Below are 57,671 nucleotides of genomic sequence, written 5' to 3'. Positions count from 1 at the left end.
AGCCCGCTGTAGCGCCGATCCCAGCCCACCAGTTCGACGCCCGGCCGATCTTTCCAGTACCCGATGGTCTGCCGAACCACGCGCTGGATGCCCGTGGCCAACCCCGTGCGTGCCGTGTGGTGCACGTCGAGAACGACCGCACCCGTCACGATGCGTACCGCGACGGTGCGGTTGGGCGCGAGCAGGTGTGTGCTACGGGCCGCGACCTCGGCGAGTGCCTGGCGGGTGCCGTTCAGCACGGCATCGCGACGAAACTTCTCGTACGTGTCTGTCTTCGGAAACTCTGCTGACACGGCGGCAAGTGCCAGCCACAGCAGCTCGCTGTCTGCCCCGATCGACGTGGCCAGCGTGTCGAGGTAGCCAGAGGTGGTCTCGTCGACAGGCAGCGGGGTGCCGATGGCATCGGCGAGAACGCGAAAACGGGCGGTGAGGGCGTGGCTCATGAGGCATTCTCCAACGGTTCGACGAGTTCGTGCCAGAGTTCGGTGGCGTAGTCGTTCCAGGTGCGGGGCACGCGGGCGCGGGCCTCGGCGGCGAGGCGTTCGCGTTCGACGTCGTCGGTGAGCAGCAGGCGCATGGCATCGACGATCGACTGGTCGTTGCGGGGGTCGACGGTGAGGCATCCGCCGCCGTCGGCGATCTGCTGGGTACTGCCGTAGTTCGACGTGATCGACGGAACACCCATGGCCAGAGACTCTGCAACGGGCAACCCGTACCCCTCGTGGGTCGAGGGAAAGACGGTGAACCGGGCGGCCCGGTACGAGTCGATCAGCACGTCGTCGCCCGCCCCGCGCAGCACCTCGATGGCGTGGCCGGCCTTCGCGAGGCGCTTGGCCTCGTGGTCGATGAGGCGGGTGTAGTCGCTCTTGCCGCCGCCGATCATGCGCAGCGTGAACTGCAGCCCCTCACGCCAGAGCGTCTCGGCGGCAAACAGAACGGCCAGCAGATTCTTGCGCGGCTCTTGGTTGCCCACCATCAGAACGAGCTTCTCCGGCTGGTCTGTGGGCGCCGATACGGATGCCCCGCGAGCCGGGCTCTGCACTGCCAGCGTGACGCAGCCGACCACCGGCGCACCCACGCCCTGAGACACGAGCGCGCTTGCGAACCCGCGAAACTCGCCCGCCGCCGCGTCGCTGATGGCCACGACACGCGTGGCATTCTTCACGATGGTGAGGTACTTCGAGAACTTCTCTGTCTCATGGCTCGAGATGAGGTCTGCGCTGGCAATGGGAATGGTGTCGTAGCCGATCATTGCCGTCTGGTTGCCCGAAAACCGGGCCAGGGCCGAGAGCTGCGGCCAGAGGCCATCGTGGGCCACTTCGGGCAGCACCACGGTGGTGCGGTAGGGCACGACCAGCTCGGGCACGAACCCTGCCGGCGCCCGGCCATCAGGCTTGATGTGATGGGCCATTTCGGCCTTGTGGGAATCCCACTCGAGTACGCGGCGCCGCTCGATCGGGGCAAGAGTGCGAAGGCAATTGTCGCCGTCGGCCCAGCATGCAAGCTCAATCGAGTGCTCGCCGTTCCATCGGCTCATGGTTTCGCGCACGACGCGTTGAATACCGGTGTTGTGATCGAATCGTGCGCAGAAATCGACGTCGACCACCGGCTTGTCGGTCACCAGACGCATTTCGAGTTCGAGTGACTGCAATCGTGTGCCGGAATGGTAGCTAGCATCGAGTACGGCCGACAGTGCCTGCGGCCCCGCGGCCATGCCCAGCGCACGGCGGGTTCTGAGCATCAGCTCCGTGTTCGGGAACGCGGCCGTCATGGCCACCAGCAGCAACCAGAGTTCGCGGTCGAGGCCCGACGCCTGCACGCGGTGCACCAGTGCACCCAACAGCACGCCGCTACCACGCCCGGCCAGCGCCCGAACCTCAGACGCATCGGCGAGCAGCTCGTCGGCCACAACCATCAGACGGCTGCGGAGTGCCCGCTCAGCTGACGGAAGCGCGTGCTCAGGGGCCGGTGCGTCGAGCAGAAAGCTCACGAGGTCGATCCGCCGGAGCCGCCTGAACGCAGTCGTGCGAGCTGCAGGCCCCGCACGAGTCTGAGCGGCTTCGTCACCCGCCACGACAGCGTCTGCTGCATGGCATTGACGACCGACGACTCGTAGTGAACCGCGAGCAGCCAGCGGTCGGTGGCGCGGTTTGCGATTTCGTCGAGTTCGCCCTGCAGGCGGTCGCGCTCGTCTTCGAGCACGCGGAGGCGGTTCGTCACGACGGCAAGACGCTCGTCAGCAGTATCTTCTGGCACCGCACAATTATAGGCGCGGGCCCTTCGCTGTGTCGTCGGGGAGCGTGCGGGGCTCGTGGGGAGGGCGCAGTGCGTGGGGAGGGCGCGGTGCGTGCGGCGCACTGGCGCGCGCCTCTGCCGCATCGTCGTTCTCGAAGATCGCCACGGCCGCAAGCTCGGCCTTCTGCTCTGCATCCACTACGGCGTGACCGCGGTGGTGGCCGAAGACCCAGTAGCGGTAGAGCGCGAAGCGAAAGAGGGTTGCGAAGCCCGTTCCGATGAACTGGCCCGAAATATTGTCGGCCAGCAGCGAGGTGAAACCGAGAACATAGTGCGAGAACCACAGGCAGAGCAGGTTGATCAGCAGGCCGGAGACGGCCACGACAGAGAACTCGAGCAGCTCTTTGATGTAGTTCGTGCGGCGGTGCTCCCTGAAGGTCCAGTACCGATTTCCGAACCACGTGACTATGGTGGCGGCTGCCACGGCGGCCACTTTGGCTCCGAGGGGGCCAGAGAGCAGATGCTGGTCACCGAGGCCGCCGACGAGCAGCCAGTTGAACACGGCGAAATCGACGACGAAGCCGATGCCTCCCACGATTCCGAACTTCAACAGGTAGCGAATCAGTGTGCCGTAGAAGCTGCGGCCTGCCGCCGCCAGTCGGTTGAACACCCTACTTGCACCCCGCCGCGGTTAGAGCCGTCGTCGTCGTATTCATCATGGGCGTGGTCTGGATGACCGGGGGCCCGTACACACCGCCGACGCCGCTGAACGACGCCGTCACCGTGTTGGTCTCGCCCGGCTTCAGGTTCACCAGAAAACGTGCGACCGGTCGACCGAGATCGCTCGCCGACGATCGTACCGCAGCGCTCACGCTCGTGGTGCCCGCGACTTGCTCACCGGTCGAGGCGCCGACCGGCCCGTAGATGTACACCTCGGTGCTCACCTGCGTTCCGCCGAAGTTGCCACCGACCACGAAGCGCGGAAGAGTCTCCGATTCGGCCACCGTCATCGTGGAGTGCAGGGTGACGGTCTCGGTGAACGTGGGGTTGGTGGGGTTCGTGCATACATCGGTACTCAGGTCGACGTGCGACTGGATCCAGTAGTCGGCCTTAGAGGTCGTGACGTCACGAAAGTAGGTACCGACCAGAGTCGACTTCGCGTTGTCGGTGGGCAACACACCCTGCAGCGGTGAACTGGCGATGAGCTTCTGTTCGGCCGGAATCGGGCTCCACGCCAAGATGTTGCCCGAGTCGATGCCTTTGTTCACCGCATCGATGAGGGTCTGCGGGTCGGCGCTCGTGCTGGTGATCCCCGAGAACACTGTCGCCGCGGCATCTTTGAAGAACGCGTCTGACCCGGTCTCGATGTCGAGCGGAGGAAAGCGCAGGTAGATATCGTGCAGCAGCAGCGGCACAGCGTTGTCGGCGGTGATCTGCTCGCCAGAGGTGAGGGTCATCGGACCGGTTGCCTTCAGAAGGTACGACAGCGCGATCGGGTCGATCGAGATGACGCCATCGACCGTTCCGCCCTTGTACTTCTGCCAGAAGGCCTGGATGGTGAGCGCTGCGGTGGGAAAGTCGGGCCGTGCGGTCGACCAGTTCAGGGTCGACACCACGCCGGTGCCGAAGATGTTCTTCACGTTCTGGTCGATGTCTCGCACAGGGCCGTCGGTGAGGGGAAAATCCTGGCTCGACGCGTGGTCTGTGAGCGCGAAGGCCCCATTGTCGACCGTGAGCATCGAGAGCGACGCGGGGCCGCCGCCAAGGCCGGTCGTCTCGGCGTTGTTGAGAAAGGCGAGAACGTAGTGCCTCGGCCCGTTCATGCCCAGCATGCTCTGCACGGTGGCGACGGTGCTGCGTACGGTACCGATCTCGGTGTGCGCCTTGCCGAGCGCGGTGACGAGCTGTGTCTTCGCCGACGAGATCTGGCTGACCGTGCCATCGGTGGGGATGGCCGAGATGGTGGCCACATTCGCCACGATGGCCGCGTCGGCCGACGCGAGCGTCGCATCACCACTCGTCAACAGGGCGACGTTGAGCTTGCCGTCGACCGGCTTCAGCGACGCGGGCGTGAGCGTCTTCGAGAAATCGACGACGGGCAGCAGCACTTGGCTGCCGATGCTGTCGAGCGAGCCCGAGAGCTCGCGTACGGCGGTGAGGTTCGGGCCGACCACCGGCACGATCTCGGCCAGCTTGTAGAGCGGGTCGTTCGTGTAGGTCGCGGCGTCGTGTGCGTGGCCTGCGAAATCGGTCGCCGATGCCGAGAGAGCGCTGACATCGAGACTCGACAGTTGCGACTGGATCTGGGTCACCGAGGCCTGTGCGGCCTCGAGCGATGACTTGGCCTGCAGCACCTGGTTCGCCACGTAGCCCACCACGCACGCGAGAGCGATGACCAGCACGGCAACAGAGCCGCCGACAATGAGCCGGCGACGCCGCTTGGGTGACGTTCTCCGTCTGTCACGCCGGCGGGTGGGCTCGACCGTCTCGCCGCTCAGAGCGGCAGGCTGGCCAGCGGGGCCGGGGTCGGCAGACCTCGTCGCATCGGGCCCTTCGGGCTCAGTGGGTGGGGTCGCGATGGCTCAGCACTCCTGGGGTCGGCGGCAGGTTGCCCCACTGTAGCAAGGGCTGCCTTCGAATCAGCCTCGAACGAGACGGCGTCGCACAACCCGCCAGGCGGCTTTCGAGGCGGCAGGAACACCCATCTCCCGAGACCGAGCAACGAAGAACCGTGCCAGTGGCACCACCTTTCGGGCCTTGAACACGAGAGAGTTCTCACGAGCGCGGGTTGCGGCAGCACGGGCGCTGACGGCCTGCCACCATTCGGCGAGCAACCGGTCGGCGTCGGCCGCGGGGCGGGCCGTGGCCTCGGGGTGGGCCGTGGCGGCTCCGGATGCCCGGGCCGCGATCGACGCGGCGAGCGGCTCCACGAGGGCGGCCCAGAGGTCGGCGGCGTAGTCGTTCCAGGTGCGGAAAGTGCGGGCCAGGGCCTCGGCCCGCAGCGTTTCGTAGAACTCGTCGTCGCTCAGCAGGCGGCCCATGGCGAGTTCGAGCGCATGGTCGTCGCGAGCATCGATGGTGAGGCATCCGCCCCCCTCGGCGATCTCAGCCAGGCTGCCGTGGTTCGACGTGATGACGGGGGTGCCGAGGGCCAGCGACTCGGCGACCGGCAGCCCGAAGCCCTCGTGCAGCGACGGAAAGGCCGTGAACCGGGCCTGCCGGTACGAGTCGAGCAGAACGGTGTCGTTCGCCCCGCGCAGCACCTCGACGTCGAGGCCGGCCGCCCGGGCGAGCCGAACATCGTCGTCGAATCGCTTGATGGCGGCCGCACCGCCGCCGCCGATGAAGCGCAGGCGGAATCGAGCGCCCGAGGAGGCCAGTCGACGAGCGGCGAACAGAATGGCGTCGTGGTTCTTGCGCGGCTCGAGGCTGCCGACCACGAGCACGAGGGGCAGCTGATCGGCGGCCGCCCGTTCGCTGGGCTCCCCCAACGCTGACCGGGCCGAAGCCGACGGCGCGTTCATGGCCAACGGCACCGCCACGACGTCGGGACCCGGCAGCCCCTGGGCGCGAACGGCGTGCACGAAGCCCTCGAACTCGGCCGCGGCCGACGCGCTCACGCCCGAGACCCGGTGCGCGTACTTCACCACCGTGAGAAAACGCGCGAACCGCTCGATCTCCTCACTCGCCTGGCCCTGAGCGCTGACGAAGGGAATCATGTCGTGACCGACGAGACCCATGCGATTACCGCTGACCGCGGCGAGAGCCGCGAGCGCCGCGGCCGTCTCGGGCTGCGCCACCTCGATCTCGACGATGACCGAGCGAACCGGCACCACGATCGTGTCGCGGGCCGGGTCGTGCGGCTCGCGCTCCTGGCGCTCGGCGAGGCTCAGCGAATGATGCGCGGCCCAGTCGGTGACCCGGGTGACCTCGCGGCCGGTGAGGCGCCGAAGCGCCGTGCCGCTGTCATTCCAGCAGACCAGGGCGAGAGGATGAACGGGGTTCCAGCGCGAGACCGTTTCGCGGAGCACGCGCTGCACGCCGGTGTTGTGGTCGAAGCGCCCGCTGAAGTTGGCGTCGACGACGGTGGCTCCTGTGAGCAGCTCGAGCGGGGCATCCGGTGTCGCCGCGCGTTCGACGACGGGCTCGAGCGCGTCGAACAGGGCCGCGAGCTCGACACCCTCAGCGGCCAGCGCGAGGGCCCGGCGAACCGCCCGCACCTCGTCGATGGTGGGGAAGACGGTACTGAAACCCACGATGGCGAGCCAGATGTCGGCTTCGTCGAGCGACGAGCGGAGCTGCCGGGCCAGCGCGGCGGCAAGCTCACCCGCGTCAGAGTGGGAGTGCACGGTTGCCGGCAGGATGACGGTCGCGATCTGGCGCAGCCGCCCGGCCAGGGCAGCGACCGAAGCGGCACCCGCCGACCCCTTCACGACAGTGCCCCTCAGCGGAAGTAGACGGTCGCCTTCAGGCACGTCAGACTCGGTCGGGGCATCCACCATGGAATACTAGTTGATCGGGCCCAGTAGCATGGGCTATCGCAGAAGCCCCTGACACAGACAACGAGGAATCATGCCCCGCGCTCTCATCACCGGAATCACCGGCCAAGACGGCCTCTATCTCGGAGAACTTCTCCTGTCGAAGGGCTATGAGGTCTACGGCCTCATTCGCGGCCAGAACAACCCCAAGCGGGCACTGGTCGAGAAGACCCTGCCCGGCGTGCACATTCTCACCGGCGACCTCACCGACCTGTCGAGCCTCATTCGCGCGCTCGAAGCCGCGAAGCCCGACGAGTTCTACAACCTCGGCGCCATCTCGTTCGTCGCGTACTCGTGGGAGAACGCCAGCCTGACCACCGAGGTCACCGCCAAGGGTGTTCTGAACGCCCTCGAAGCCGTGCGCCTCTACTCGGGCGACGAGCCCGCGAAGGTTCGCTTCTACCAGGCCTCCTCGAGCGAGATGTACGGCAAGGTGCAGACCGTTCCGCAAGACGAAGACACACTTCTCTGGCCGCGTTCGCCTTACGGCGTCGCCAAGGTCTTCGGCCACTATATGACCATCAACTACCGCGAGTCGTACGGCATGCATGCCTCGAGTGGCGTGCTCTTCAACCACGAGTCGCCCCGCCGCGGCCCCGAGTTCGTCACCCGCAAGGTGTCGCAGGCCGTCGCCCGCATCTCGCTCGGGCTGCAGAAGAGCATCGTGCTCGGCAACCTCGACGCCCGCCGCGACTGGGGCTTCGCCGGCGACTACGTCGAGGCGATGTGGCTCATGCTGCAGCAAGACGTGGCCGACGACTACGTCATCTCCACGGGTGAGACGCACTCCATCAAAGAGCTGCTCGAGAAGGCGTTCGCCGTCGTCGGAATCACCGACTGGGAGCAGTACGTCGAGCAGAACCCCGAGTTCATGCGCCCCGCCGAGGTCGACCTGCTCATCGGTTCGAGCGCGAAGGCCACCAAGGCCCTCGGCTGGAGCCCCAAGGTCGGTTTCGAAGAACTCGTGAAGATGATGGTCGAGAACGACGTCGTCGAGCAAAAAGCTCTGGCCGGTCTCTAGACCCGTGCCCGTTGCACTGATCACCGGCATCTCAGGCCAAGACGGGTCGTACCTCGCTGAGGCCCTGCTCGCCGACGGCTACGAGGTGCACGGGGTCGTGCGAAACAGTACCGAAGAGAACCTGCGGGCTCTCGGCGAGCGCCCGGGCCTCACGCTTCACGAGGTCGATCTGCAGGCACCGGATGCCCTCGAGAGCCTTGTGGCGGCCGTTCGCCCCGACGAGCTGTACAGCCTGGCGGCCGTCAGCAGTGTTTTCGCGTCGTGGCAGAATCCCGTGCTCACAGGGGCTGTGAACGGCCAGGTGGTGGTGCGGCTGCTCGGCAGTGCGTACGCGCTGCAGGAGGCCGGGCATCCCGTGCGCCTCGTGCACGCGTCGAGCGCCGAGATCTTCGGCCAGGCCGAGGTCACCCCGCAGACCGAGACCACCGCCATCAGGCCGTCGTCGCCCTACGGCGCGTCGAAGGCGTACGCGCACCTGTCGGTGGGCGTGTTCCGTGGCCGGGGGCTGCACGCGTCGAACTGTATTCTGTACAACCACGAGTCACCGCGCCGCCCCGAGGCCTTCGTGACACGCAAGATCACGGCCGGGGTGGCCCGCATCAGCCGCGGGCTGCAAGACCGGCTCGAACTCGGCAACCTCGACGCCCGCCGCGACTGGGGCTGGGCACCCGACTACGTCGACGCGATGCGCCGGGCTGCCGGCGCCGAGACAGCCGGCGACTTCATCGTGGCCACCGGCGTCTCGCACACCATCGGCGATTTTCTCGACGCCGCGTTCACCCGGGCCGGTATCGACTCCTGGGCCGACCTCGTCGTGGTGAACCCCGAATTCGTTCGCCCGGTCGACCCGGCGGAACAGTTGGGCGATGCCTCGAAGGCGCGCACCGAACTCGGCTGGCAGCCGACGGTGAGCTTCGACGAACTCGTCGCGCGCATGGTCGACAACGATCTCGCGCTGCTCGACGAGTGAGCGGCAGAGAGCCCGCGCCCGCTCTGCGTGTGCTGGTCGATGCGACCGCGATTCCCGCCAACCGCGGCGGGGTGGGCCGGTACGTCGACAGCGTCATTCCACTGCTCGCCCGCGACGGCATCGACGTTGTGGTGGTGTGCCAGCAGCGCGACCGGACGTACTTCGAGGCCTCGGGCGTCGGAAGCGTCGTGACGGCGCCCGCGTGGGCGGAGCGCACCGCGCTGCGGTTCGTGTGGGAACAGACCGGGCTGGTTCGGCTGGCCAGAGCAGCGGGGGCAGCGGTCATCCACTCGCCCCACTACACGTTTCCCGTTTTCACGAGGGCCGCACGCGTGGTCACCGTGCACGACCTCACCTTCTTCACCGACCCCGCGGTGCACGGCAGGGTCAAGCGGCTGTTCTTTCGCGGCTGGATCCGCGCTGCAGCGCTCGCGCACGTCACCGTTGTGACACCGAGCGTCGCCACCGCGAACGAGTTCACCCGCATCACCCGGGCGAGATCAGCACGCGTGTTCGCCGCGCCGCTCGGGTACGACCAGAACGTGTTTCACTTGCCCACCGCCGACGACATCGCGGCGTTCCAGAAGACACTCGACCCTCAGCCGGTCTCGTGGATCGCATTTCTCGGCACTCTCGAACCGCGCAAGAATGTGTCTGCCCTCGTGCGCGGCTACGTCGAGGCCGTCTCGGCACACGCCCCCGCAGACCGCCCGGCGCTGCTGCTCGCCGGCGGCCCCGGCTGGGATTCGTCTGTCGCCGACACCGTGGCCGCAGCCGTGGCGAGCGGCTTCGACGTGCGCACCCTCGGCTACCTGCCGCTCGATGACCTGCGCTCGCTGCTCGGCGGGTCGCTGCTCACGGCCTACCCGAGCCTCGGCGAGGGCTTCGGCCTTCCCGTGCTCGAGGCCATGGCGAGCGGCTCGTGCGTTCTCACCACCCGGCGGCTCTCGCTGCCTGAGGTGGGCGGCGACGCGGTCAGCTACTGCGATGTCGACCCGGGTAGCATCGGGCGTGCGCTGGCGGCGCTTCTGGATGATCCTGCCGAGAGGCGCCGGCTGGCCCGTGCTGGCGCGGCGCGTGCCGAGGGCTTCACATGGCAGGCCTGCGCTGACCGGCATGCAGTGGCGTATCGCGCCGCCGGGCATCCATCGACACAGCTGACGACCGAGAAGAAAGGCCCCCGATGACCGGCACCGTGGCCCTCGTGACCGTGAGCTATTTCTCTGAAGACGACGTTCTCAGCTGCCTGGCCTCGGTGCCGGCAGCGGCAGCGTCGACCGCCCGGTCGGGCCTCGAGCTCTGCGTCGTGAACAACGCCGCGTCAGACCCACTCAGCGCACTCGAGGGCACCGGCGCCACCGTGCTGACGCCCGGCGCGAACCTCGGCTACGGCGGCGCCGTGAACTTCGCGGCAGCCACCCTCGGCCCGGAGGTCGAGTGGATTCTGGTCACCAACCCCGACGTGCAGTTCGAGCCCGGCAGCATCGACGAACTGATGCGGGTCGCCACGGGTGACGAACGCATCGGGGTGGTCGGCCCCCGCGTGACGAACGACGACGGCACCATCTACCCGTCTGCCCGTGACCTGCCCTCTCTCACCTCGGGGGCTGGTCACGCTGTGTTGCACCGCGTCTGGCCGGCGAACCCGTGGTCGAAACGGTACCTGCGTGCCGACAAGTCGGCCACGACCGGCACCGACCCCGTCGCCGCGGGCTGGCTCTCCGGCTCGTGCATGCTCGTGCGTCGTGCTGCCTTCGACGCCGTCGACGGCTTCGACCACCGCTTCTTCATGTACTTCGAAGACGTCGACCTCGCCGAGCGCCTCGGGTTGGCCGGCTACTCGGTGCTCTACGTACCCACCGCCACCGTGATGCATGCCGGGGGCACCAGCACACGCAGCCACTCGGCAGCCATGCTGAAGGCGCACCACCACAGCGCGTACCTGTACCTCGCGAAGCGGTACCACGAGTGGTACTACCTGCCCGTTCGGGTGGCGCTTCGGGTGGGGCTGGGGCTCCGATCGATCGTGGGAGCCCGCCGAGCATGACGACGGCCCAGCGGGTACCCACAAAACGAAGCCACACCGACGGGCGCGCGTGGGCTGTCGCATTCTGGGTACTGTTGTCCGCGGGAGTGGCACTGCGCATCGCGCTGCTCTTCACCCCCGCGTTCACCGTCGATTCCGACAACGCCATCGTCTACCTCGTGGCGAAGCACATCAGCGAAGGCGACATTGCCTGGTTCTTCTGGGGCCAGACCTACGGCGGTACCCTGCTCGAGTTCGTCGCCGGCGCCGCCATGCTGGTGTTCGGCGCACACATCGAGGTGCTCTCGGTGGTGGCGACGCTGATCTTCGCCGGGGTGGCCGTGCTCGTGCGGCAGCTCGGTACCCTGCTCTTCGACACGCGCGTCGGTACCGTCGCCGGTATCGTCTTCTGGTTCTCGGGGTACTACACGCTGAAGGTCTCTATCAGTGAGCCGGGCTTCTACGGCCCCAGCCTCCTGCTGGGGCTCGGCGTCATCATCGTCTCGTTGCGAACGGATGCGCGTCACCCCGTTCTGCAGTGGGCAACCGTCGGCCTGCTGGCCGGCCTTGCCTTCTGGCAGTCCCCCATGGCAGCAGCACTCGCACTTCCCGCCATCGTCATTCTCGTGCTGCGCCAGCGGCGCGCCCCGGGGCTCTGGAAGCGGATCGTCGCCGCTGCCCTCGCCGCCACGGTGGGGGCCCTCCCCTGGCTCATCGCCTTCAGCGTCAGTCTCGGGGCGCTCAGCCCGAAGGGTGCCTCACACTTCAGCCCGCGCGGCTTCGTCACGCTGTTCACGAGCACGTTGGCAAGCACGTTCGGCGCGGCCGGGGGCATCCCGAGCATTCTGATCGCTCTGGCGTGTGCGGCGCTTCTGGTACTGCTCGGTGTTCTCGCCGTGCGCCACAGAAACCCCGGGGCGGCGGCGCTGTTCCTGGGAACCGCTCTGGCCTCCCTCGTCATCGTGGTGGGTTCGGGAGTCGTTCTCTCGGCGAACGACACCCGTTACAGCGTCTATCTGCTGCCGGCCCTCACCCTCTCGCTCGCCTACGCTGCCGTCAGAGTGCGATGGGTTCCGGTCGTTGTTGTTGCACTCGCCGTGGGGTTGACGCTGACGCACATCGCTGTCGTCAAACCGACCCTCTCGTGGACGACAGCCGGTCGCTACGGGGTGGGTGACATCACGGGCCTCGGCAACTACCTCACCTCCCGCGGAGTCACCGCGGTGTACGGCGATTACTGGATTGCCTATTCCCTCGCGGCCGAAACCCACGAGCACGTCACCGCTGCGTCGCTCTCCGAACCTCGTCGCTATGCGCCCTATGAAACTGCGGCGGCAGCCCTCGACCCCCGGGTCGTCGTCGTGCAGGCGGGAAACGAGAACGACGCCGCGCTGAAGTCGGGTACCAAAGCGGTAGGAGCTTTCGAACGTACAGAAGTTGACGGGTTCGCCATTTATTCGTTCGCAGCTCCGTTCGACCCGTACGCCTCTCTGTGGGCGCTGTATTGAAATCGTCCGCGCTAGCATGGATCCCGTGCCAGAAGCCTTGAACTCGTTCGCCGTCGCTCATCCGTCTCGAATCGAAATCGATGGCTGGCTCTCCCATGTAATGGGCGACGTGGCGAGCGGGGGTCCGACCGCAGAAGAAATGCGCAGCAGCCTCAGTTGGCGCGTGACGGCGCCGCTTCGACGCCTTCGAGCTCGCGAGCGCCTGAACGCGCTCCGCGCCGGCAGAATGCGGCTGAGCAATCCGTTGACCCACGGCGAGGCGCGGCTGCATGACGCTCGGCACCGGCTGCGGGAACGCCTCGCGCAGATCGTGCCCCTGCTCGTTGCCGATCACAGTTTTGATCTCTCGACTCTGTCGCTGGAGCAGTTGCTGGGGCTCGTCACCCACCAAGTGCGCTCAACACGCTCGAACGCTGAGCTCTGGTTGATTGTCGTCGCCGTGAGCGGCTGTTTTCCCGACCAGGCTCAATTGTTGGGGCTGGCCCGCGACCTGCGGGGCACCGACGATCGAGACGCCGCAATGCGTATCCTTGCACATTCAGGTGTCTGGACCGCGAGGCACCATTCGCAGCATAGGCAAATCGAGGTCGTCACCGACGTCGCCGTAGCATACGTCGATTTCTCGGCCCGTTCGGGTTTCAATTCAGGCGTACAGCGCGTGACGAGGGAGACTCTGAAGCGTTGGCCGCTCGACAGCGTGCGGCTCGTTGCGCTCACCGATGACGGAGTCGCGCTGCGCGGGCTTGAACCCGAAGAACACACTCGAGTCATTGACTGGAACGAAGAAAAGCGTCTCGAAAAGAGCGACTTCGACGATGCTGATCTTGCACTGGTTGTTCCATGGAAGACCACCGTCTTTCTACCCGAGATACCGAACGGTAGCGGGGCCGAGATGCTGGCCACGCTCGCGCGGTTCTCCTCCAACACCACGACCGCCATCGTCTATGACATGATTCCGTCGACCAGCGGCAGCCTCGTACACCGCCTCGAGAGCCTGCGATTCGTCAACTACCTCTCGATGCTGAAACACTTTGACACGGCTGTGGCGATCTCACATTCTGCTGCTGCAGAGTTCGGCTCGTTCAGCGCCTCGCTGCTGCCGCAAGGGCTGCCGGGGCCCCGCATCGAGGCAGTTCCGCTGCCCATTGAGCACATTCCCGGGTTGGAGGGCGTCGCCGAGACGAGCCACGCTCTTCCCCTCGTGCTCACCGTCGGCAGCAACGAAGAACGAAAGAACCAGCTCGCCGTCGTGTACGCGGCAGAGATTCTCTGGCGCGAAGGCGCCCAATTTCGGTTGATGGTCGTCGGGGGCCACGGCGATCTGCATTACACCGCGGTCGCGGATGCAGTCTCATCGCTCAGCTCACAGGGCCGCCCCATCCAGCTCCGACGCGATATCGACGAGGCAGGGCTCGCGTCGGCCTATCGTTCGGCGCGGTTCAGTGTGCTGGCGTCGTTCCACGAGGGCTACGGCCTTCCGGTGGCTGAGTCGCTGGCCGTTGGCACCCCCGTCGCCGCTACGGGCTACGGCAGCGTTCTCGAGATCATTGAGGGCGGTGGATGCCTCGCCATCGACCCTCGCGACGACGACTCGATCGTCGATGCCATGCGCCAGCTGCTCGACGACGAAGTGCTGACGCGGCTTGAGCGCGAGATCGATGCCCGACACGACACGACCTGGAACGACTACGCCCAGCACATTCTGGCCGCTGTGCGCCAGAGCACGAAAGGTTCGCGATGAGTCTCGACGACGACTGGAAGAAGAACCTCGCCACACTGATCACCCAGTTCGGCGGGGTGCCTCACGGCAGCACTCACGCCGAACTCACGGCCGAACTGGCATCGGCGCTCGACACGAATCCCACCTGGTCGAACATCTGGCTGACCTGGGCGACACTGCGAGCAGAACTGCCATTCGAGAACGACGTTGTCACATTCCGGAGGCATGTGAAGCTGAGCGGTGCCGCCGCGGCCCTGCGCGACCTTCGGCCCCGCGCTGACTCCACCATCTTCGGCTACAGCGCGACGGTCGAGATCGTGACTGATGCGATTCTCGTCGACGTGCACGACACCAGTGGAACCGACAAGATCTCGGGCATTCAGCGTGTGGTGCGAGAAACGGTGGGTCGCTGGGTCGGCCACCATGAGATCACGCTGCTGGCCTGGACAGAGAACCGCAGTTCACTGCGGCGGCTGACTCCCGAAGAGACAGCACGCATTCACCCGGCCGTTCGCGAAGACGGTGACGACAGCGAATCTGCGAAGCTGGTGCCCGTACACAACGACCGGCAACCAGCACCCATCGTCATTCCGAACGGCGGGCTGCTCATCGTGCCCGAGCTCTCGGCCGAAGGTGGGCGGGCGTTACGGTTGTTGGCCCTGGCGCGATTCTCCGGTACTCGAACGGCCTACATCGGCTACGACCAAGTACCCGTGACCAGCGGGGAGACAGCATCTGAGGGAATCGCTAGCCATTTTCCGCTCTACCTCGATGCCGTGGCATACTCCGAGCGCGTGCTGACGATCTCCGAATCGACAGCCGTTGAGTTCCGCGCCTGGAAGAACGCCCTCGCGGCATCTGGCAGAACGGGCCCCGAAGTGCAGGCCGTGTTCCTGAGCGGAGATTCGTTGCTTCCAACCGACGATGACATCACACAGACCCGGGCGCTTCTGAAGATCGACGCGACGCCGATGGTTCTGGTCGTGGGCTCGCACGAGCCCCGAAAGAATCACCTGTCGGTTCTGCAAGCCGCTCGCTCGCTCTGGCGACGCGGCCTGAAGTTTCAGCTCGTCTTCATCGGTGGCGCCGGTTGGAACAGCGCGGCATTTGAGAACCTTACCCGCAGCATGCGTGACGACGGGTACCCGCTGACGGTGGTCAAAGCCGCAACCGACGCTCTGCTCTCGTCGAGCTACCGCCTCGCAGACGTCTCTGTCTTCACATCGTTTCACGAAGGATTCGGTCTGCCGATCGTCGAGTCTCTGAGAGCCGGCACGCCCGTGATCGCGTCGAATGTGGGCAGCATGCAAGAGATCGCCGACCGGTACGCGGGTGTAACCACAATCGATCCGCATTCCGATGACGCACTCGAATCCGCCCTGGAACGATTTCTCACCGACCACGCTTTCGCCGACGCCGAACGCGCCGCGATCGCCGCGAACAGCTTCGTGACGTGGGACGACTATGCGGCCGTCCTGTGGAATCTGTTCACGGGGTGACAGCGTCAGCGGGCCAGTTCTGACAACGGTCCGACCTGGCCCTCGGCCTGTTTGAGCGGTGCCGATGCGCTTGTTGACGCCGGGTACGTGGTCTGAGCTCGGTTGAAGTACTCGTCGCTACCCGTGATCTGCGCGCGGGTGGCCGAATCACCGTAACGGAGAGCATAGGTTGTCCAGCCATCAAGCCCGGCAGGGTCGGGCTGGCGGCCCAGGTAGTAGGTATACATCGCCGCTACACGGTCTTTTGCCGTTTCATGAGCTCGCCAGAACTCATGAACCACCCAGTCCCGGCCGTACATCCGCGTCAGGTTGGCCCAGCCCGCCGCTTCGGAATACGCCGGCTGGCGACCAAGCAGAACTTGGTAGAGCGCCGCAGACCACGACAGATCGCTGCTACCCGCACGAGCATAGAATTCCTGCGATGCGTAGAAGCTCTGCTCGACGTCGTCAGTCTGAATGTCACCTCGCTTCATCGCAGCGAGCCAGTTCTGCGGGCCCGCGGGGTCGGGGCCGCGATTCAACACCGTGTGGTACGCCTCGGTGATTCGTATGAGACGGTATTCGTCGCTGTTCACAAACCCGGCGGCAACGGAGCTTCGGGGAGAACCTGACGCGAGATACTTTCCCCAGAAATTCACATCGCTGCCGGCCGGGCGACGGTTGAGGTAGTCGAAGTAAAGTGCGGTCAGAAACGAGCTGGTGCGGGCGTCCACGCCCGTCGCGCCCGTCGCTGGGCGAGCCAATATGAACGAGGTGACAACTGCCGCGCCATCGCCGACAATGATCGCAGCTGACGTCTGGTTGCGAAAGTCGTTGGGCCCGGTGTAGACGAGTTCGATTCGGTAGGTACCGGGAAAGAGCCCGTCATAGGTGAAACTGCCAGGAGTGCTGTTCGAGAAATTCGCGTCAATCGGCACCCACTGGGAGTTCTGCTGGTCGAATACATCGATTCCGATCGAGAGCGTGTCGACCGAAGAGCACGTGTCGCAGACGATGCTCCCGGTGACCGACCCGAGCTGTGCAAAATGCGCAACGAAACCGGTGATGTGCTGGCTGAGCGCCACAGAAATGGGCATTGCCGTTGCCGCGGTGGGCCTCGCGGCCGACCCGCCATAATACTGACCCGGACCCATGACCCCACCGCTTGCATCCTGCATCACCAGCACGTAGCTCCCGGGAGCCAGGTGGGCCATGTGAATGACACCGTCGGGCCCCGTGCGATTGGAGTCTCCCGAGTACGTGTTTCCGGCGCTCGGCATGTAGAGGGTGACCAGCACAGACGCAGCCGGTGCGCCCGAGGCATCGAGCACGACTCCATCGAGTGTGCCCGCGGTTGGCATTGTCAGGTCGATGCCCGACAGATCAGTCGTCACCTTGAGAATGCCGGGTGCGTTCTGATCTCCGTTCTCGTCTGCCGTCTGCGCGTTGAGGTAGAGTCCGTCACCGGAGCGGTTCTGGGCGAGTACGATCACCGTGTCTGCGGTACCGACGTCAAGAGCGTAAGCACCTGTGTCCGAGGTGTAGGCACCGCCGTCACCGGCCTGCCATACCCCGTTCACCTTCTCGAGATAGCTCACGCTCACATACCCGAATGTCGCCGGATGGCTCTTGTCACCCACGCTCACGTGCCCGCTGATGGTGTGCGCTGCTGCGGGCGACGCCGTCTCGGCAAGGGCTGGCGAGGCAAACGCGAGTGAAACGACGACGACAGCGATTGCGATCATGGCGCGCATCTGCTTCACCTGTGAACCCCCTATGGACTATTGGAAGTGTAGCGGAGCCCTGGCTCACCGCGCGGTGAGACTTTCGAGTGTGAAGCCGCCGGGCTCCACACTGGGAGCCACGCTCACTTCGGCCAGTGATTGGCTGAGAGCCACAGCGTCGAGTCGCAAGCTGGCTCTACCATTCACAGCGTTCTGCGCCTCGAGCGAAGTGCCACCTTGACTCAAGGTCACCGCATCTCCGGCGCTCAGCCCTCTGATGTTCAGCGAAATCCCGCTGAGGTCGTGGCGTTCGCTCAGAATCTGGATACTTCCGGCCGACACACTCGTAATGGCGCCCGTCTCGTCTGTGAGGTACAACCAACTCGGCGAGCTCGCCGCCGTCACCACGGGTACTGCAACGGTGGCATTCTTGGTCATGTCGAGCAGAGTGAACTGCCGATTCTGGTCGACAACGGCATCGGCGTCGTACGCGGCGAATGCGCCCCTTCCCACCAAGACATAGCGTGTTGCCGCAGTGTTCCAATAGCTCAGCAAAGACAGATTCGCCCGATACCCGAGATCTCCTCGCAGGTTCACGTAACCGACGCGCGAATGATCCGACAGCGCTTCGCTCAACCACAGCTGCTGAAAGAGATCTCCGGTCGCGACTGTCACCCCTGCGTCATTGCTGAGCTTCTGAACCCAGCTGGCGGCCTGAAGGTAATCGGCGGTGACGACCCTGTCGTCACCGGACTCATTGACGGTGTTCAGCAGCGAGACACGAACTCCGAGGCCCGTCGTCGCGATGACCATCACGGCGACGGCGACTATCGTCAGCCCGCGCAATGTCGACCTTCCCGGCACGTGCGCCCAGCGAGCAAGGGCGAACCAGCCCAATACGGCAGCCGTCAGGATCAGCGGCATGACGATATCTGATGCACGACCTGTGACGTAGTCGGCTCCGCGGGTGGCGATATAGACGACCACTGCCGCAGAGAACATCGCCCCGAGTGCGTAGGCGCGACTCACCCGCGAGATGAGGGCGGCCACAACCCCGACTCCGACACAGATGATGGTGAACATCAGAATGAGTCGAGAGGGCAGCCCCACGACCACCGAGCCGGCCGCGGGAAACAACAGCCCTTGCAGCGGGCCCAGTAGATGACCGACTGAATCGAAAAACGAGGAAGGAGAGCCTGCGCCCCCGGCTGCAATCGAGCCGACAAGCAGAGTGTTCTGAACGGCTCGAAACCAGATGAAGGGGCCGAGTACGAGAGACAGACCCACAATCTGCACTCCTTTTACGAGAGCAGACTTCAGCTCGCCGAGTGGCCCGACAAGCACCACAAACGCCAGCGTCGCGCCGGCAAACGGAATGTACTCCGTGTATGTTCCGACGAGCGACGCCAGAAGCAGCGCCGCGAGCCAGACCGGCGCTCGGAAGACCGTCTGAGAACGGGAGCGCACCGAGCTCGCCACCAGTGCGACGACCAGCCCGACAAGAGCAATTCCGAGCAGCGAGTCGGCATTCTGGTTGAGTACCTGATTGATGAGAGAGAACGAGGTGACGAGCACCGCGCCCAACACGAGTCGGCCCCAGACTCTGAGACCGAAAGCGGTGCCCAACACCCAAGCTCCGCCTGGAATGAGAAGCACCCACAGACCGAGCCAGGGAGAGAAGGCCGCGATCGGGTCGAGGCCCGTGAGCGCACTGAGCGCAGCCTGAGTCAGCTCTTGGCCGACCCTCAACCCGAGCCGCAGACTTTCGAGTGCAGGCCCGAAGGCGGGTGAGACGGTGTCAGGGCCGGGAGCGGTACCAATATTCGGAAGGTGAGTGATCGGGTTCGAGAGCAGCCATTTCGAAACACCCACATAGTAGGCAGCGTCATTCTTCACTGTCGGTTCGATGGCGAGGGGTGAACGGGCAATGAGCGAAGGCACGACCGCCAGCATTGCTCCGACACTGCCGACTGCCACAGTGACAAGCCAAGCCAGCGCGGATGCCCGAGGCACTAAGCGCACGCTCCGCTTTCGCCAGATGAAGACGGCAAGCAAGACGAGCGCGCCTGCCGCCGCTATGAAGGCACCGAGCCGCACCGGCAGAAAGAGACCCGTTAGATGCAGCACGACGACGAGATATGCAACACCGAACAACGGCAGAGCGGGAAAGAGCGCGGCGCGCACCTCGGCAGCCACCATCGTGAGAACGGCCAAGCCGAAGAGCGACAACACTGCGAGCCCAAGTGCCACGGTGACTATTACGGCAACCATTGTTTCTCCCTCAGGGTTGTCTTCTGTTGATGCAGAGCTTTCATCGCATCACCACACCGACATCCGAGGTTATTACAAGCGTCTTGATAGAATCGGGGCTGATTTACCGGATGTCCCGCTCTGGCGCGTTCGAAACCGCAGAGGAGAGCCGAGCTTGGCCAAGAAGTATGACGTAGTGATGGCCGTGAACTACTACGCACCCTACATCAGCGGGCTCACTGAGGCTGCGAGGATCGTGGCCGAGGGGCTCGTCGCTCGCGGCCAGACGGTGCTGGTCGTCGCTGGAGCGCACGATCCGACGTTGCCCCGGCTCGAGAGCATCAACGGCGTGCAGGTAGTTCGTACTCCCGTGGTGGCTCGCATCGGCAAGGGGCTCATCAGCCCGTCATTCGTCAGCACGGCCATCCGGTACGGCCGTCAGGCCACGGTGGTCAACCTGCACATGCCGATGATCGAGAGCGGCGTGATAGCGCTGGCGCTCAGAGGAACACCGATCGTCGCCACCTACCAATGCGATATATCGCTTCCGAGCGGGCTGTTCAACCGCCTGCAGACGGCCGTGATGGATCGATCGAATTCAGTGGCGCTCAACCGCAGCGTGGCGGTCGTGCCTTCGAGTGACGACTACGCCGAATACTCCCGTCTCGCCGCACGCATGCCAGCCGCGAAGCGAACAGCGATCTCGCCGCCCACTCGGCTGCACGAGGGCGGTTTGCCAAGCTTTCGCTCTGGCACCGGTCTGCATGTGGGGTTCCTGGGCCGCCTGGTCGAAGAGAAGGGCCTGGAATACCTTGTCGAAGGGTTCAAGAAGGTGAGCGACCCTGATGCACGTCTTCTCATCGCGGGCGACTACACGAAGGTTGCCGGGGGCAGCATCGTTGAGCGAGTGAGGGCAGAGATCGGTGACGACACCCGCGTTCGCCTGCTCGGTTTTCTGAGCGACGACGAGCTCGCCGACTTCTACGCCTCGATAGACGTCTTCGCGCTGCCCTCCGTGAACTCGTTCGAAGCATTCGGTATCGTGCAGGTCGAGGCAATGAAACTGGGTGTGGCCGCCATTGCATCAGATCTACCCGGCGTGAAGACGCCCGTCGAGAAGACCGGTTTCGGCCTGATCGTGAAGCGCGCCGATGCGAGCGCCATCACTCGCGCGCTCGATTCCCTGAACTCCGCCCCGCTCGACAACGCCGCTGGATCCGAGCGGGCGAACCACGAGTATTCGGCCGAGAAGACAATCACACAGTACGCCCTGCTTTTCGCCTCGGTCGGCACCCCCACAGAGAGAAATCGGCCATGACCGACACCATCGCGCCCATACAGGAACTGCCAACGATCGACCGTCGGTCGCATCGCACCCGCCGTTTCAGTCGAACCAGTCACCTGTGGCCACTTGCGTTTCTAGTGCTCTCGACTCTGCTTCTCTGGGGCAGACCTGTTCTGCTCGACTTCGCCGACAAGCGCCTGTCGAATCCGGGAGACTCAGAGTCGTTTGCCTTCTACCTGTCGTGGAATGTGCATGCCTTCACGAACTTCATCAATCCCTTTTTCACCCCGAACCTCTATGCACCGACTGGTCTCGACCTCGGAAACGCCATCTCCCTGCCGAGTGTCTCAATACTGGTCGCCCCGGTGTCGTATTTTTTCGGCGGCACGGCGGGCTTCAACGCCGCGTTCCTGCTTTCGATCTTCTTCTGCGGTGCGGCCGTCTACCTTCTCACCCGCGAACTGTTCGGCTCGATCATCGGCGCAACGGGCGCGGGCCTCCTGGCCACGCTCAGCCCATACTTCCTCGCTCATTCACTGAGCCATCTCAACCTGATGTGGGTATTCGGGCTGCCTCTCATCGCGTATCTGGTCGTACGCTGCGTGAAAGGGCGGCTCCGCCCCGTCTGGGTCGGAGTCATTACCGCGGTCGTTCTCGCATTCACGGCGGGCGCATCGACCGAGCTCTTCATGACCGAGTCGCTGTTCGCCGTCTTCGCCTTCGGTATTGCGGTCATCTTCGCCGATCGTGAGCTCCGTGTGAAGCTCTGGAGGGTGTTGCCTTGGCTCGCCGGTGGTGTCGTTCTGGGCGTCATTCTGTCGATCCCGGTCATCGTCGCCGCCGTGACGGCAGGCATTCCCGAAGCTGCGGTCAACCCACCGCAGTGGTACAGCACCGAGCTCACCAATATCTTCGTGCCGACGTATCTGAACCGATTCGCGCCGGCGAGCCTGCAAGCCGTCACGGCAACATGGCTCGGCAACGCGGCCGAGAACAGCGCCTTCATTCCCATCACCCTCTTGGTGCTGCTCGCCATCTACTCTCGCTTCGCCAGGGGCAGGCTCATTGCAGGAGTCGCCGTGTTCGGTGCCTTGTGCCTCATCATGAGTTTCGGCCCCCTGCTCACCATCAATGGCCAGAACACCATCTGGATGCCTTGGAACATCTTTCTGCATGTACCGGGCCTGAACCACGTTCTACCGGCACGTTTCACCGCCTTCAGCTTCATGGCCATCACCGTGCTCCTGGCGCATGCCTGGGCCAACAAAGTGGTGCCTCGGGTCATGACGGCCGTCGCCGTCGCTATCTCCGGCGTACTGCTTCTACCCGGTTTCGCAGTGATGAGCTTTCCCACGCTGGCCAGCGACCCGCCCTACGTGACGACAGGTGATTTCAAGCGCGACATCACACCCGGTGAAAACGTTCTGGTTCTCCCTCCGGGTCAGTGGGGCCCCGGTATGCGGTGGCTCGATGACCTCGACTTCGAATTCGACATGCCCACAGGAAACGGAGGCGGCGCGAACCGTCCGGCCGCCCTCGACAATCCGGTCGGAGCGGCGATGTTCGCACAAGACCAGACGTACGATTTCGCCTCAGCGCTTCCTGGGTATGCCAAGCAGTACAACGTGGGTCTCGTATTGGTTCCGGCCGACCAGACTGCGGTCGATGTCAAATGGAAAGACATCGCCGACAAAGCATTCGGGCCGGGCGTGCTCGACGGCGGCGTGTGGGTCTACAAGCTTCAGTAGACCTGAGCGCCATCCACGAACAGCGTGTTGCCCGTGGTCTTCTGATAGATCTCAAAACGAAGTTCGGTGTGGTCTTCATTGGCGATCGGCAGGTCTACTGTCACCTGCGTCCACCCTCCGCCGACGGTGAAGTCTTTCGCTCCGACCTCAACCGAGCCTCCCAGCGCCCAGAGGGCGAGCGTACCGCTGAAGGTACCGGCCAGATCGGAGGATCGCAGCCACACGTCGGCGGTATACGTGTCGCCGGTCATCGTGACCCTCGGTAGTGTCTGTGCGAGAGAGTTGCCAGCCACCGTCGTGTTGGTCGCAGCAAAGTACTCCCCGTCCTGCGCGGGAAGACCTGTTGCCGTCGAACTGTAGACAGCCTGGTTGATTGTGCCCTTTCCCGAGTTCCAATTGGCGAATGAGCCGTTCTCGAACGAGCCGGCCGTCAGAAGGTTCTTCGACAGCAGCCCATCGTCGAGATAGATCGTGTTGCCGGTGGACTGCATGTAGACCTCAGGCTTGAGAGCGCTCATACCGCCGACCGTGATGTCGAGGGTCGCCGTGACCCTCGTCCAAACGGCGGTAGTTGTGAAATCGAGACCGCTGTTTATCGATTGGGCACCACCGAGCCCCCACAGAGCAAGGTGACCGCTGAAGGGCTTGGCAGGGTTTGACGACTTCACCCAGATCGAGAATGTATAGCGATCACCCACGTTCGGCGATGCTGACAGCAATTGGGCTATCGATCGGCCGGCCACATCGGTGTTCGCTGCACCGAACCAGTTGCCCGAGTGCGCGATCGAGGCGTCTTGATACGCCGTCCGGTTCACAAAACCGTTGCCGGGCCCCCAGTCTCCCAGGGCACCTTCAAAACCCGGGGCGGAGATCAGGTTCTTGACCGGCGGGGCCTGACCGAACGACATCGCCGCGTTGTCGAGGTACAGCGTTCCGGCCGTCTGATCCATATAGACCTCCAACCGAACGCTCGAGTGTGCCGAAGCCCGAGCCGGCAGTCGCAGAGTGAACTGCTGCCACGAACCGGTCACCGCAAACGATTGGCTGGTGACTTCGGTAGACCCACCGATGCCCCAGAGGGCCACCCGACCGCTGAACGACTGCGACGTAGATGATCTCAACCAGATACTCGCTGTGACCTGGTTACCAACGGTCAGGGGGTATTGCACATCTTGCGCTATCGAGCGGCCGGCTACCGGGGTGTTCGATGCGTAGAACCACGACCCATCTTCAGCAATCGAGGCGTCGTTGTACGTCACCCGATTGACGAACCCGTTGCCCGGCGCCCACCCCACGGCTCCGCCTTCGAACGATGGCGAGAGAAGGCCCCCTCCCGTCGGGCTGCCGAACCAGTTGTTGAAATAGACCCAGAAATTGCGGTTGCCGTATGCCGAGCATCCGTCACCCGAACCGGAAAGGTTCGCAAGCGCCGCCGCATTGGGCTGGTATGGCGTGTAGATGTACAGGTTGGCTGTGGCCTGGTTCTGAATGTAGACAGGAGCCGAACCGCACGACGTGTTCGGGTTGTACAAGATGTTGTTGACTCTGCCGGGCTGGTAACTCCACGACGAGCTGTTCTTCGTGTAGCTCTGAAATTGGCTCGCGGCCGAGTAGACCTGATTGAAGAAGCCGTAGTAGGTCGAATCGCAGGCGGCCGTGTCTGGGCAACCGTAGCCGAGCGCCGATCGATACATGTACGACGACGTTGACGACGCATCGATGAGACCCTGCTCCTTCTGGAGCATCACGAGAAGTACCTGAGGGTTGATGCTGCAGGCCTGTGCCACCTTGACGATGATCTGGGCGGCCGACTCAGAAGCCAAACCGTTGTAGGTTAGGCAATAAGAGGTAGCTGCCCGGGTGGCGGTTGCCTGCGAGAAGTCTTTCAGGCACGGCGACCCGCCTGACGTAGAACAGTTCGACCCGTGTGAGGCGAGAAAGGCCTGCACCGAGTCGACGCCCATGGTTGTTCCGTTGAAGAAGACTGCGTCGCTGACGATGTTGCCCGCGTCGAACGACGACCCGCTGAGTGCCTGAGCCGCAGGCGCAGACACCGCTTCGACAGCCGAGAGACCAACAACCGCCAGAAGGGCGACCGTCACTCCGGCCAGAAGCCGGAACGGTCGACGTGCAGACAGCCTCACGGGATGGTCACCGTCGTTGCGCTGGAGCTGCCCCGAGACTCGCTCGACGAATACGAGACCACCACGCTCCAGTCTCCACTGGCGAATTGCGAGGACTGTAGAGAGTTCGACCCACAATCGGTCGTCGTCGCCGACGGCTTTGCCTCGACCGACACAGAGGCCGAGGCCGCACCCCGAGTGGCCGTGATCGTGCACGTGCCGTCGGACTCGATGATCTGGGGCACAAACGCACTGACAGAGATCGAACGATCAGCTGCCGAGTACGCGGCTGACGAGACAAAGGGGGTGACCGCACCGGTTGCAGGGGTCGAGGGGGTTGGAGTCGGGGTGGGCGTGGGCGTGGCCGAGGGAGTCGGAACTGCTCCAGTGGAGGTGCCACTGGGTGTCGGCGTCACCGCGGTTCGAGTCGGCGTCGGTGTCGGTGTCACCGTGTTTGTGTTCGTTGCGGTGGGCCCTGCCACCCCGTCACGGGGCGCCGTCGTGACGAAGAAAATCACTGCACCCGCCACAACCGCAGCCAAAACGAGGGCGACAAGCACCCGGATTCCCCATTTGCCGCGCCGCTCAGTACTCATTGCTAGCGATGTTAGCGGCAGGCGAAGCCGTGTGCGAGGTACGACTCACCCGCAGGCCGAGGCCGACTGCCAGCTGCACCAAGGCAACGGAGGCTCCGACGATCAGAGGGGCGGTTACCCGTGCCACGTCGTCATGCAACAGCAACACAGGCACGGCAGCAGCCACCACGCCGAGCGCCCACGACCGGATCACGAGGGAATGAAGGCCGAGGGCGAGCGAGCCATCTGACGTCACGAGGGCGATCAGGAATACCGCCACACCGAGGCTGACCAGCAGAATCCCCTGGCCTGATAGCACAAGGGCCGAACCGAAAAGCAGGCTCAGAACCCACGGTCCCAGCCACACCATGCCCACCGTGAGCACCACACCGATTGCGAGTGCTGCACCGATCGCGACCATCAGGGTCTGCTTCACCCCGCGCACGTCATTGCTCTTCCATTGCGCGGCCAAACGGGGCAGATAGAGAATCTGTACCACTTGGTAAGCAAAGACCGGCACCCGGGCGATCGACAGACAGTTCAGTATCTGGCCAGTGAGGCTGTCAGTCGCGGGGTCGCCCAAGGCCTTCGCCAGCAGCGTGCCGCTGTTCAATATCAGCTGGATCGAGAGAGCCGCGATGACGAGCCGCGCGAGCCGGCTGTTGAACAGCGCCGGCCGTACTCGGTCGTAACGCAGCCAGCTCCGGTCGCGTTGGATGAACACCGGAAGTACTGATGCTGCGGCTGCCAGCGGAACGACGAAAGCGAATGGCAGAGCCGAGTGAATACCCACGATCAGAACACCGAGCGGAAGCCCAATGCGAAGCGCGCCTTCGACAGCGAGGATTGCCGAATAGTGGGTCGTGCGGTGACTTCCCGACATGAGCCCCCGAATCGGGTACTGAACCGCGTAGCCGACGAACGACAGCACCAGCGCGACGACAAGCCCGGGCTCGCCGATGTACGACACCCCCCAGGGTGTGAGCAGCACGAGGGCGAGAATCGATGTCACGACGGCCAAGGCACCCCCGCAGGTCACCACGTACCGCGCCATCCTGCCGCCCTCGACCGGCTTGGTGCCTGCAATCGAGCGGGCCGTCTCCTGCTCAAGGGGATAGAAGAACCCCAGCCCTATCGTGACCGTGAGCGACCAGAAGACAGCGAAGTTGGAGTATTCCGCAGGTGTCGATGCCGTGCCGCGGGCGACCACAACGAGAAGCACATAGCTGCCGAATCCCGCCACAATGGCCGCGACGCCGACTATGGCTGTTCGTGCGATCGCTTTACGGGAGAGTTGGGGTGGCACTGTAGAGTCCTCTAGGTGGTTTGACGGCAAACGTACAAACAATACCGCCCTTCCACGGGCAGAGAGGCTGTCAGATGCGAACCCCTGCTCTGATTCGGGCCCTGCGGCCCCACCAGTGGCTGAAGAACGTGCTCGTTGTGGCCGCCCCGCTCGCCGCGGGAGTACTGCTTCAGTCGGGCGTCTGGCTCACGGTCATCCTCGCATTCGTGCTGTTCTGCGCTGCGTCGAGCGGCGTGTACCTCATCAACGACCTTCTTGATGTCGAAGCCGACCGCGCCCACCCGAAAAAGAAGTTCAGACCCATCGCCTCGGGTGAGCTTTCGATCCCGCTCGCCCTCACCGCCGGAATCGTGCTGCTGGTTGCCGCGCCCGTTGTCTCGGCCCTCATCGTGTCGCTGAACCTCGGGCTCGTCATTGCGCTCTACGAAGCGCTGCAGATCGCGTACTGCATCTGGTTCAAGCACACCGTCGTCGTCGACCTTGTCATCGTGTCGAGTGGGTTTCTCATCAGGGCCATCGCCGGCGCCGTCGCGCTGGCCATCCCGGTGTCCCAGTGGTTTCTCCTGGTGGCGTTCGCCGGCTCATTGCTGATGGTGGCCGGCAAGCGATACTCAGAAAAAGTCGAACTCGAACACTCGGGGCTCGCCACCCGCAAATCGCTCGAGAACTATTCCGCTTCGTACCTTCAGTTCGTCTGGATGCTCGCGGCAGGCCTTGCCACCATCTCGTACTCGCTCTGGGCCTTCGATCTCGGCAATTTGTCGAGCAATATCTGGCCCGCCGTATCGATCGTGCCATTCGCCATGGCAATCCTGCGTTACGCCTACAACGTCGACAAAGGTGTGGCCGGTGCGCCCGAAGACATCGTTCTGAAAGACCGCCACCTGTTGGTGTTCGCGCTACTGTGGCTCATCACGTTCACGCTCTCGGTCATCTTCCGAGTGCCGCACATTTCCTAGAAAGACCTGCAATGAGCCCACGGGCCCTCCTCGCCGGCGGAGCCGGTTTCGTCGGATCACATCTTGCCGAGCGTCTTCTCTCCGACGGCTATGAGGTGGTCGTGGTCGACAACCTCATCACCGGGTTCGTCGACAACATCTCCCACCTGAGGGCCGAGCCGGGGTTCAGTTTCGTGCTGCACAGCGCCGAAGACGCCCAGACCCTGCCCGGGCGCTTCGACCTGGTGCTGCACTTCGCGAGCCCCGCTTCTCCGCCGCGCTACCTGGCGCACCCCATCGAAACCCTGCACGCCGGGTCGAACGCAACGGAGGCGCTGCTCAACGTGGCTCGCCGTGACGGCGCACGATTCATTCTGGCTTCGACATCGGAGGTCTATGGCGACCCGTCAGTGCATCCGCAGACCGAGGAATACTGGGGCAACGTCTCATCGACCGGGCCCCGCAGCGTGTACGACGAAGCGAAGCGTTACGCCGAGGCGCTCACCTTCGCGTACCGTCGCTCGTTTGGCGTCGACACCGGCGTGGTACGGCTGTTCAACACATACGGGCCGCGCATGGATCCGGATGACGGCAGGGCGGTTCCGGCGTTCGTAAAAGCCGCGCTGGCGAACGAACCCATCCCGCTGCACGGCGACGGCAGCCAGACGCGCTCGCTCTGCTACGTCGATGATCAGGTTCGCGGCATCCTCGCACTCGCGGCCAGCGCAGAGGCCGGGCCCATCAACATCGGCAACCCGCACGAGCAGAGCCTGCTCGAGATCGCAGAGCTGGTGATCGCGCTGACCGGCAGCACGTCGACGGTCGAGCTTCAGCCGCGACCCATCGATGACCCGGAACGCCGGCAGCCAGACATTACAAAAGCTCAGTCACTGTTAGCATGGAACCCCGAAGTGCATGTCGAAGAGGGCCTGGCGCGAACGATCGCGTGGTTCGTGGCCAACGGAACGACCAGAACCCCGCTGGTCTAGCCGCGCCGATTCGCTGCATCTGTTCAACGGCCGAAAGGTGACCGTGAAGCTCTCTGTTCTCATGCCCGTCTACAACGAGCAGGCCACACTGGCGAACGTGCTCAACAAGGTGCTCGCCATCGAATGGCAGCAATCACTCGAGGTCGAGTTCGTCATCGTCGACGACGGAAGCACAGACGACACCGCCGTCATACTCGACGCGGTCGACGACACCCGGGTCACCGTCTTTCACCAGAAGCCCAACCAGGGCAAGGGCGCGGCGATTCGCAAGGCCGTCTCGCTCGCCACAGGCGACTACCTCATCATCTGCGACGCCGACGAAGAGTACCGGCCGCAGGAGATCCCCGGTCTCGTGCAGCCCATCCTCGACGGCGACGCGCTCGTGGTCTACGGCACCCGCGCCTTCAGCAGCCACACCTCGTACAGCTACTGGTACGTCATGGGCAACAAGGGCATCAACCTTTTCACGAACATCGTGTTCAACGCCTTCGTCTCTGACGTCGAGACCTGTTACAAGCTCATGCCCATCTCGCTCTACCGCTCGTTGAACGTCACGTCGAACGGTTTCGGCATGGAGGCCGAGATCACCGGCAAGTTGTTGGCCCGAGGCTACCGCCCCTACGAGATTCCCATCTCGTACAAGGCGCGCACCCGCGCAGAGGGCAAGAAGATCACCGCCTGGGACGGCGTTGAGGCGCTCTGGATCCTGCTGAAGATCCGCCTGCGCGAGGGCTCCAGGCGCCAGCCGCCGGTCACGAAATAGCACCGCAACCTGGCGACACACTCACCGGTTCTGAGCAGGCCTCGGTGATAGGGTTTCGCCGAAAGACAGGAGTCCCGTGGCAACGCTTCGCGTAATAGTCGACCAAATTCTGGCACCAGTGCCGGGTGGTATCGGCCGGTACACCGAAGAATTGACCCGGGAACTCATCACCACAGCCCCGCGCGGGTGCGACGTCGAGGCCATTGTGTCGGCCGTCGCCCCCGAAAGAATGGCCGAGCTGAAGAGCCGTCTACCGGGCCTCGGCGCCGTGCACCGCACGCACCTCGGCCGTCGCGAGCTGTCGGCCGCCTGGCAGCACGGGCTGCTCACCGGTCAGAGCCATGGAATGGTGCACGCCACCTCGCTGATGGCCCCGCTCACGAAGCACGACCAGCTGCACCAGCCAGGCGAGCAGATCGCCGTCACCATCCACGACGTCGTGCCGTGGACCCACCCCCAGACCCTCACCCCGCACGGTGTCGCATGGCACAAGGCGCTGGCCAAGCGCGCCCGCCGCTACGCCGACGCCATCGTGGTGCCCACCCACGCCGTCGCAGAAGAACTCGCCCACTATGTGAACTTCGGTGAGCGCGTGCGGGTGATCGGCGGTGCCGTGAGCTCGAGCCTGGTTCTTCCGGTGAACGCGGATGCCCACGCCGAAGCCCTCGGCCTGCCCGAGTCGTACGTGCTCGCCGTCGGCACCCTCGAACCCCGCAAAGGTCTCGCCGCGCTCATCCAGGCCCTGGCCCGGCCGGATGCGCCAGACCTGCCCCTCGTCATCGCTGGCCCCAAGGGCTGGGGCGATCTCGACGTCGAGGCCGTCGCCGCCGAGGCTGGGTTACCGGCCAACCGTCTGCACGTGCTCGGCTTCGTGAGTGACGAAGACCTCGCGCTGGTCATCAGCCGGGCGACGGTCTTCGTCTACCCGAGCATGGCCGAGGGCTTCGGGCTGCCGGTCGTCGAGGCTCTGAATTTCGGCACCCCGGTCATCCACACCGACGTGCCGGCCCTGATGGAGGTCGCCGACGACGCGAGCATCGTGGTGCCGCGCGACGACCCGGCGGGGCTGCCCGAGCGCCTCGCCCACGCCATTGCGCAGGTGGTCAATCACGCCGAGCTCGCCGAACGCCTTCGCATCGTCGGGCTCGACCGCGCACGCGCCTTCAGCTGGCGCGACTCCGCCGAGAAGGTCTGGCAGCTGCACGCCGACCTCTAGCCCCGCCCGGGCAAGCGCTCAGAGGCGCTGCTGCAGGTTCTGGTTCTTCGTCTCGACGAGCAGCGAGAGCTCGTGGCGGTACGTGTCGAGGCGCCCCGCGAGGCCCTCGTCTGCGGTGGCGAGGATGCTCACGGCGAGCAGCGCGGCGTTCGTCGCGCCGCCGATCGACACCGTGGCAACCGGGATACCAGCGGGCATCTGAACAATCGAGAGCAGCGAGTCGAGCCCGTCAAGGCGAGCGAGCGGCACAGGAACCCCGACGACAGGAAGCGTCGTTACCGACGCGATCATGCCGGGCAAGTGCGCTGCTCCCCCTGCACCGGCGATGATGACCTTGATGCCGCGGCCGCGAGCCGAGCGGCCGTACTCCATCATCTTCTCGGGTGTGCGGTGAGCCGAGATGACCTGCACCTCGTGCGGCACGTCGAAGTTCGACAGCACCTCGACCGCGTCGCTCATCACCGCGAAGTCTGAGTCAGACCCCATCACTATTGCCACCAACGGGCTTTCAGAGACCATGGCTACAGACTAGAGGTCGGAGCCCAGCAGCGCTGCGGCCGCCCGCGCACGGAACACCACGTCGTCGAGGTCGTCGCCGAACGCGGTGACATGACCCACCTTGCGGCCGGGGCGCGGCGACTTGCCGTACGTGTGCACCTTCACGCCCGGCTGGTCGGCGAGGGCGTGCGGGTACTGGTCGACGATCTCACCCTCGGTGGGGCCCCCGAGCACGTTCACCATGACGGTGTGGGGCGCCCGAACGCCCGTGTCGCCGAGCGGCAGGTCGAGCACAGCGCGCAGGTGCTGCTCGAACTGGCTGGTCACCGACCCGTCGATGCTCCAGTGCCCACTGTTGTGGGGGCGCATGGCGAGTTCGTTCACCAGCAGCCGGTCATCCGTGGTCTCGAAGAGTTCGACCGCCATCACGCCGGTGACACCGAGTTCGTCGGCGATGGTGGTGGCGATGCGTGCCGCCAGTTCGAGAACGCGGGGGTTCGTGCCGGGCGCGGGCGCGAAGACCTCGCTGCAGACGCCGCCCTTCTGAACCGTCTCGACGACGGGCCAGAGCGCGCTGGGCCCCGACGGACGACGAGCGATGAGCTGGGCCAGTTCGCGCCGAAAGTCGACTCGCTCTTCAGCGAGCAGAGCCCCGCCGTTGCCGTCTTCGTTCAGCACCCGAAACCAGTCGGCAGCCTCGGCCGCGGCCCGCACGAGCCGCACACCCTTGCCGTCATAGCCGCCTCGCGCGGTCTTGATGACAGCCTCGCCGTTGTGGTCGTCGATGAAGTCCTGCAGCTCGTCTTCGGTGGTCACCGCGGCCCAGTCGGGCATGGGAATGCCGAGCTCGCCGAGGCGCCGACGCATCTCGAGCTTGTCTTGCGCGAAGCGCAGCGCATCGGGCCCGGGCTGTACCAAGTGCCCGGCAGCCACGAGTTGCCTGAGAATCATCTCAGGCACGTGCTCGTGGTCGAAGGTGATGACGTCGACCGTCTCAGCGAAGCGCAGAACCGTCTCGGCGTCGTGGTAGTCGCCCACCGCCGTCGCAGCCAGGCGGGCAGAAGAACCCTCGGTTTCAGCCAGTACAGAGAGGTCGAGCCCGAGATTCACCGCCGCGGGAATCATCATTCTGGCCAGCTGGCCACCGCCGATTACACCTATGCGAGAGTTCACCCCCACACCTTACTCGTGCTCGACCCCTCGTGTGAGGGGCTCATGGCTCCCGGCATTTGCAAAACCTTTCCCATATAGTCGAAGGATCGATTGAAGACTGAGTATCAGCGGCACACCGGTCCGCGAGAAAGCACATGGGTTTGAACGCGCTGAAAAACTTTGCGAACCGCGCCTGGGGCGGCTTCTTGACCTACGCTGTCAAATTCGGCGTGGTGGGCCTCGCCGGCATGGTGCTCGACGTCGGCATCTTCAACATGCTGCTGCTCGGCGTCTTCGGCACCGGCCACTTCTTCGCCACCGCCATCGGCGCCAAGCTGATCAGCACGTCGGTCGCGATCATCTTCAACTGGATCGGCAACCGATACTGGACCTTTCGCGAGAACCGCCGCAAGAATGTGGGCCTCGAGCTTGTCGAGTACGCCCTGGTCTCTGTCGGCGGCCTCGCCATCGCTGAGGGCTGCATCTGGTTCACCCACCACGTGCTCGGCCAGACCAGCCTGCTTGCCACGAACATCGCGGCGAATGTCGTCGGCCTCGCCCTCGGCACCGCCTTTCGCTTCGTGCTCTACCGCTACTGGGTCTACGGCACGCAGCGCAGCGACGGCCTGCACAACATCACCGCGGCCCTTGCCGCCGAACGCGAAGACGCCCTCGTCAAGAGTTGAACGACGGTCGGTTCGACTGCTCACCGAGCGTCGTGATCGCCGACACTATGAGATTCGCGTCGGGCACGTCTGATAACACGAGTGGATGCTCGCTGCCCGAGTGAATCGTCACGTCGCCGCTTCGGAACACCGCCTGCAACCCCCGCCGGCTGACCGTCACGTCGAACCCCCGCCGTAGCGACACCTCGTGCCGCTGCCGAACGAAGAGCCCTCGTGTCACGATGACGCGCCGCGTGGTGAGGGTGTACCGCCTCGCCAACCAGGATACGACCGGCAGCAGCACTGCCACGAACACCACGAGAATGGCGCCGCCGAGCGCCGCATCGTTCTGCCAGCTCTCGGCGAACCGACCGAGAAAGTAGCCGCTGGCCCCGGCCACCGCGACCAGCACGAGAACCGGCCAGAACAGTCGACGCCCGTGCGCACGGTAGCGCGCAACCACGCGCTCGGGCTGCTCATCGTGCAGCACCGCGGTGAAGTCGAGGGGGTTCTGGGGCGTCTCGCGCATGGCAGCTTCAGTATCTCAGATGGGTCACATCACCGGCGGCGACCTGCAGAACGCGGCCGCCCGGTTCGACTTCGAGGCGCAGGCGACCGTCGTCTTCCAGCGCGACGGCGCGGCCTGAGACGGTGTCGCCCCCGGGCAGCTCGACCCTGACCGACTGGCCCAGGGTGCCGCAGAGCTGGCTGACGCGGGCGGCGAGGCCACTGGCCCGGGCATCCCCACCGGCCGCCTCGAACGCACGGTAGAGGGCGGTGAAGGCGCCCAGGTAGGCCGCGAGCACGCCGTCGACACTCAACCCGGTGGCGCCCTCGAGCTGCAGCGACGTGGCTGTGGGCACCGGCAGCTGATCGGCGGTCAGAAAGAGGTTCACGCCGGCTCCCACCACCACGCCGCCACCGTTCGGCAGCAGCTGAGACAGGATGCCCGACACCTTGCGCCCCGACACGAGCACGTCGTTCGGCCACTTGACCCACACTGTTTCGGCATCGCCCGTCGTGGGCACCGAGTGCCGCACCGCTTCGGCCATCGCCGCGCCTGCCAGCAGCGGCAACCATCCGAGCGCTTCGGCGGGCAGAGCGGGTGCACCCGCCGGGCCGTGCCCGAACGGTGCCGGGCGCAACAGAATCGACACGGCGAGCGAACCACCCGCGGGGGCGCTCCAGGTTCGGCCGAGCCGGCCACGACCCTCGGTCTGGTTGTCGGTGGCCAGTACCGAGAGATCGGGCCACGCCAGAGCGTCGGCACCGGTGGCCAGCGCCACGAGTTCAGCGTTGGTCGAACCCGACTCGGGCCGCCAGTCGAGCCGGGCGACCAGGTGAGAGCTTCGTTCGAGGTTCATAGTTCGACATTAGGGGCTCAGGTGCGGGCCGGTAGAGTGAACTCCCGTGAGCGATGAAACAACTTCAGGCCCCGACATGTACACAACCGCCGGCAAACTGATCGACCTCAAGAACCGTTACCACGAAGCGGTCACCCAGAGCGGCGAGGCCGCCATAGCCAAGCAGCACGCCAAGGGCAAGAAGACCGCGCGCGAGCGCATCGAGCAGCTGCTCGATCACGGGTCGTTCGTCGAACTCGACGAGTTCGTTCGGCACCGCACCCACGCGTTCGGCATGGATAAGAACCGGCCCTACGGTGACGCTGTCGTCACCGGTACCGGCACCATCCACGGCCGCCAGGTTGCCGTCTACGCCCAGGACTTCACCATCTTCGGCGGTTCGCTCGGCGAGGTGGCCGGCGAGAAGATCATCAAGGTGATGGATCTGGCGCTGAAGACCGGCGTGCCCATCATCGGCATGCTCGACTCTGGTGGCGCGCGCATTCAGGAGGGTGTCGTCGCCCTCGGCAAATACGGCGAGATCTTTCGCCGCAACACGCAGGCGTCGGGCGTCATCCCGCAGATCTCCATCGTCATGGGCCCGGCGGCGGGCGGCGCGGTGTACTCGCCCGCGCTCACCGACTTCGTCATCATGGTCGACAAGACCAGCCAGATGTTCGTCACCGGCCCCGATGTGATCAAGACCGTGACCGGTGAAGACGTGGGCATGGAAGAGCTCGGTGGCGCCCTGACGCACAACAAGATCTCGGGTGTCTCGCACTACCTGGCAAGCGACGAAGACGACGCGCTCGACTACGTTCGCACCCTGCTCGGCTTTCTGCCCGACAACAACCTCGCCGAGCTGCCGGTGTACGAGGCGACGGCTGAGCTCGAGATCACCGATGCCGACCGCAAGCTGAACACGATCATCCCCGACTCGCCGAACCAGCCGTATGACATGCACACGATCATCGAACACGTCGTCGACAACGCAGACTTTCTCGAGGTTCAGCCCCTGTACGCGCCCAACATTCTCATCGGGTTCGCCCGGGTCGAGGGTCGCTCAGTGGGCATCATCGCGAACCAGCCGAACGCGATGGCCGGCACTTTGAACATCGAGGCGGGCGAGAAGGCGGCGCGCTTCGTGCGGTTCTGCGACGCGTTCTCCATTCCGATCGTCACACTGGTCGACGTTCCCGGCTACCTGCCCGGCACCGATCAGGAGTGGACCGGCGTCATCCGCCGCGGCGCGAAACTGCTCTACGCGTACGCCGAGGCCACGGTTCCACTGATCACCGTCATCGTACGCAAGGCGTACGGCGGCGCGTACATCGTGATGGGGTCGAAGCAACTCGGTGCCGACCTGAACCTCGCGTGGCCTACGGCCGAGATCGCCGTGATGGGCGGGCAGGGTGCGGTGAACATCCTGTACCGCGGCGAGATCAAGCGCGCAGAGGCGGCGGGCGAAGATGTGGCCGCCGTTCGTACGAAACTCGCGAACGAGTACACCTACAACGTGGCCAGCCCGTTTCTCGCCGCTGAGCGGGGCGAGCTCGATGGCGTCATCGAACCGGCCGCCACCCGGGTCGCCATCGTGAAGGGCCTGCGCGCGCTTCGCACCAAGCGGGCCTCACTGCCGGCCAAGAAGCACGGCAACATTCCACTGTAGGTCGGCGCGTCTTCATCGGCACCAGCGCCGCAGCACCCTTGCAGTACCACCCTTGCAGTACGACCTCAGAGAGACGGGAACGACGCATGACCGATTCGCCTGACGACGGCACCGTCGACGCACCGGTGATCGTGACGACGAAGAACGTGACCCACGCAGAGCTGGCGGCCGTCACGGCCGTGGTGCGGGGCATGCTCGAAGAAGAGGGAGACTCGCTGCGCTCCGCGAGAGCGGCGGCCCCGACGGCCTGGCAGCGCAGCCAACGCGAATTGCGTCAGACCCTCACGCCCGGCAGTGGGCGCTGGAACGGCTGACCAGCAGCGCGGGTTCTCGCCGTTGTCGGCACCGGGCGTCGCGGGTTTTCAGCGAACCGCCGACTCCCACAAAAAACTGGGGGCCGGCGATTCGCCAACCCCCAGCTATCTTTTCAAGCCAGGCCACTAACCCGAATAGCGCCCTGACTCGCCCCCAAACACTCGCTCACTTACCCTAGACAGCGAATGTTTGGCGGTGTAACTCAAAGAGAGACACCTAGCAGTAACAATACTGTCGGCTACCCCGTTTGGGGGATAGTCGGCATTTTGGAGGACACGGGGGTCAGACTGTTCACTCTTCGTCGCGGGCGATCTGCCGCCACTCGGCCACCTCGTCGTCGTCAGAGTCGGCTCCGAGTGCCGCAGCGGTACCGTCGTCGCTCACGCGCACTCCCACCACCGTGACCGCGGCCGCACTGTCGTCGAGACCGGTGCGCACGATGAGCCGGTCGGCCTGTGAGCGGGCGATCTCGCCGGCGAGCTGCGACTGGATGCGATGGCGAGAGGCATCGGTGAGGTCATCGAGGCCGCCGTCGTCGAGCAGTGTCACATCGATGCCGCGTCGGCGAGCAGCCAGAACCTCGGTTCTCACCTGCTCGTTCAGCAGACGGCGGCCGCGAATCTCGTCGCGCATGGCCCCCTCGAGGTGTAGACATTCCCTCCGGTCTTCGGCGCTCAAGAGGCCATCGGTGTCGACGATGTGGTGCAGGGTCGGGCCAGCGACGCGGTTCATCTGGTCGAGACGGTGGCGGCCCTCGGTGAGCTGGGCCTCCTGCGTGGCCTGCCAGGCCGCCGCATCGAGCTCGGCGCGGGCGAAGAGCTGAGTGTCACGGGCCGCCTGTGCGAGCGCGTGCGCCAGGGCGAACGCGATGCTGACCCACACGGCACTGCCCAGCACCCCCATCTCGACGAGAGCAGCCGGGCCAGACCAGACCACCACGATCACGGCGAGCGCCGCGATACCGAGCCACCCGAACAGCGCCCGCGTGCGCACGGTCACGATGGTCATCAGCGTGCCGATGGCAGCGACGGGCCAGGTGGCGTACCCGTTCGACTTGGTCGCGTCGAGCTGCGAGAACACCAGAATGGAGATCACCAGGCTGAGGGCGAACGCGAGCGCGGCCATCCAGAGCGGCATCGTGAGCGGGCTGGTCGGCCAGAGGCACAGTGTGGTGATGGCGGCGTAGACCACCATGGCCACGATGACGGGCCCCGGCGAACGCGGCAGGTCGAGGGTGAAGACGGCGAGAACGAGGTGGTAGAGCGAGAAGAGGGCCGCGAGAACGAGCACGAGCGAGCGGGGCGGGGCGATCACGACGGAGTCCCCGGTCGCCATGACAGCACGATGGATGTTCCGCCACCCGGCATCGACAGAACCTCCACCACGCCGCCGACCATGTGCACACGCTCGCGCACCGATACACGAAGGCCCAGACGCGCGGGGGGAACCGCGTCGGCCATAAACCCCACTCCCGTGTCAGCCACCTGCACCGTGACATCGTCGAACGACTCGGAGTGCACCGACAGCGTGCGCGAAACCGTGTCGCCGGCGCCGGCCGTGGCATCGCCGCCCGCGTGCTGCAGGCTGTTGATGAGGGCCTGAACGCCGGCGGAGTAGAGCGCCTCGGCGACCGGCGCCGGCAGCAGACGCTCGTCGAGGGGGCCCGTGGAATAGTCGATTCGACTGCTGAGCAGGCGCGCGGCGTCAGCGAGCCGTTCGGCGAACTGGGCCAGCGGTACGGCCGTCGGCCCGAACACGCCAGCCGAGTGCTGCAGGGTGTCGAGCGAGTTCTGGGCGAGCGTCACGGCACGGCGGCGTTCGTCGACACTCTCGGCCCGCGCGGCCGTGATGAGCGTCGTGAGTACCGTGTCATGCACGAGCGCGTCGACCTTCACCCGCTCGAGCTCTGAGGCGTGGTTCAGCGCCGCCCGAGCATACTCTCGCGTGGCGGTGACCTGAGCGGCATCGACGCGGTCTGCCGCCGCACGCAGACTCGTGACGATCATCAGGATGAACGCGCCGATCAACGTGACGTAGAAACCGTCGATGAGCGCGAACCCGACGCTCGCCGAACCACCGGCCGGCACCGTGCGAATGAAGACGTACACACAGGTCACCCCCACGCTGTACACCGCGGCCCATCGCCAGGGAAAGGCGACGGCGGCGTAGGCGAAGGCCACGTCGAGCAGAAACCACAGCCACGGCTGGTTGCCTCTCGCGGCGGCCGTGTCGGTGATGGCGAGCGGCCACAGCACGAGCAGAATCGGGTAACTCAGCGCGAAGAATGCCATCGATGCTCTGACGCCGCGCCGGGCGATCGCGGCGACGAGGATCACCATGAGCTGCACGAAGACGACCAGCACGAAGCCGACGGCCCAGCCCAGGGGCAGCCAGCCCCACGATGCCGCGATGGAGGGCAGTGCGGGCATCGCGAAGAGCACCGCGAAGCCAGCCGACGAACGCGAGACGATGGTTTCGACGCTCGAGCGAGTGAGGGCGCTGCGGAGGCGCAGCAGGGGTGGCTGGGCTGGCTGGGCTGGCTGGGCGGGGCCGGCGGGTGCCGGTGGGGGCGCTGGCGCGGGCGCCGGATGCCCGGGGCTGGGCCGCGCCGGTGCTGGCACGTCAGCGCCCGGCATGCCGCACGTCGTCGATCGCGAGAATGCCGTCTTCGACGGCGCGGCGGAGAAGGTCGACCTTGGTGGGGGCGGGTCGCCCCACCTCCACGTACTTCGCGCGCACCCGGTCGAGGTACTCACGGGCCGTCGACGGTGCGATTCCGAGTTGCGCCGCCACCGCCTTCAGTGGCAGACCTGAGGCGTACAGGTGCAGCACGTCTTGTTCACGCCGGCCCAGTTGCGCCCGGGAGAAGGCCTGGTCGGCATCGATGGCGCTGGCCCATTCGAGGTTGTTCAGCACCTCGCCCCGCGCCACCTGGCGAATGGCCGCCATCACGATGCTCGTCGAACTGGTCTTCGGAATGACCCCCGCCGCGCCCGCCGCCAGGGCGTCACGAATGCTCGAGGCGCGGTCGGCGATGCTGTGGATCAGCACGTCGGCTCCGGTGGCCCTGGCCCGCTGCAGATTGGAGGTGACAGTCGATGCGTCGCCCAGGCTCAGGTCGAGCACGATCACGTCGACAGTGGCCCCCTCGAGCAGGGGCAGCAGGGCATCCATCGTCAACGCGACGCCCACGACGTCGAACCCGGCATCGAGGCAGGCGGCGCGAAGCCCCAGCACAACCGACTCATGGTCGTCGACGATGGCGACCCGAACCTGCTGCGGCAATTCGGCCACGTGACCCTCCCGGCGAGACATCGAAGCTGTCGTCTCGCCTATCGTAGGCCCACCGCTGCTCAGCGCGGGGTCAGTACACCGATCGCTTCGACGTGGTGGGTGTGCGGAAACAGGTCGAACGCACGCAGTGACCGCAGCTCGTAACCCCCGGCAGAGAACTGCGCCAGGTCACGCGAGAACGCCACCGGATCGCACGCTACGTACACGACCTGGGCCGGGTGCAGGTCGATGAGGCTCGCCACAACCAGCTTGCCGGCGCCCGCGCGCGGCGGGTCGATGATGACGGATGCCCGGGCGAGAGCCTGACGCTCAGCCGTGCTGGCATCGCGCTGCAGTTGACCGAGGTACCGGTCGACACGAGCCGTGGCCGCCGACGCGTTCGCGGCGTCGCGCAGATTGAATTCGGCGTTCGCGGTGGCGCTCGCATCGCTCTCGACACTCTCGATGCGCACGTCGGGCGTGAACCGGTCGATCAGGGCCGCGGCCAGCAGGCCCACCCCGCCGTAGAGGTCGAGGTTGGCAGCTGAGGGGTCGAACAGCTCAGGGAGCACCTGCTGCTGCACGGCCTCGGTGAGCGTGCGGGCGGCGCCGTGGTGCACCTGCCAGAAGCCGAGTTCATCGAGCCTGAATTCTCGCTCGCCCACCCGCTCGACGATGGGCTTACCGGCCGGCGCCGACCCGACGACGACCCGGGCACCGCGGCGGCCGTCAGAGACCACGTCGACGCGGTCGGTACCGAGCAGGCGTTCGTCGAGGGGCGAAGCGTATTCGACCGCCTGAGTCGCGAGCGGAAGCGCATCGACCGTCACGACGCGGTGTGAGCGCGCGGCGTAGGGGCCCACGAAACCGTCGTCGTCAACGTGCAGGCTCACCCGGGTGCGCCAGCCGAGGCCGTTCGCTGCATCATCGCCTTCGACCGCTTCGACCTGCACCTCGAGTGCCGGGTGGTTCTCGAGCCGGGCGAACCGCTGCAGAGAATCGACGAGCACCTGACGTTTGAGTTCGCGCTGCCAGGGCAGATCGATGTGGCCGAACTCGGCCCCGCCGGCGCGCCGGTCGGGGTCACGGTCAAGAGCGGCGGCCTTCCACACGTGCAGACGGCGGTGCGGGCTCTCCTCGAGCACCTCGACCGTCTCGGCGCGCCAGAACGACTGGTGGTCGTCGCTCGAGATGCGGGCCAAAACGGTTTCACCCGGCAGGCTGTCGGCGACGAAGACCACGCGGCCGTCGAGCCGCGCCACCGAAACCCCGCCGTGAGCGACGTTCGTCACCTGAAGCTCGACCGTCGTACCCAGAAGTTCACCCATACCTCCAGCATGACAGACGGTCATTGCCTACACTTGCCGACTATGCGCCTGTACCTCGCCTCCACCTCGCCCGCCCGACTCGCACTGCTGCGCCAGGTGGGAATCGAGCCGGTGATCGTGCCCTCGCACGTCGACGAAGAGGGCGCTGTGCTCGCTGCCGAGGCCGCAGCCGGAGGCCCGCTCACGGCTCACGATCTCGTGCAGCTGCTCGCTCGCCTGAAGGCGGAGGCGGTACTCGATGCCGTGCCGGGCGGCGAACCCATCGACGGCTTCATTCTGGGCGGCGACTCGGCCTTCGAGTTCGATGGGGTCATCTACGGCAAACCGCACCTGCCAGAGGTGGCAGCCGAACGCTGGCGACGGCATCGAGGGCGGGCCGGCGTGCTGCACAGCGGGCACTGGATGATCGACCACCGGTTGGGGGCAGGATCGGGTTCCGGCGGTTCGGGCACAGGCGGCGCGGAGTCTGGCAGCGCGGTGTCTGCGAGTGCGGTGTCTGCGAGCGCAGGCGCATTTCCCGCAGCCGGTAGTGTCACGTCGGCCACCGTCGAATTCGCCTCCGACATCAGCGACGCCGAGATCGCGGCCTACGTGGCCACCGGCGAGCCACTCGAGGTGGCGGGGGCGTTCACGATCGACGGGCTCGCGGCTCCGTTCATCCGCTCGATCAGCGGTGCGCCGTCGACGGTGATCGGCATGTCGCTGCCCGCGCTCCGCGACCTCACCGGCCAGCTCGGCGTGTCGTGGACCTCGTTCTGGAACACGCCGCACTCGTCCTGAGCATCCATCCTGAACACGCGCCAATTCATGCGCGGAGAGGCATACAGCGGCGCCGAGCAGCCCGTTTTGTAGACAACGGCACCGCCCGGGCATCCATTTTTGTAGGCACATGCCAAAGCGCCGGGCTGCCGGCCTAATAGGCTAGGTCACTATGCCTCGTATAACTAAAGTTCTGATTGCCAACCGCGGCGAGATCGCTGTGCGGGTTGTACGGGCCGCGAAAGACTCGGGTGTAGCGTCGGTGGCCGTCTACGCCGACCAGGACAGAGACGCCCTGCACGTTCAGCTGGCAGACGAGGCGTATGCCCTCGATGGCACCACGAGCGCTGAAACGTACCTCGTCATAGACAAGATTCTGTCGATCGCCAAGCGATCGGGCGCCGACGCCGTACACCCTGGTTACGGGTTTCTCGCTGAGAACGCCAGCTTCGCCCAGGCCGTCATCGACGCCGGGCTCATCTGGATCGGCCCCTCCCCCTCGGCCATCGAGCTGCTGGGCGACAAAGTGTCGGCGCGCCACATCGCCGAGCGCGTGGGCGCACCCCTCGCCCCCGGCACCATCGACCCCGTCACCGGCGCCGACGAGGTTCTCGACTTCGTCGCCATCCACGGCCTGCCCGTGGCCATCAAGGCTGCCTTCGGCGGCGGTGGCCGCGGCCTGAAGGTCGCCCGCACGGTCGAAGAGATTCCTGAGCTGTTCGAATCGGCCACCCGCGAGGCCATCGCTGCCTTCGGTCGCGGCGAGTGCTTCGTCGAGAAGTACCTCGATGAACCGCGCCACGTCGAGACGCAGTGCCTAGCCGATTCACACGGCAACGTGGTGGTCGTATCCACCCGCGACTGTTCATTGCAGCGCCGCCACCAGAAACTCGTCGAAGAAGCCCCGGCGCCCTTCTTGAGCGACGAGCAGAACGAGGGCCTCTACCGGGCATCCAAAGCCATCTTGAAAGAGGTCGGCTATGTGGGGGCCGGCACCTGCGAATTCTTGGTGGCGAAAGACGGCACGGTGTCGTTTCTCGAAGTGAACACGCGCCTGCAGGTCGAACACCCGGTCTCAGAAGAGGTCACCGGCGTCGACCTCGTACGCGAGCAGTTCAGGCTCGCCGAGGGCGGCGTGCTCGGCTACGACGACCCTGCGCCCCGCGGGCACTCATTCGAGTTCCGCATCAACGGCGAAGACGCCGGCCGCGGTTTTCTGCCGAGCCCCGGGCCCATCCACGTGTTCAAGGCTCCGGGCGGCCCCGGCGTGCGCGTCGACACCGGCGTGCAGGCGGGCGACGTGATCTCCGGGTCGTTCGACTCGCTGCTCGCCAAACTCATCGTGACCGGCGCGACTCGTGAAGAGGCGCTCGAACGGGCCCGCCGCGCGCTCGACGAGTTCGAGGTGGCCGGCCTGCCCACCGTGCTGCCCTTTCACCGTGCCATCGTGCGCGATCCCGCCTTCGCTCCCGAGGCCGGGCAGCCGTTCAGCATCTACACCCGCTGGATCGAGACCGACTTCGACAACACCATCGAGCCGTGGAGCGGGTCACTCGACGACGCAGCACCCGCGCCCGCCCGCAGCACGGTTGTCGTCGAGGTCGACGGCAAGCGCATCGAGGTCGTGCTGCCCGAGCGCCTGCTCTCGGCTGCCGGCAGCGGCATCGGTTCAGGGGCCGGCAGTTCGGGGGCGACCCTCGGCGCAGCACCGCGTCGGCGCAGCGGTTCCACCGGAGCCACGCTCACGGCCACCGGCAACTCGGTGAAGGCTCCCATGCAGGCCACCGTCATCAAGCTGGCCGTGGCCGAAGGCGACAAGGTCGTCAAGGGCGACCTCATCGTGGTGCTCGAGGCCATGAAGATGGAGCAGCCCATCCAGGCGCACAAAGACGGCATCGTGTCGTCGATTGACGCAGTCGTCGGCGAGACGGTCTCGTCGGGGCACCGGCTGCTCGAGATCTCCGACCACGTGGCGGCGTAGCGGCCGCCGCTCCCTCGATATTGCGGGGCGTGAGACGATGGACGCATGTCGAGTTCCGCGTTTCCGCTGGTCGACGCGGCCGACATTGCGCGGCTGGTCGGCCGCCCCAGCTTCGATCGGGCTCGGCCCTACGCCCGGGGGTCTGCGGTCGCGAATCTCGTGTGGAACGCCGAGACGCGCACCCTCACGGCCGCAGTTCAGGGCTCTGAAGGCGCTCCCTACCGCTGTTCGGTAACGCTCGACGAATCGAATTCGGTGTACTGGGTGCCCGTCAGCTCTTCGTGCAGCTGCCCGGTGCGTTTCGACTGCAAACACGTCGCCGCCGCCCTCCTCGCCAGCAATGCGGCCCACGTTCGCCGGCCGGTGGGCGATCACGGGTATGCGTGGGTCGCGCCGGGTGACCTGGGTGCGCCGGGTATTCCGGGCGGCTTGGATGCGTCGGGCACGCCTGCAACCGGCGGCATGCGCACCCCTGACGCCGACGCCGAACGCGGTACCGAGTGGCTGCCCGGGCGAGCCCCACGGGAGCTCGGCGAGTGGTATTCGCCGGCATCGGAGGCTCCGGCCCCCGCCGCCGCTGAAGCCCAGGGCTGGCGCCAGCGGGTGGGCGCGCTGTCTCAGCCCGGCGCATCCTCGGCGGCGGCAAAGCTCGTCGCACCCGCGCGCGGCGGGCAACGCTCGACCACGGCGATGGGGCTGCAGTTCGAAGTGCGGGAGTTCGTTCCGCGCAGCCGTGAGCAATGGCGGGGGCCGACCACGAAGGCCGCCCGCGAGCCGAAGGCGACCGATGATCCGCTCGAGCGCGCGCCCCGGCGACTCGGCGTTCGCCCCGTGGTTCGGAGTGCCGCCGGAAGCTACATCAAGGCGAGCGTCAGCTGGGGGTCGTTCACCCACCAGGTGAACCGGCTGAACCTGAACCCGGAGCACCACCGGTGGTTCGCCCAGTTCGCCGCCGTACAGCGTGCCACCCGCGAGCTGTACACCGGCCAGGAGAACGACTGGCTCTACCTCGACGACTTCAGTTCGCCCCTGCTGTGGGGGCTGCTCGACGAAGCCGCGCAGCTCGGAATCCCTCTGCTGGGCACCAAGAAGGCCTCGGTGGTGAAGGTGGGGGCGGGCGCCACGGTTCGGCTCGATGCTTCGCGGGCCGGCCAGGAGACGGCAGGGCCGGGGGTGGCAGAGCGGGGCGACCTGGTGCTTTCGGCGAGCGTGGTGGTCGACACGGCAGTACGCCCGGCATCGTCGAGCGGGGCCATCGGCGACCACGGGGTCTACACGTACGATCTGGCCCGGTCGAGCATCGTGCTGGCGCCAACGGTGACCGCCGCTGTCGAACCCACCAGCGAACGAGCCCACGCGGTGGCTCCCGAGGCCCGGGCAGACGAGACCATCGCGCCGGGTGCCGAGGGTGTCCCCGCCGTGCGCACGCGTCTGGGCGAGGAGGAACGCGCGCTGCTCGGCCACGTTGCCGACGTGGTGGTGCCCGCTGACGAGGTCGGGGAGTTCTTCGAGACGTTCTATCCGCGGCTCCGCCGCGCTGTGACGCTGGTCAGCAGCGACGAGACGGTCGAGTTTCCCGAGATAGCCCCGCCCGTTCTGGTTCTGACCGCACGCTTTCGCGCGAAGAACGTGCTCAGTCTTGACTGGTCGTGGCAGTACGGTTCGGGTGAACACACTCAGCAGCTGCCGCTGTACGCCTCGACCGAGGATGCCGATGCGGATGCCGACGGCGGAGGCGACGGCGACGAACGCGATACCGCTGCCGAGCGGCACACCCTCGGGGCGGTTCTCAGGGCCCTCGAGTTCGCGAACGACGCGGCAGCAGAGATCGGTGCACGGTCGGAGGCCTTCGAGCCGGTCGACCCGGCGCGCCCGCTGAATGCCAGCCTCGTGCTGCAGGGGTTCGATGCTGCCGTCTTCACCGAGAAGACACTGCCGATTCTGGAGCACCTCGACGCGGTGCAGGTCGACATCGTGGGCAAGCGGCCCGACTACCGCGAGCTGACCGGTGACCCGGAGCTCACCATCACCACCGTCGAGAGCGACAAGCGCGACTGGTTCGACCTTGGCATCATCGTGAACGTTGGCGGCTACCGGGTTCCGTTCGGGCCGCTTTTCAAGGCGCTCTCGAAGGGCGAGACGAAGCTGCTCATGGTCGACAAGACCTACCTCACCCTCGACCATCCCTCGTTCGACCGGCTGCGTGAGCTGCTGGCGGAGGCCAGCGCCCTCGCCGAGTGGGACACCGGAGTGCGCATCAGCCGCTACCAGGCGAGCCTGTGGTCGGAGTTCGAAGACCTCGCCGAAGAAACGGTTCAGGCGGTGGCGTGGCGCGAGGCCGTTTCGGGCCTGAACACCGTGACGAGCATCCGGCCCACGCCACTGCCCGCAACCGTGGATGCCTCGCTGCGGCCCTACCAGCTCGAAGGTTTTCACTGGCTCGCCTTTCTCTATGAACACGGTCTGGGCGGCATTCTCGGTGACGACATGGGGCTCGGCAAGACACTGCAGACCCTCGCTCTCGTAGCGCACGCCCGGGGGGCCGCACCGGGCGGCACCCCGCCGTTTCTCGTGGTGGCACCGACCTCTGTGGTCTCGAACTGGCTCGCCGAAGCGGCCAGGTTCACCCCTTCGCTCGTGGTCAGTGGCGTCACAACCACCCAGGCGAAGGGCAAGCGAACCGTGGCCCAGATCGCCGACGGAGCCGACATCGTGGTCACGAGTTATGCGCTGTTCCGGCTCGACTTCGCGGCATACAGCGCGGTGGGCTGGTCGGGGCTGATTCTCGACGAAGCGCAGTTCGTGAAGAACCACACGTCGAAGCTGCACGAGTGCGCAACCGCACTCGACGCTCCCTTCAAACTCGCCATCACCGGAACCCCCCTCGAGAACAACCTGATGGAACTCTGGTCGCTCTTCGACATCGTGGCACCCGGGCTGTTCGCCTCTGCGCCGAGGTTTCAGGAGGCGTATGTGAGGCCCATCGAGAAGGCGCTCGACCCCACGCTGCTGCCGAAGCTGCGGCGGCGCATTCGGCCACTGCTGATGCGTCGCACGAAAGAACTCGTGGCCCCCGAGCTGCCGGCTAAGCAGGAGCAGACGCTGCAGGTCGCGCTGCTGCCCGCCCACCAAGCGCTCTACGACACCTTCTTTCAGCGAGAGCGCCAGAAACTGCTCGGTCTCATCGACGATCTCGACCGCAACCGATTCATCGTCTTTCGCTCGCTGACGCTGCTGCGCATGCTGAGCCTCGATGCGTCGCTGATCGACGAGAAGTACGCAGATGTACCTTCGAGCAAACTGAATGCCCTGTTCGAGCAACTCGATGATGTGGTGGCCGAGGGCCACCGCGCCCTCGTGTTCAGCCAGTTCACCTCGTTTCTCGGCAAGGCGGCCACCCGTCTCACCGAAGCCGGCATCGAATTCGAGTACCTCGACGGCTCGACCAGGCGCCGGCCCGAGGTCATCGCGCGGTTCAAATCCGGCACGGCCCCGGTCTTTCTGATCAGCCTGAAGGCGGGCGGGTTCGGCCTGAACCTCACCGAAGCCGACTACGTGTTCATGCTCGACCCGTGGTGGAACCCGGCCACTGAGAACCAGGCGATCGACCGTACGCACCGCATCGGCCAGACCAAGAGCGTGAACGTCTACCGGCTGGTGGCGACCGGAACCATCGAAGAGAAGGTGATGGCGCTCAAAGAGCAGAAGGCGAAGCTCTTCGATGCGGTGATGGACGACGACGCCGTGTTCAGCACCGCCCTCACCGCCGACGATATCCGCGGCCTGCTCGACGTGTGAACAGCACCTCACAGGCCGCACGGCCCGCTCCAGTACCAGCAACCGGTGCTCCCCGCCCTCGGGGCGATGACAAGCGAGACGTGCTGCACATCCGAGCGGCCGACCAGGTTCGCGGCGGAGACGTCAAGGTCGAAAGTGCCGGCGACGGTGGGGGTGCCACTCAGCACTCCGGATGCCCGGTCGAGTGACAATCCGCTCGGAAGCGGTTCTAAGGCAGCGAACACCGTCGGGTCAAGGCCCGTCGCGGTGATCTGCGCGCGGTACGCCACATCGACCTGAGCCGCCGAAGGCGGAGCCGCCGACGTGATGACGGGCGCGAGTGGCGCGATACCCACCGAATCGGTCGCCGTGTTCGCCGTGAACAGCGATCCGCTGCGGTCGGCCACGATCGCTTCGGCTGACGGTGATCCGGTGAGCGTCGTGACCGCATCGATCACGCTGCCATCGACACCGAACATCGAGATCGTGTTGTCACCGATATTGCTCGTGTAGACATTGCCGATGAGATCGTTCGTGATGGCGAAGGGGTAGGTTCCGGGCATGCGGTGCCGTGACATGAGATTCAGGCCGATGGGGAGATCTTCGCCGATCTCGTAGACGCTCGCGCCGGCCGCGCTCACGGCGTAGACGTGGTCGTGGTGGTCGAAGGCGAGGCCGGTGGGGTAGGTGCCGGCGTCGAGCGTCGCCCACGCCCGGGTCACCGAGGCGGGGCCGGCCGTGCCGTACGTGATGCGGGAGATGGTGCCGTCACCGGTGTTCGCCACGAACAGGTCGCCGTGATCGTCGAAGGCGAGCGCTTGCGAGTCGGCGACCGGGTCGAGTGCGGCGACCGCGAGTTCGTCTCCCGCGGCCGAGAGTTCGACCACTGTCTCGTCACCGCTGTTCAGTACGAAGATGGCGCCGGCCGGGCTGATGGCGACGTCGACCGGGTGCCGCCCCGCAAGTGCGGCGCCGGCGTGTGCGGTGAAGGCCGAGTCGGCGAGCCCCGTGTCGGGGTCGAGCTTCACCACCGTGCTGGTCGTGAAGCTCGTGACGTAAAGAGCTCCCGCCGCGTCTTCTGCGATGTGCACGGGCAGCGAACCCGACGGAAGCGTTCCGTCGAAGCGTGGGTCGAGCCGGCCGCCGGCCAGCACCTTGCTGACCGAATTCGTACCCGGGTTCACCGTGAACACGTCACCGGCCGTGTCGACGACCAGTGCGCCGGGCTCTGCGCCCCGGGGAAGGGACGCGTACGCCGCCGGATGCACCACGGCTTGTGCGCTGCCCGCCAGGCCAGCAATGCCGCCCGCCATCAGCAGCGCTACAACGGGAACGGCGGCACAGAGTCGTCGATTCATGAAGGTTTCCTCTCGGTAGTTGCGGCCGGCCAACGAGCATGGCAACCGTCGCAAAGACGAGAGTAAATCATTTATGAGGCCCAGAACGGGCCTGTGGATAACTAGCCGGCCTCCGAAGCCGCAGGGGCTACCTTGACTGCATGACCTCATCTGCACTACTCGAATGGCGCGGCCCACGAAGCGAGCGACTGCATTGACGCCATCGTCACGGAAACGACAGTGCCCCTCGGGAGCGTTCGAACCATTGTGAGCAACCGTTTTCAGAGTGGGCGAAAGCTCGATTTCGGGAATGCCAACCCCTCGACTCTTGGAGCGGACTTTCTCGCCCTGGGGCTGCCATTGGTCACCAAGATAAATGAACTACACCCTGTCGGCGGATCTTTCGCACTGCTACAACTCCAGCGATTGAACGAGGCGCGCAATGCCCTCATTCACGATGACCCGGTCAGCATTGCGGCGTGCAGAACCATGCAGCCCCTCGTCCTTGAGACGGCCCGGCGATGGCGACAGTCGCTCGACTTCGTCGCCGCAGAAATGGATACTATTATGCGAGAACATCTCACTGATCTGATTGGAGCGCCTCCATGGTGAACGCAGAACGTGAACCCACAACTCAGCTGAACCGAACGGAACCCCTGCGAGCCGGGCAGAAAGTCATGGTCAGGTTCGGTGTGAGCGACATGCTGGCGACGGTGCGCTACGTCACCGTGCGGAAAGACCGCACACGGGTGTCGGTGGTGTTCGATTTCGCCCGAAGTGAGGTGTCAGAAGACTATTTCGGCATCTACGACATCGAGGAGGTACGCCGAGTCGCGTGAGCGTGAGCGTGAGCGTGCCAAATTGACCCACTCACGCCGGCGAACGCAGCTACAGAACGATGTGCATCGCGCGCGCCGCGTCGGAGATCGAGCCGGAGAGCGACGGGTACACCGTGAACGCGCGAGCCACCTGGTCTACGGTGAGGCGATGCTCGACGGCGAGCGCGAGCGGGAAGATGAGTTCACTCGCCTTCGGGGCCACGATGACGCCCCCGATGACCGTACCCGAACCGGTGCGGGCGAACAGCTTCACGAAACCGTCTTTGATGCCCATCATCTTGGCCCGGGGGTTCTCGCTGAGCGGCAGCTTGTAGATGTCGCCCTGGGCGATGCCATCCTCGATCTGCCGCTGGGTCCAGCCGACGGTGGCGATCTCGGGCTGGGTGAAGATGTTCGAGGCGACGTTGCGAATCTCGGTGGGGTTCACCGCGTCACCCATGGCGTGAAAGACGGCCGTGCGACCCTGCATCGAGGCAACGGATGCCAAGGGCAGGAAGGTCGTGCAGTCGCCGGCCGCGTAGATACTCGGCACACTCGTGCGAGCCACCCGGTTCACCCGGATGTGCCCTGACTCGGTGAGTTGAACGCCCGCCTCTTCGAGGCCGATGCCGGCGGTGTTCGGGATGGCCCCCACCGCCATCAGGCAGTGGCTGCCTTCTACCGTGCGACCGTCGCTCAGCGTCGCCACCACGCCATTCTCGGTTCTGACCACCGAATCGGCGCGCGACTTAGACAGCACGGTCATTCCGTTGCGCCGGAACACGTTCTCGATCACCGCAGCAGCATCAGCGTCTTCACCCGGCAGAACCTGATCGCGGCTCGAGATGAGGGTGACTTTCGAGCCGAGGGCGGTGTACGCCGACGCGAACTCGGCGCCGGTCACACCCGATCCGACCACGATGAGGTGCTCGGGGATGGCCTCGAGCGTGTAGAGCTGGGTCCAGGTGAAGATGCGTTCGCCGTCGGGCATGGCACTGGCGAGCAGGCGCGGGCTCGCGCCCACCGACACCACAATCGTGTCGGCTTCGATGCGGTCGAAGTCGATGGCCCCGGCGCCATGACCGGTCGAGACGATGACAGCATCACGGCCATCCAGTCGCCCATCGCCCTGTACGACCTTCACACCCGACCGAATGAGGGTCGACTTCATGTCTTCTGACTGCTGGCGCGCGAGGCCGAGCAACCGCTTGTTGACGGCCTGCAGGTTCACTGCAACCTCGGGGCGCACCGCGCGGCCCGACTCGGTGCGGCTGAAGAACTGCACGCCGAGGTCGGCGGCCTCACCGATGGCCGATGCGGCCTCAGCGGTGGCGATCAGCGTCTTCGAGGGCACAACGTCGGTGAGAACGGCCGCGCCGCCCACCCCGACCCGTTCGATGAGGGTGACTTCAGCGCCGAGTTGGGCGCCGGCGATGGCTGCTTCGTAGCCACCGGGGCCCCCGCCAAGAACGGTGATTCTCTGCTTGCGCTCGAATTCATAGGCCATACGGCCATTCTTCCCCAGCGACGCCCCGGCCGACAAACTGCACAGATTCTGGCGCGTATCGAATCGGTTACCGGCGCGTTAACTAAAGTGGTGGAATGTCTTCAACACCTGCCTCCGAACCCGCACTGAACCCGCTCGACCAGGCCGATCTGAGCCCCTTCGACATCGCCCTCAAGGCGGCCGGGCAGATCGCCGAGAAGACCGGCGTCGCGCACCACGACATCGCGCTGACGCTCGGCAGCGGCTGGGCGAAGGCAGCCGACCTCATCGGCGAGACGGTTGCGACCATTCCCGCCACGGAGATCGTCGGGTTCAGCGCGCCCGCCGTCGTCGGTCACGTGGGTTCGCTTCGTTCGGTGCGACTGCCGAGCGGCAAACACGCGCTGGTCATCGGCGCCCGTACCCACTACTACGAGAGCCACGGGGTGCGCCGGGTGGTGCACAGCGTTCGAACGGCGGCGGCAACGGGGGCATCCATCATGATTCTCACCAACGGTGCCGGCGGCATTCGTGAGACCTGGCGGCCGGGCTCACCCGTTCTCATCAGCGACCACATCAACCTCACAGCCGACTCGCCCCTCGAGGGCGCCACCTTCATCGACCTCACCGACCTCTATTCGAAGCGGTTGCGCGACATCGCTCGAACAGTGGATGCTCAACTCGACGAAGGCGTCTACGTTCAGTTTCGCGGCCCGCACTACGAGACCCCGGCCGAAGTGCAGATGGCGAAGACCATCGGTGGGCACATCGTCGGAATGTCGACGGCCCTCGAGGCCATCGCCGCGCGCGAGGCCGGCATGGAGGTGCTGGGCATGTCGCTCATCACCAACCTCGCCGCGGGCATCTCGAAGACAGCGCTGTCACATCGCGAGGTCATCGAGGCCGGCCAGCAGGCAGAACCCGTGATCAGCGCGCTGCTTGCTCGCATCGTGGCGGCCCTGTGAGCGGCATTGTGGCGGTGGCCGAGGCGTGGCTGGCGCAAGATCCTGACACCGAGACGAGAGCCGAGCTGACCCGGCTCATCGCCCGGGCCCGCGTGGAGCCGGCCGATGACGACGTTGCCGACGCGCTGTCGACGCTGCACGAGCGATTCGACGACCGTCTGAAGTTCGGTACGGCCGGGCTCCGCGGCGAGATCGCGGCCGGCTCGAACCGTATGAACCGGGTACTGGTGGCCCAGGCCGCAGCCGGCATCGCCGCATACCTGCTCGAGAAGGCCGCTCCCGGAGTCGTGCCGTCGGTGGTCATCGGGTACGACGGGCGAAAGAATTCCCAGGTGTTCGCCGCTGATTCGGCCGAACTCCTCGCTGGCGCAGGGCTTCGCGCGATTCTGTTGCCGCGGCTGCTGCCGACCCCTGTCGTTGCGTTCGCCGTTCGCCACCTCGACGCGAGCGCCGGAATCATGGTGACCGCGTCGCACAATCCGCCGAACGACAACGGCTACAAGGTGTACCTCGGCGGCATCGACGAGGGCTCGCAGATCGTGGCTCCAGCCGACGAAGAGATCGAGACGCACATCCGGCGCGTTGCAGCCGAGTCGCTGGTGCCCGAGCTGCCGCGTTCGGCGGCCTACACAGTGGCGGCCGAGTCGGTCATCGACGCCTACGTCACGGCGACGGCAGCGGCAGGTCTGCTGCCGCCCAGCGAGATCGGTGCTCAGCCGCGAACGGTCTACACCGCCATGCACGGGGTGGGCTGGCAGACGTTCTCGAGGGTGCTCGGCGCGGCCGGCTTCATCGAGCCCGACCTGGTGCTCGCGCAGATCGAACCGGATGCACGTTTTCCCACCGTGGCGTTCCCGAACCCCGAGGAGCCCGGCGCGCTCGACCTCGCGTACGAGACCGCTCAGTCGTCGGGGGCGCACCTGATCATCGCGAACGATCCCGATGCCGATCGGCTCGCCATCGCGGTGCCCGACAAGTCGACCGACAGCGGGTACCGGCGTCTGACGGGCAATGAGGTGGGTGCGCTTCTCGGGTGGCGGGCTGCCGAGAAGCACGCGGCGGCAAGTGCCGCTGCGACGGAGACCGTAGGCTCCGCCGCCACCGAACCTGCCACCCTCGCGTGCTCGGTGGTCTCCTCTCCCGCGCTCAGCGCCGTCGCGGCCGCGTATGGGCTGCGGTTTCAGGAGACGCTCACCGGGTTCAAGTGGGTGTCACGGGTTCCGGGGCTCATCTTCGGCTTCGAAGAGGCGCTCGGCTACCTCGTGAACCCAGAGAGTGTGCGCGACAAAGACGGCATCTCTGCAGCCGTCGCGCTGCTGTCGCTGGCCAGCGAGCTGGCGGTTGACGGCTTCACTCTCAGTGACCAGCTCGACCGGTTCAGCGAGAGGTTCGGCCACTACGACTCGGCCCAGGTCTCGCTGAGGGTCACCGACCTGAGCCGCATCGGCGAGATCATGGCCGCCCTTCGCGCCGACCCGCCGCAGAGCATCGGCGGGGTCGCCGTGGCGAGCATCGACGATCTGTCGGCCGGTTCGGCCGAACTGCCGCCGAGTGACATTCTGCGCATCACCACGACCGACGGCTCGCGCATCATGGTTCGCCCGAGTGGAACCGAACCGAAACTGAAGGTCTACATCGACGTGTCGAGCAGCGAGGGCAGCCTCGCAAAACGCAAGGCCTCCGTCGCGAAGCGCCTCTCGGCCCTCGAACGCGGCATGCGCGAGCTGGTCGCGTGAGCGGGGCAAGCCTGTGAGCGGGTCATGCCTGTGAGCGGGGCGCGAGTATGAGCGACACTGGCGAGTTCGACCTGCCGGGCCCCAGCGCGGGATTCGTGCAGTCTCTCGCGCGGGGGCTGTCGGTCATCCGGGTCTTCGGGCATGACACACCGCTGATGACCCTCAGCGAGATCGCACGCGCAACCGGGCTCACCCGGGCCACGTCTCGGCGATTTCTGCTCACCCTCATCGAGCTCGGCTACGTGCGAACCGACGGCAAGACCTTCGCCCTCACGGCCAAGGTGCTCGAACTCGGCTTCAGCTACCTCTCGGGCATCACCCTGCCCGAGATCGCCCAGCCGCACCTCGAAGCGCTTTCACGGTCGGTCGGCGAATCGACGTCGGCGGCCATCATCGACGGCCCCGACATCGTGTACATCGTGCGGGTGCCCACGCACCGCATCATGACGGTGGGGATCAACCTCGGCACCCGGTTGCCCGCCTACGCCACCTCGATGGGCAGAGTACTGCTCGCGGGGCTCTCACCGGCCGACCTGGCCTCGTATCTTCACGATGTGAAGCTGCGCGCCCTGACCGAACGCACCGTGGGTTCGGAGAACGCCCTCACTGCCGAACTCGACAAAGTGCGTTCGAACGGATGGGCCGTGGTCGACCAGGAACTCGAACCGGGGCTCCGCTCGATCGCCGTGCCTCTTTCCGGGCCCGACGGCAGGGTGGTGGGCGCCATCAACGTGTCGACGCAGGCCTCGTCGGGAACGAACGACGCCATGCGAAAGAAATACCTGGCGGCACTGAAGCAGACAGCCGCACGCATCGAATCCGACCTGCAACTGGCCCCGACCGCGCTCTGACGCCTCACCCAGCTCGGATCAGCTCAGCTCACCTCAGCCGGTCTCAGCTCACCTCAGCCGGTCTCAGCTCACCTCAGCCGGTCTCAGCTCACCTCAGCTAGGCTCAGCCCAGCGCCTGCTCCAGCTTCGCCGTCAGCTCATCAACATCGAAGTAGTTCTCGACCACGATGATGTCGGCATTCGTCTTTCCGAGCGAATCAACGAACTCAGGCGACGTCAGAATCACCTGTGCATCCGCCGCCACCACCGACACGCTCGCGATGTCGGCCGCCGTCACATCGGCCTCGATGTCGAGCCGGCGGAGGGCGCGCTCAGCGTTCACCTTCAGGATGCCTGACGTACCCACACCCGCACCACAGATCGCAACGATTTTCATTCGACTCCCCCTGTTTCGCTCGGGCGCTGAAACAACGCCTGCACCTCGCCCTGAGTTGCGGCGCGCGCCACCCTGTCGATTGCTGTCGGATCGTTGAACACATTCGCCAGCTCAGCTATTCCACTCACGTGTTCGTCGGCGGTGATCACCGCGAGGCCGAGCACGACCGACACCGGGTCGTTGTACGGATGCCCGAACACCACCGGCTCGTCGAGTGTGACCACCGACATGCCCGACTCCAGCACATCGGGTCCCGGCCGCGCGTGCGCGAGCGCCAGCCCCGGCGCGATGACGATGTACGCACCGAATTCCTCGACCATGGCCACCATGCGGGGACCGTATTCGTCTGTCGTCACGCCTGCATCGGTGAGGGCTGCACCTGCGAGCAGCACGGCCTCGCGCCAGTCGGCGGCGTGCTGCTGCAACGCGATCGCCGAGTCGGGTAGGGAGAGCATCCGAAAGCCCTTCAGGCCTCGTCGAAACCTTCGGAGATGGCCTCAGCCAGCTCTTCACGGTCTTCAAGCGGAAGGAACGTCGCAGCCGCGGCGTTCAACTGAAATGTCTCGAGGTCTGAGAGGTCGTACGCGAACGCATCCGACAGCAGCGCGAGTTCCTGGCTCAGGGTGGTGTTGCTCATCAACCGGTTGTCGGTGTTCACGGTGACCCGAAATCCGAGCTGGTAGAGCAGGTCGAACGGATGATCGATGAGTTCCTCACCCCACTGGGCAATCGCCCCCGTCTGCAGGTTCGACGACGGCGAGAGCTCGAGCGCGATCTGTCGGTCTTTCACCCATTGCGACAGCGTGCCGAGCGTGACGAAGGTGCTCGCGTCATCTTGCCGCTCGACCGTGATGTCTTCGGCGATACGTACTCCGTGGCCAAGCCGCAGGGCACGCCCGTCGAACAGCGCGCTCCGGATGCTGCTCAGACCGTCAGCCTCACCCGCGTGCACCGTCGTCGGCAGGTGGTTCTGGGCGAGGTAGTCGAAGGCCGCGCGGTGGTTCGCGGCCGGAAAGCCGAGTTCGGGCCCAGCAAGGTCGAAGCCCACAACCCCCCGCTCGCGGTGGCGCACCGCGAGTTCGGCTACCTCCATCGAGCGGTGGGCGTGCCTGATGGCCGTGATGAGCTGGCCGGTGCGGGTTCTCTGGCCGTCGGCGAGCGCATCCTCGACCCCCTGGTCGAGGCCCGCCTGAACCGCCGCAACAGCTTCATCGAGGCTCAGCCCGCCGGCCTGGTGCAGTTCGGGTGCCCAGCGCACTTCGCCATAGATCACTCCGTCAGCGGCGAGGTCGTTCACGAACTCCCGGGCGACCCGGGTGAGCGCCTCGCTGGTCTGCATGACGGCAGCGGTGATGTCGAACGTCTTCAGGTATGACACGAGAGATCCGGAGTCGGCCGAGTTCTCGAACCAGCCCTCGAGCGCTTCGGCACCGTTCGCCGGCAGCTCGAACCCGATGGCGTCGGCGAGTTCGACGATGGTCTGACCGCGCAGCCCTCCGTCGAGATGATCGTGCAGCGAGACTTTCGGCAGGCCCGTGATGCTGATGTCGCTGCCCGACAGAAAGAGTTCGTCGCCGCGCACCGACATTGTGTTACCTCCACTGTTCGAAGGGCAGCTGCCCCATCGCGGCCCTCGTATGGGTGAGGTACCACTCATAATCTATCGGAGTGCTCGCCGCGGGCATCCAGCAAACTCTCGGTGCGCGTTCACGCTCGCGTGTCGAGTTGCCTCGAGTCGCCTCGAGTTGCCTCGAACCGCCGCGTGCAGCACGCTGAACAGTGACCCACCGCACCCGACGAAAGCGAGCCCGCATGCCCCGCAAGATCATTCTCGACTGTGACCCCGGCCACGACGACGCGGTCGCGATGCTGCTCGCGCACGGCAACCCGGAGATCGAGCTGATGGCGGTGACCACCGTGGTGGGCAACCAGACACTCGAGAAAGTCACCCGAAACGCCCTGTCGGTGGCGCGCGTGGCGGGAATCGTGGGAGTGCCGTTCGCGGCGGGGGCGGCGAGGCCACTGGTGCGGCAGATCGAGCTGGCCGGGAGCATCCACGGCGAGTCGGGGCTCGACGGCCCGGTGCTGCCCGAACCGACCATCGAGCTCGACAAACGACACGCCATCGACCTCATCATCGACACGATCATGCAGCACGAGCCCGGTGAGATCACCCTTGTTCCCACGGGCGGTCTGACCAACATCGCCATGGCTGTGCGCAAAGAGCCGCGCATCGCCGAGCGCGTACGCGAGGTCGTTCTGATGGGCGGCGCCTACGCGGGCGGCAACTGGAGCGCCACCAGCGAGTTCAACATCATCATCGACCCCGAGGCCGCGCACATCGTCTTCAACGAGAAGTGGCCGCTCACGATGGTGGGGCTCGACCTCACGCACCAGGCCCTCGCCACGCCCGAGGTGGCGGCGGCCATCGCCGCCGTCGGCACCGGGCCCGCACGCTTCGTGGGCGAGTTGCTCGAGTTCTTCGCGGAGGCCTACCGTGACAACCAGGGCTTCGACTCGCCCCCTGTGCACGATCCGTGTGCGGTGGCCTACGTGATCGACCCGAGCATCATGACCACCCGCACGGCTCCGCTCGACATCGAACTCACAGGAACTCTCACGCTCGGCATGACCGTGGCCGACTTTCGCGCCCCCGCTCCGGCCGACTGCACCACCCAGGTCGCCGTCAGCCTCGACCACGGGCGCTTCTGGGCGCTCGTAGTGGATGCCCTGCAGCGCATCGGCGACCCCGCCCAGTAGCCCGCGCCACGCCACGCCGCGCCACGCCACGCCAGGCTCCGTCCCGCACCCGACCCCGCGCAGACCCGATCCGCCCCTCGACTTTCCCCACAACGTCGCTCAGCCCGCCACACGCCGACGTTCTGGGGAGACTCGTCCTCATAGGGGCGGGCTGAGCGACGTTGTGGGG

48 protein-coding genes (1 of these 48 running past the window's edge) are annotated in these 57,671 nt (G+C 65.7%); 24 read left to right on the top strand and 24 right to left on the bottom strand.

The features are described 5' to 3' along the window. The 6 genes from D4765_RS07315 to D4765_RS07290 form a co-directional block, all read right to left on the bottom strand. Positions 1–443, bottom strand: partial view of a glycosyltransferase gene (locus tag D4765_RS07315; protein WP_161580379.1) — the beginning only. It extends 1,027 nt beyond the left edge of the window; only the first 443 of its 1,470 coding nucleotides appear in the window; the start codon lies at positions 441–443; its stop codon lies off the left edge, out of view. After that, a complete protein-coding gene (locus D4765_RS07310) occupies positions 440–1,990 on the bottom strand; it encodes a glycosyltransferase (RefSeq protein ID WP_136641635.1) in 1,551 nt (516 codons plus the stop codon). Before D4765_RS07310 ends, D4765_RS07315 begins: the two co-directional genes overlap by 4 nt. Next, positions 1,987–2,256 (bottom strand): hypothetical protein, encoded by a 270-nt coding sequence (locus D4765_RS07305; protein ID WP_136641634.1) that lies wholly within the window; start codon positions 2,254–2,256, stop codon positions 1,987–1,989. The genes D4765_RS07310 and D4765_RS07305 overlap by 4 nt, the downstream gene beginning before the upstream one ends. 7 nt (positions 2,257–2,263) lie before the next feature. After that, a complete protein-coding gene (locus tag D4765_RS07300; protein WP_136641633.1) occupies positions 2,264–2,905 on the bottom strand; it encodes a GtrA family protein in 642 nt (213 codons plus the stop codon). 1 nt (position 2,906) lies between these two features. Then, complete coding sequence (locus D4765_RS07295; protein WP_136641632.1) at positions 2,907–4,637, bottom strand: DUF4012 domain-containing protein; 1,731 nt, start codon at positions 4,635–4,637, stop codon at positions 2,907–2,909. Between the two features lie 237 nt (positions 4,638–4,874). Beyond that, the gene (locus D4765_RS07290) at positions 4,875–6,734 is read right to left on the bottom strand and encodes a glycosyltransferase (RefSeq protein ID WP_136641631.1); all 1,860 of its coding nucleotides are present in this window, start codon (positions 6,732–6,734) and stop codon (positions 4,875–4,877) included. A gap of 73 nt (positions 6,735–6,807) precedes the next feature. On the opposite strand from D4765_RS07290, the gene D4765_RS07285 reads away from it, so the two are divergent. From D4765_RS07285 to D4765_RS07255, 7 genes are read left to right on the top strand one after another with little or no spacing between them, the layout of a single operon-like run. Beyond that, a complete protein-coding gene (locus tag D4765_RS07285; protein ID WP_201799253.1) occupies positions 6,808–7,794 on the top strand; it encodes a GDP-mannose 4,6-dehydratase in 987 nt (328 codons plus the stop codon). A gap of 4 nt (positions 7,795–7,798) precedes the next feature. Then, a complete protein-coding gene (locus D4765_RS07280; protein WP_136641629.1) occupies positions 7,799–8,764 on the top strand; it encodes a GDP-mannose 4,6-dehydratase in 966 nt (321 codons plus the stop codon). Beyond that, positions 8,761–9,951, top strand: coding sequence for a glycosyltransferase family 4 protein (locus D4765_RS07275; protein WP_237280307.1), 1,191 nt, complete (start codon positions 8,761–8,763; stop codon positions 9,949–9,951). The genes D4765_RS07280 and D4765_RS07275 overlap by 4 nt, the downstream gene beginning before the upstream one ends. Next, complete coding sequence (locus D4765_RS07270) at positions 9,948–10,811, top strand: glycosyltransferase family 2 protein (RefSeq protein ID WP_136641628.1); 864 nt, start codon at positions 9,948–9,950, stop codon at positions 10,809–10,811. Before D4765_RS07275 ends, D4765_RS07270 begins: the two co-directional genes overlap by 4 nt. Further along, a complete protein-coding gene (locus D4765_RS07265; protein ID WP_136641627.1) occupies positions 10,808–12,298 on the top strand; it encodes a hypothetical protein in 1,491 nt (496 codons plus the stop codon). Before D4765_RS07270 ends, D4765_RS07265 begins: the two co-directional genes overlap by 4 nt. A 25-nt stretch (positions 12,299–12,323) precedes the next feature. Then, a complete protein-coding gene (locus tag D4765_RS07260; protein ID WP_161580378.1) occupies positions 12,324–14,039 on the top strand; it encodes a glycosyltransferase in 1,716 nt (571 codons plus the stop codon). Continuing rightward, positions 14,036–15,517 carry a glycosyltransferase gene (locus D4765_RS07255; RefSeq protein WP_136641625.1) on the top strand — a complete coding sequence of 494 codons (1,482 nt, stop codon included), beginning with the start codon at positions 14,036–14,038 and terminating at the stop codon, positions 15,515–15,517. Before D4765_RS07260 ends, D4765_RS07255 begins: the two co-directional genes overlap by 4 nt. 5 nt (positions 15,518–15,522) lie before the next feature. Here the strand turns inward: D4765_RS07255 and D4765_RS07250 are convergent, their stop codons facing one another. Together D4765_RS07250 and D4765_RS07245 are read right to left on the bottom strand one after the other, a co-directional pair. Next, positions 15,523–17,241: a DUF4214 domain-containing protein gene (locus D4765_RS07250; protein WP_161580377.1), complete on the bottom strand. Its 1,719-nt coding sequence runs from the start codon at positions 17,239–17,241 to the stop codon at positions 15,523–15,525. 63 nt (positions 17,242–17,304) lie between these two features. Then, positions 17,305–19,491, bottom strand: coding sequence for a hypothetical protein (locus tag D4765_RS07245; RefSeq protein ID WP_136641623.1), 2,187 nt, complete (start codon positions 19,489–19,491; stop codon positions 17,305–17,307). A gap of 154 nt (positions 19,492–19,645) precedes the next feature. Here D4765_RS07245 and D4765_RS07240 point away from each other — a divergent pair, with 154 nt between their 5' ends. After that, entirely contained in the window at positions 19,646–20,788 is a 1,143-nt protein-coding gene (locus D4765_RS07240; RefSeq protein ID WP_237280306.1) for a glycosyltransferase family 4 protein, read from the top strand. After that, positions 20,785–22,503, top strand: coding sequence for a hypothetical protein (locus D4765_RS07235; protein ID WP_136641622.1), 1,719 nt, complete (start codon positions 20,785–20,787; stop codon positions 22,501–22,503). Before D4765_RS07240 ends, D4765_RS07235 begins: the two co-directional genes overlap by 4 nt. Here the strand turns inward: D4765_RS07235 and D4765_RS07230 are convergent. From D4765_RS07230 to D4765_RS07220, 3 genes are read right to left on the bottom strand one after another with little or no spacing between them, the layout of a single operon-like run. Then, complete coding sequence (locus tag D4765_RS07230) at positions 22,497–24,647, bottom strand: carbohydrate binding domain-containing protein (RefSeq protein WP_136641621.1); 2,151 nt, start codon at positions 24,645–24,647, stop codon at positions 22,497–22,499. The genes D4765_RS07235 and D4765_RS07230 overlap by 7 nt on opposite strands. Further along, entirely contained in the window at positions 24,644–25,222 is a 579-nt protein-coding gene (locus tag D4765_RS19440; protein ID WP_201799252.1) for a hypothetical protein, read from the bottom strand. Before D4765_RS19440 ends, D4765_RS07230 begins: the two co-directional genes overlap by 4 nt. Beyond that, on the bottom strand, positions 25,212–26,507 hold the full coding sequence (locus tag D4765_RS07220; RefSeq protein WP_136641620.1) for a lipopolysaccharide biosynthesis protein: 1,296 nt from the start codon (positions 26,505–26,507) through the stop codon (positions 25,212–25,214). The genes D4765_RS19440 and D4765_RS07220 overlap by 11 nt, the downstream gene beginning before the upstream one ends. 74 nt (positions 26,508–26,581) lie before the next feature. Here D4765_RS07220 and D4765_RS07215 point away from each other — a divergent pair, with 74 nt between their 5' ends. The 4 genes from D4765_RS07215 to D4765_RS07200 all read left to right on the top strand — a co-directional run bounded on the left by D4765_RS07215 (position 26,582) and on the right by D4765_RS07200 (position 30,413). Continuing rightward, entirely contained in the window at positions 26,582–27,466 is an 885-nt protein-coding gene (locus D4765_RS07215) for a decaprenyl-phosphate phosphoribosyltransferase (RefSeq protein ID WP_136641619.1), read from the top strand. A gap of 11 nt (positions 27,467–27,477) precedes the next feature. Continuing rightward, positions 27,478–28,434, top strand: coding sequence for a UDP-glucuronic acid decarboxylase family protein (locus tag D4765_RS07210; RefSeq protein WP_136641618.1), 957 nt, complete (start codon positions 27,478–27,480; stop codon positions 28,432–28,434). 43 nt (positions 28,435–28,477) lie between these two features. Continuing rightward, positions 28,478–29,197, top strand: coding sequence for a glycosyltransferase family 2 protein (locus D4765_RS07205; protein ID WP_136641617.1), 720 nt, complete (start codon positions 28,478–28,480; stop codon positions 29,195–29,197). Positions 29,198–29,273: 76 nt separating this feature from the next. Continuing rightward, on the top strand, positions 29,274–30,413 hold the full coding sequence (locus tag D4765_RS07200) for a glycosyltransferase family 4 protein (protein ID WP_136641616.1): 1,140 nt from the start codon (positions 29,274–29,276) through the stop codon (positions 30,411–30,413). A gap of 18 nt (positions 30,414–30,431) precedes the next feature. Here D4765_RS07200 and purE read toward each other — a convergent pair whose 3' ends face one another. Next, the gene (gene purE, locus D4765_RS07195) at positions 30,432–30,932 is read right to left on the bottom strand and encodes a 5-(carboxyamino)imidazole ribonucleotide mutase (protein WP_136641615.1); all 501 of its coding nucleotides are present in this window, start codon (positions 30,930–30,932) and stop codon (positions 30,432–30,434) included. 9 nt (positions 30,933–30,941) lie between these two features. Continuing rightward, positions 30,942–32,084 carry a 5-(carboxyamino)imidazole ribonucleotide synthase gene (locus tag D4765_RS07190; protein ID WP_136641614.1) on the bottom strand — a complete coding sequence of 381 codons (1,143 nt, stop codon included), beginning with the start codon at positions 32,082–32,084 and terminating at the stop codon, positions 30,942–30,944. A gap of 185 nt (positions 32,085–32,269) precedes the next feature. Here D4765_RS07190 and D4765_RS07185 point away from each other — a divergent pair, with 185 nt between their 5' ends. Further along, positions 32,270–32,749, top strand: coding sequence for a GtrA family protein (locus tag D4765_RS07185; RefSeq protein ID WP_161580376.1), 480 nt, complete (start codon positions 32,270–32,272; stop codon positions 32,747–32,749). Here D4765_RS07185 and D4765_RS07180 read toward each other — a convergent pair. Further along, positions 32,739–33,257, bottom strand: coding sequence for a PH domain-containing protein (locus tag D4765_RS07180; protein WP_136641612.1), 519 nt, complete (start codon positions 33,255–33,257; stop codon positions 32,739–32,741). The two genes, D4765_RS07185 and D4765_RS07180, sit on opposite strands and share 11 nt — an antisense overlap. 7 nt (positions 33,258–33,264) lie before the next feature. Then, positions 33,265–34,092 (bottom strand): biotin--[acetyl-CoA-carboxylase] ligase, encoded by an 828-nt coding sequence (locus D4765_RS07175; RefSeq protein ID WP_136641611.1) that lies wholly within the window; start codon positions 34,090–34,092, stop codon positions 33,265–33,267. A gap of 76 nt (positions 34,093–34,168) precedes the next feature. On the opposite strand from D4765_RS07175, the gene D4765_RS07170 reads away from it, so the two are divergent. Together D4765_RS07170 and D4765_RS07165 are read left to right on the top strand one after the other, a co-directional pair. Beyond that, entirely contained in the window at positions 34,169–35,740 is a 1,572-nt protein-coding gene (locus D4765_RS07170; protein WP_136641675.1) for an acyl-CoA carboxylase subunit beta, read from the top strand. An 86-nt stretch (positions 35,741–35,826) separates the two neighbouring features. Continuing rightward, entirely contained in the window at positions 35,827–36,054 is a 228-nt protein-coding gene (locus tag D4765_RS07165) for an acyl-CoA carboxylase subunit epsilon (protein WP_136641610.1), read from the top strand. A 292-nt stretch (positions 36,055–36,346) separates the two neighbouring features. On the opposite strand, the gene D4765_RS07160 is transcribed toward D4765_RS07165, so the two are convergent. Genes D4765_RS07160 through D4765_RS07145 form a run of 4 tightly spaced genes read right to left on the bottom strand, consistent with a single transcriptional unit; the run spans position 36,347 to position 40,656 of the window. Further along, entirely contained in the window at positions 36,347–37,390 is a 1,044-nt protein-coding gene (locus D4765_RS07160) for a hypothetical protein (RefSeq protein ID WP_237280305.1), read from the bottom strand. Beyond that, entirely contained in the window at positions 37,366–38,691 is a 1,326-nt protein-coding gene (locus tag D4765_RS07155) for a sensor histidine kinase (protein WP_136641609.1), read from the bottom strand. Before D4765_RS07155 ends, D4765_RS07160 begins: the two co-directional genes overlap by 25 nt. After that, entirely contained in the window at positions 38,678–39,349 is a 672-nt protein-coding gene (locus tag D4765_RS07150) for a response regulator transcription factor (RefSeq protein ID WP_237280304.1), read from the bottom strand. Before D4765_RS07150 ends, D4765_RS07155 begins: the two co-directional genes overlap by 14 nt. Positions 39,350–39,408: 59 nt before the next feature. Further along, entirely contained in the window at positions 39,409–40,656 is a 1,248-nt protein-coding gene (locus tag D4765_RS07145; protein ID WP_136641607.1) for a class I SAM-dependent RNA methyltransferase, read from the bottom strand. Between the two features lie 42 nt (positions 40,657–40,698). Between D4765_RS07145 and D4765_RS07140 the strand changes: the two genes are divergently transcribed. The 3 genes from D4765_RS07140 to D4765_RS07130 all read left to right on the top strand — a co-directional run bounded on the left by D4765_RS07140 (position 40,699) and on the right by D4765_RS07130 (position 47,194). Further along, positions 40,699–41,436 carry a Maf family protein gene (locus D4765_RS07140; RefSeq protein WP_136641606.1) on the top strand — a complete coding sequence of 246 codons (738 nt, stop codon included), beginning with the start codon at positions 40,699–40,701 and terminating at the stop codon, positions 41,434–41,436. A 151-nt stretch (positions 41,437–41,587) separates the two neighbouring features. Then, complete coding sequence (locus tag D4765_RS07135; RefSeq protein WP_136641605.1) at positions 41,588–43,396, top strand: acetyl/propionyl/methylcrotonyl-CoA carboxylase subunit alpha; 1,809 nt, start codon at positions 41,588–41,590, stop codon at positions 43,394–43,396. Between the two features lie 45 nt (positions 43,397–43,441). Next, positions 43,442–47,194, top strand: a complete 3,753-nt coding sequence (locus D4765_RS07130; protein ID WP_136641604.1) for a DEAD/DEAH box helicase — start codon at positions 43,442–43,444, stop codon at positions 47,192–47,194. 8 nt (positions 47,195–47,202) lie between these two features. Here the strand turns inward: D4765_RS07130 and D4765_RS07125 are convergent, their stop codons facing one another. Then, positions 47,203–48,531 carry a putative Ig domain-containing protein gene (locus tag D4765_RS07125; RefSeq protein ID WP_136641603.1) on the bottom strand — a complete coding sequence of 443 codons (1,329 nt, stop codon included), beginning with the start codon at positions 48,529–48,531 and terminating at the stop codon, positions 47,203–47,205. 584 nt (positions 48,532–49,115) lie between these two features. On the opposite strand from D4765_RS07125, the gene D4765_RS07120 reads away from it, so the two are divergent. Beyond that, positions 49,116–49,349 carry a hypothetical protein gene (locus D4765_RS07120; protein ID WP_136641602.1) on the top strand — a complete coding sequence of 78 codons (234 nt, stop codon included), beginning with the start codon at positions 49,116–49,118 and terminating at the stop codon, positions 49,347–49,349. A 49-nt stretch (positions 49,350–49,398) separates the two neighbouring features. Here D4765_RS07120 and D4765_RS07115 read toward each other — a convergent pair whose 3' ends face one another. Then, positions 49,399–50,835: an NAD(P)H-quinone dehydrogenase gene (locus D4765_RS07115; RefSeq protein WP_136641601.1), complete on the bottom strand. Its 1,437-nt coding sequence runs from the start codon at positions 50,833–50,835 to the stop codon at positions 49,399–49,401. Between the two features lie 95 nt (positions 50,836–50,930). Between D4765_RS07115 and D4765_RS07110 the strand changes: the two genes are divergently transcribed. The 3 genes from D4765_RS07110 to D4765_RS07100 are packed head-to-tail and all read left to right on the top strand — an operon-like array spanning position 50,931 to position 54,366. Then, positions 50,931–51,779, top strand: coding sequence for a purine-nucleoside phosphorylase (locus D4765_RS07110; RefSeq protein ID WP_136641600.1), 849 nt, complete (start codon positions 50,931–50,933; stop codon positions 51,777–51,779). After that, entirely contained in the window at positions 51,776–53,515 is a 1,740-nt protein-coding gene (locus D4765_RS07105) for a phospho-sugar mutase (protein ID WP_136641599.1), read from the top strand. Before D4765_RS07110 ends, D4765_RS07105 begins: the two co-directional genes overlap by 4 nt. A gap of 47 nt (positions 53,516–53,562) precedes the next feature. Beyond that, complete coding sequence (locus D4765_RS07100; RefSeq protein WP_136641598.1) at positions 53,563–54,366, top strand: IclR family transcriptional regulator domain-containing protein; 804 nt, start codon at positions 53,563–53,565, stop codon at positions 54,364–54,366. Positions 54,367–54,469: 103 nt separating this feature from the next. Here D4765_RS07100 and D4765_RS07095 read toward each other — a convergent pair whose 3' ends face one another. From D4765_RS07095 to D4765_RS07085, 3 genes are read right to left on the bottom strand one after another with little or no spacing between them, the layout of a single operon-like run. Continuing rightward, a complete protein-coding gene (locus D4765_RS07095; RefSeq protein ID WP_136641597.1) occupies positions 54,470–54,742 on the bottom strand; it encodes a PTS sugar transporter subunit IIB in 273 nt (90 codons plus the stop codon). Beyond that, on the bottom strand, positions 54,739–55,197 hold the full coding sequence (locus D4765_RS07090; protein WP_136641596.1) for a PTS sugar transporter subunit IIA: 459 nt from the start codon (positions 55,195–55,197) through the stop codon (positions 54,739–54,741). The genes D4765_RS07095 and D4765_RS07090 overlap by 4 nt, the downstream gene beginning before the upstream one ends. Positions 55,198–55,208: 11 nt before the next feature. Continuing rightward, the gene (locus tag D4765_RS07085) at positions 55,209–56,330 is read right to left on the bottom strand and encodes an adenosine deaminase (protein WP_136641595.1); all 1,122 of its coding nucleotides are present in this window, start codon (positions 56,328–56,330) and stop codon (positions 55,209–55,211) included. A gap of 224 nt (positions 56,331–56,554) precedes the next feature. Here D4765_RS07085 and uriH point away from each other — a divergent pair, with 224 nt between their 5' ends. Further along, entirely contained in the window at positions 56,555–57,502 is a 948-nt protein-coding gene (uriH, locus tag D4765_RS07080; protein ID WP_136641594.1) for a uridine-preferring nucleoside hydrolase UriH, read from the top strand. Positions 57,503–57,671 lie beyond the last annotated feature (169 nt).

Source organism: Subtercola vilae, assembly GCF_004923255.1.
GTDB classification, from domain to species: Bacteria; Actinomycetota; Actinomycetes; order Actinomycetales; family Microbacteriaceae; genus Subtercola; species Subtercola vilae.
This window is presented reverse-complemented; position numbering and strand designations above follow the sequence as displayed.

Coding starts and splice junctions, on each gene's coding strand:
- D4765_RS07085 (WP_136641595.1), bottom strand. CDS start 56,330: ATGTCGGTGCGCGGCGACGAACTCTTTCTGTCGGGCAGCGACATCAGC.
- D4765_RS07160 (WP_237280305.1), bottom strand. CDS start 37,390: ATGGCGACCGGGGACTCCGTCGTGATCGCCCCGCCCCGCTCGCTCGTG.
- D4765_RS07125 (WP_136641603.1), bottom strand. CDS start 48,531: ATGAATCGACGACTCTGTGCCGCCGTTCCCGTTGTAGCGCTGCTGATG.
- D4765_RS07120 (WP_136641602.1), top strand. CDS start 49,116: ATGGTGAACGCAGAACGTGAACCCACAACTCAGCTGAACCGAACGGAA.
- D4765_RS07235 (WP_136641622.1), top strand. CDS start 20,785: ATGACCGACACCATCGCGCCCATACAGGAACTGCCAACGATCGACCGT.
- D4765_RS07175 (WP_136641611.1), bottom strand. CDS start 34,092: ATGAACCTCGAACGAAGCTCTCACCTGGTCGCCCGGCTCGACTGGCGG.
- D4765_RS07135 (WP_136641605.1), top strand. CDS start 41,588: ATGCCTCGTATAACTAAAGTTCTGATTGCCAACCGCGGCGAGATCGCT.
- D4765_RS07100 (WP_136641598.1), top strand. CDS start 53,563: ATGAGCGACACTGGCGAGTTCGACCTGCCGGGCCCCAGCGCGGGATTC.
- D4765_RS07255 (WP_136641625.1), top strand. CDS start 14,036: ATGAGTCTCGACGACGACTGGAAGAAGAACCTCGCCACACTGATCACC.
- uriH (WP_136641594.1), top strand. CDS start 56,555: ATGCCCCGCAAGATCATTCTCGACTGTGACCCCGGCCACGACGACGCG.
- D4765_RS07145 (WP_136641607.1), bottom strand. CDS start 40,656: ATGGGTGAACTTCTGGGTACGACGGTCGAGCTTCAGGTGACGAACGTC.
- D4765_RS07270 (WP_136641628.1), top strand. CDS start 9,948: ATGACCGGCACCGTGGCCCTCGTGACCGTGAGCTATTTCTCTGAAGAC.
- D4765_RS07210 (WP_136641618.1), top strand. CDS start 27,478: ATGAGCCCACGGGCCCTCCTCGCCGGCGGAGCCGGTTTCGTCGGATCA.
- D4765_RS07140 (WP_136641606.1), top strand. CDS start 40,699: ATGCGCCTGTACCTCGCCTCCACCTCGCCCGCCCGACTCGCACTGCTG.
- D4765_RS07155 (WP_136641609.1), bottom strand. CDS start 38,691: ATGCCGGGCGCTGACGTGCCAGCACCGGCGCGGCCCAGCCCCGGGCAT.
- purE (WP_136641615.1), bottom strand. CDS start 30,932: ATGGTCTCTGAAAGCCCGTTGGTGGCAATAGTGATGGGGTCTGACTCA.
- D4765_RS07265 (WP_136641627.1), top strand. CDS start 10,808: ATGACGACGGCCCAGCGGGTACCCACAAAACGAAGCCACACCGACGGG.
- D4765_RS07130 (WP_136641604.1), top strand. CDS start 43,442: ATGTCGAGTTCCGCGTTTCCGCTGGTCGACGCGGCCGACATTGCGCGG.
- D4765_RS07090 (WP_136641596.1), bottom strand. CDS start 55,197: ATGCTCTCCCTACCCGACTCGGCGATCGCGTTGCAGCAGCACGCCGCC.
- D4765_RS07095 (WP_136641597.1), bottom strand. CDS start 54,742: ATGAAAATCGTTGCGATCTGTGGTGCGGGTGTGGGTACGTCAGGCATC.
- D4765_RS07245 (WP_136641623.1), bottom strand. CDS start 19,491: ATGGTTGCCGTAATAGTCACCGTGGCACTTGGGCTCGCAGTGTTGTCG.
- D4765_RS07170 (WP_136641675.1), top strand. CDS start 34,169: ATGTACACAACCGCCGGCAAACTGATCGACCTCAAGAACCGTTACCAC.
- D4765_RS07115 (WP_136641601.1), bottom strand. CDS start 50,835: ATGGCCTATGAATTCGAGCGCAAGCAGAGAATCACCGTTCTTGGCGGG.
- D4765_RS07110 (WP_136641600.1), top strand. CDS start 50,931: ATGTCTTCAACACCTGCCTCCGAACCCGCACTGAACCCGCTCGACCAG.
- D4765_RS19440 (WP_201799252.1), bottom strand. CDS start 25,222: ATGAGTACTGAGCGGCGCGGCAAATGGGGAATCCGGGTGCTTGTCGCC.
- D4765_RS07215 (WP_136641619.1), top strand. CDS start 26,582: ATGCGAACCCCTGCTCTGATTCGGGCCCTGCGGCCCCACCAGTGGCTG.
- D4765_RS07250 (WP_161580377.1), bottom strand. CDS start 17,241: ATGATCGCAATCGCTGTCGTCGTCGTTTCACTCGCGTTTGCCTCGCCA.
- D4765_RS07180 (WP_136641612.1), bottom strand. CDS start 33,257: ATGCGCGAGACGCCCCAGAACCCCCTCGACTTCACCGCGGTGCTGCAC.
- D4765_RS07165 (WP_136641610.1), top strand. CDS start 35,827: ATGACCGATTCGCCTGACGACGGCACCGTCGACGCACCGGTGATCGTG.
- D4765_RS07285 (WP_201799253.1), top strand. CDS start 6,808: ATGCCCCGCGCTCTCATCACCGGAATCACCGGCCAAGACGGCCTCTAT.